Annotated in this window: 52 protein-coding genes and 1 riboswitch (1 of these 53 running past the window's edge); of the genes, 28 read left to right on the plus strand and 24 right to left on the minus strand. The window is 71.9% G+C overall.

Features of this window, described 5'->3' with window-relative positions; translation table 11 throughout:
* Positions 1-403 precede the first annotated feature (403 nt).
* Positions 404-889 (plus strand): RDD family protein, encoded by a 486-nt coding sequence (locus tag QSK21_RS04450; RefSeq protein ID WP_285693904.1) that lies wholly within the window; start codon positions 404-406, stop codon positions 887-889.
* A gap of 343 nt (positions 890-1,232) precedes the next feature.
* On the opposite strand, the gene QSK21_RS04455 is transcribed toward QSK21_RS04450, so the two are convergent.
* Positions 1,233-1,916: a DUF4191 domain-containing protein gene (locus QSK21_RS04455; protein ID WP_285693905.1), complete on the minus strand. Its 684-nt coding sequence runs from the start codon at positions 1,914-1,916 to the stop codon at positions 1,233-1,235.
* 57 nt (positions 1,917-1,973) lie between these two features.
* Positions 1,974-2,900 carry a lipoyl synthase gene (gene lipA, locus QSK21_RS04460; protein WP_285693906.1) on the minus strand — a complete coding sequence of 309 codons (927 nt, stop codon included), beginning with the start codon at positions 2,898-2,900 and terminating at the stop codon, positions 1,974-1,976.
* A 181-nt stretch (positions 2,901-3,081) separates the two neighbouring features.
* On the opposite strand from lipA, the gene QSK21_RS04465 reads away from it, so the two are divergent.
* Positions 3,082-3,582, plus strand: coding sequence for a YfbM family protein (locus QSK21_RS04465; RefSeq protein ID WP_285693907.1), 501 nt, complete (start codon positions 3,082-3,084; stop codon positions 3,580-3,582).
* 27 nt (positions 3,583-3,609) lie between these two features.
* Here the strand turns inward: QSK21_RS04465 and lipB are convergent, their stop codons facing one another.
* From lipB to QSK21_RS04520, 11 genes are all read right to left on the minus strand, one after another.
* The gene (lipB, locus tag QSK21_RS04470; RefSeq protein WP_285694276.1) at positions 3,610-4,281 is read right to left on the minus strand and encodes a lipoyl(octanoyl) transferase LipB; all 672 of its coding nucleotides are present in this window, start codon (positions 4,279-4,281) and stop codon (positions 3,610-3,612) included.
* Between the two features lie 135 nt (positions 4,282-4,416).
* Positions 4,417-5,154 carry a Type 1 glutamine amidotransferase-like domain-containing protein gene (locus QSK21_RS04475; protein WP_285693908.1) on the minus strand — a complete coding sequence of 246 codons (738 nt, stop codon included), beginning with the start codon at positions 5,152-5,154 and terminating at the stop codon, positions 4,417-4,419.
* Positions 5,155-5,295: 141 nt separating this feature from the next.
* Positions 5,296-6,204, minus strand: a complete 909-nt coding sequence (locus QSK21_RS04480) for a TIGR01777 family oxidoreductase (RefSeq protein WP_285693909.1) — start codon at positions 6,202-6,204, stop codon at positions 5,296-5,298.
* A 102-nt stretch (positions 6,205-6,306) separates the two neighbouring features.
* Positions 6,307-7,839 (minus strand): 2-oxoglutarate dehydrogenase, E2 component, dihydrolipoamide succinyltransferase, encoded by a 1,533-nt coding sequence (gene sucB, locus QSK21_RS04485; protein WP_285693910.1) that lies wholly within the window; start codon positions 7,837-7,839, stop codon positions 6,307-6,309.
* Positions 7,840-7,890: 51 nt separating this feature from the next.
* Positions 7,891-9,282: a dihydrolipoyl dehydrogenase gene (gene lpdA, locus QSK21_RS04490; protein WP_285693911.1), complete on the minus strand. Its 1,392-nt coding sequence runs from the start codon at positions 9,280-9,282 to the stop codon at positions 7,891-7,893.
* Positions 9,283-9,410: 128 nt separating this feature from the next.
* Positions 9,411-10,901 (minus strand): leucyl aminopeptidase, encoded by a 1,491-nt coding sequence (locus QSK21_RS04495; RefSeq protein ID WP_285693912.1) that lies wholly within the window; start codon positions 10,899-10,901, stop codon positions 9,411-9,413.
* A gap of 120 nt (positions 10,902-11,021) precedes the next feature.
* Positions 11,022-11,816, minus strand: coding sequence for an adenosylcobinamide-GDP ribazoletransferase (locus QSK21_RS04500; RefSeq protein ID WP_285693913.1), 795 nt, complete (start codon positions 11,814-11,816; stop codon positions 11,022-11,024).
* The gene (locus QSK21_RS04505; protein WP_285693914.1) at positions 11,813-12,769 is read right to left on the minus strand and encodes a bifunctional adenosylcobinamide kinase/adenosylcobinamide-phosphate guanylyltransferase; all 957 of its coding nucleotides are present in this window, start codon (positions 12,767-12,769) and stop codon (positions 11,813-11,815) included. Before QSK21_RS04505 ends, QSK21_RS04500 begins: the two co-directional genes overlap by 4 nt.
* Before the next feature lie 131 nt (positions 12,770-12,900).
* Entirely contained in the window at positions 12,901-13,101 is a 201-nt protein-coding gene (locus tag QSK21_RS04510) for a hypothetical protein (protein ID WP_285693915.1), read from the minus strand.
* Between the two features lie 99 nt (positions 13,102-13,200).
* Positions 13,201-14,202, minus strand: a complete 1,002-nt coding sequence (locus QSK21_RS04515) for an aldo/keto reductase family protein (RefSeq protein WP_285693916.1) — start codon at positions 14,200-14,202, stop codon at positions 13,201-13,203.
* Positions 14,203-14,242: 40 nt separating this feature from the next.
* Positions 14,243-14,827 carry a DUF3043 domain-containing protein gene (locus QSK21_RS04520; RefSeq protein WP_285693917.1) on the minus strand — a complete coding sequence of 195 codons (585 nt, stop codon included), beginning with the start codon at positions 14,825-14,827 and terminating at the stop codon, positions 14,243-14,245.
* A 131-nt stretch (positions 14,828-14,958) separates the two neighbouring features.
* On the opposite strand from QSK21_RS04520, the gene QSK21_RS04525 reads away from it, so the two are divergent.
* The 5 genes from QSK21_RS04525 (at position 14,959) to QSK21_RS04545 (ending at position 20,303) form a co-directional block, all read left to right on the plus strand.
* Positions 14,959-15,783, plus strand: a complete 825-nt coding sequence (locus QSK21_RS04525) for a PspA/IM30 family protein (protein WP_285693918.1) — start codon at positions 14,959-14,961, stop codon at positions 15,781-15,783.
* A complete protein-coding gene (pspAA, locus tag QSK21_RS04530; protein ID WP_285693919.1) occupies positions 15,780-16,058 on the plus strand; it encodes a PspA-associated protein PspAA in 279 nt (92 codons plus the stop codon). Before QSK21_RS04525 ends, pspAA begins: the two co-directional genes overlap by 4 nt.
* 112 nt (positions 16,059-16,170) lie before the next feature.
* Positions 16,171-17,088 (plus strand): zinc metalloprotease HtpX, encoded by a 918-nt coding sequence (htpX, locus tag QSK21_RS04535; RefSeq protein WP_285693920.1) that lies wholly within the window; start codon positions 16,171-16,173, stop codon positions 17,086-17,088.
* 4 nt (positions 17,089-17,092) lie between these two features.
* A complete protein-coding gene (gene pspAB / locus QSK21_RS04540; protein WP_285693921.1) occupies positions 17,093-17,677 on the plus strand; it encodes a PspA-associated protein PspAB in 585 nt (194 codons plus the stop codon).
* Positions 17,678-17,777: 100 nt separating this feature from the next.
* The gene (locus QSK21_RS04545; RefSeq protein ID WP_285693922.1) at positions 17,778-20,303 is read left to right on the plus strand and encodes an ATP-dependent Clp protease ATP-binding subunit; all 2,526 of its coding nucleotides are present in this window, start codon (positions 17,778-17,780) and stop codon (positions 20,301-20,303) included.
* A 6-nt stretch (positions 20,304-20,309) separates the two neighbouring features.
* Here QSK21_RS04545 and nadA read toward each other — a convergent pair whose 3' ends face one another.
* Positions 20,310-21,467: a quinolinate synthase NadA gene (nadA, locus tag QSK21_RS04550; RefSeq protein ID WP_285693923.1), complete on the minus strand. Its 1,158-nt coding sequence runs from the start codon at positions 21,465-21,467 to the stop codon at positions 20,310-20,312.
* Positions 21,468-21,688: 221 nt separating this feature from the next.
* Here nadA and QSK21_RS04555 point away from each other — a divergent pair, with 221 nt between their 5' ends.
* Both QSK21_RS04555 and QSK21_RS04560 read left to right on the plus strand, forming a co-directional pair.
* Positions 21,689-22,051: a HesB/IscA family protein gene (locus QSK21_RS04555; protein ID WP_285693924.1), complete on the plus strand. Its 363-nt coding sequence runs from the start codon at positions 21,689-21,691 to the stop codon at positions 22,049-22,051.
* Between the two features lie 180 nt (positions 22,052-22,231).
* Positions 22,232-23,236 carry a carbohydrate kinase family protein gene (locus QSK21_RS04560; RefSeq protein ID WP_285693926.1) on the plus strand — a complete coding sequence of 335 codons (1,005 nt, stop codon included), beginning with the start codon at positions 22,232-22,234 and terminating at the stop codon, positions 23,234-23,236.
* 768 nt (positions 23,237-24,004) lie between these two features.
* Here QSK21_RS04560 and QSK21_RS04565 read toward each other — a convergent pair.
* Positions 24,005-24,346 carry a sulfurtransferase TusA family protein gene (locus QSK21_RS04565; RefSeq protein ID WP_285693927.1) on the minus strand — a complete coding sequence of 114 codons (342 nt, stop codon included), beginning with the start codon at positions 24,344-24,346 and terminating at the stop codon, positions 24,005-24,007.
* A 52-nt stretch (positions 24,347-24,398) separates the two neighbouring features.
* Positions 24,399-25,553, minus strand: a complete 1,155-nt coding sequence (locus QSK21_RS04570; protein WP_285693928.1) for a cysteine desulfurase family protein — start codon at positions 25,551-25,553, stop codon at positions 24,399-24,401.
* A 130-nt stretch (positions 25,554-25,683) separates the two neighbouring features.
* Here QSK21_RS04570 and ctaC point away from each other — a divergent pair, with 130 nt between their 5' ends.
* The 4 genes from ctaC to QSK21_RS04590 all read left to right on the plus strand — a co-directional run bounded on the left by ctaC (position 25,684) and on the right by QSK21_RS04590 (position 30,121).
* Positions 25,684-26,532 (plus strand): aa3-type cytochrome oxidase subunit II, encoded by an 849-nt coding sequence (ctaC, locus tag QSK21_RS04575; RefSeq protein ID WP_285693929.1) that lies wholly within the window; start codon positions 25,684-25,686, stop codon positions 26,530-26,532.
* The gene (gene ctaD / locus QSK21_RS04580; protein ID WP_285693930.1) at positions 26,529-28,196 is read left to right on the plus strand and encodes an aa3-type cytochrome oxidase subunit I; all 1,668 of its coding nucleotides are present in this window, start codon (positions 26,529-26,531) and stop codon (positions 28,194-28,196) included. The genes ctaC and ctaD overlap by 4 nt, the downstream gene beginning before the upstream one ends.
* A gap of 3 nt (positions 28,197-28,199) precedes the next feature.
* Positions 28,200-28,610, plus strand: a complete 411-nt coding sequence (locus QSK21_RS04585) for a cytochrome c oxidase subunit 4 (protein ID WP_285693932.1) — start codon at positions 28,200-28,202, stop codon at positions 28,608-28,610.
* 224 nt (positions 28,611-28,834) lie between these two features.
* Entirely contained in the window at positions 28,835-30,121 is a 1,287-nt protein-coding gene (locus QSK21_RS04590) for a L,D-transpeptidase (RefSeq protein WP_502871518.1), read from the plus strand.
* 37 nt (positions 30,122-30,158) lie between these two features.
* Here QSK21_RS04590 and QSK21_RS04595 read toward each other — a convergent pair whose 3' ends face one another.
* From QSK21_RS04595 to QSK21_RS04620, 6 genes are all read right to left on the minus strand, one after another.
* The gene (locus QSK21_RS04595) at positions 30,159-31,607 is read right to left on the minus strand and encodes a M48 family metallopeptidase (RefSeq protein WP_285693935.1); all 1,449 of its coding nucleotides are present in this window, start codon (positions 31,605-31,607) and stop codon (positions 30,159-30,161) included.
* Positions 31,604-32,890 carry a hypothetical protein gene (locus QSK21_RS04600; RefSeq protein ID WP_285693937.1) on the minus strand — a complete coding sequence of 429 codons (1,287 nt, stop codon included), beginning with the start codon at positions 32,888-32,890 and terminating at the stop codon, positions 31,604-31,606. Before QSK21_RS04600 ends, QSK21_RS04595 begins: the two co-directional genes overlap by 4 nt.
* 51 nt (positions 32,891-32,941) lie before the next feature.
* Positions 32,942-33,874, minus strand: a complete 933-nt coding sequence (locus QSK21_RS04605; protein ID WP_285693938.1) for a C40 family peptidase — start codon at positions 33,872-33,874, stop codon at positions 32,942-32,944.
* A gap of 9 nt (positions 33,875-33,883) precedes the next feature.
* A riboswitch (cyclic di-AMP (ydaO/yuaA leader) is annotated at positions 33,884-34,036 on the minus strand.
* A gap of 650 nt (positions 34,037-34,686) precedes the next feature.
* On the minus strand, positions 34,687-35,715 hold the full coding sequence (locus QSK21_RS04610) for a C40 family peptidase (protein WP_285693939.1): 1,029 nt from the start codon (positions 35,713-35,715) through the stop codon (positions 34,687-34,689).
* Between the two features lie 128 nt (positions 35,716-35,843).
* Positions 35,844-36,080, minus strand: a complete 237-nt coding sequence (locus tag QSK21_RS04615; RefSeq protein WP_285693940.1) for a hypothetical protein — start codon at positions 36,078-36,080, stop codon at positions 35,844-35,846.
* 86 nt (positions 36,081-36,166) lie between these two features.
* Entirely contained in the window at positions 36,167-37,432 is a 1,266-nt protein-coding gene (locus QSK21_RS04620) for an NYN domain-containing protein (RefSeq protein ID WP_285693941.1), read from the minus strand.
* A 404-nt stretch (positions 37,433-37,836) separates the two neighbouring features.
* Between QSK21_RS04620 and QSK21_RS04625 the strand changes: the two genes are divergently transcribed.
* From QSK21_RS04625 to QSK21_RS04635, 3 genes are read left to right on the plus strand one after another with little or no spacing between them, the layout of a single operon-like run.
* Positions 37,837-39,615, plus strand: coding sequence for a DEDD exonuclease domain-containing protein (locus tag QSK21_RS04625; RefSeq protein WP_285693942.1), 1,779 nt, complete (start codon positions 37,837-37,839; stop codon positions 39,613-39,615).
* 49 nt (positions 39,616-39,664) lie between these two features.
* Positions 39,665-40,414: a rhomboid family intramembrane serine protease gene (locus QSK21_RS04630; protein WP_285693943.1), complete on the plus strand. Its 750-nt coding sequence runs from the start codon at positions 39,665-39,667 to the stop codon at positions 40,412-40,414.
* 53 nt (positions 40,415-40,467) lie between these two features.
* Positions 40,468-40,755 carry an Lrp/AsnC family transcriptional regulator gene (locus QSK21_RS04635; RefSeq protein ID WP_285693944.1) on the plus strand — a complete coding sequence of 96 codons (288 nt, stop codon included), beginning with the start codon at positions 40,468-40,470 and terminating at the stop codon, positions 40,753-40,755.
* Here QSK21_RS04635 and trpD read toward each other — a convergent pair.
* Together trpD and QSK21_RS04645 are read right to left on the minus strand one after the other, a co-directional pair.
* Positions 40,752-41,792, minus strand: a complete 1,041-nt coding sequence (gene trpD, locus QSK21_RS04640; protein WP_285693946.1) for an anthranilate phosphoribosyltransferase — start codon at positions 41,790-41,792, stop codon at positions 40,752-40,754. The genes QSK21_RS04635 and trpD overlap by 4 nt on opposite strands.
* A gap of 102 nt (positions 41,793-41,894) precedes the next feature.
* Positions 41,895-42,317, minus strand: a complete 423-nt coding sequence (locus QSK21_RS04645; RefSeq protein WP_285693947.1) for a response regulator transcription factor — start codon at positions 42,315-42,317, stop codon at positions 41,895-41,897.
* A 286-nt stretch (positions 42,318-42,603) separates the two neighbouring features.
* Between QSK21_RS04645 and ctaE the strand changes: the two genes are divergently transcribed.
* The 12 genes from ctaE to QSK21_RS04705 form a co-directional block, all read left to right on the plus strand.
* Positions 42,604-43,263 (plus strand): aa3-type cytochrome oxidase subunit III, encoded by a 660-nt coding sequence (gene ctaE, locus QSK21_RS04650; protein ID WP_352231251.1) that lies wholly within the window; start codon positions 42,604-42,606, stop codon positions 43,261-43,263.
* 49 nt (positions 43,264-43,312) lie between these two features.
* Entirely contained in the window at positions 43,313-44,224 is a 912-nt protein-coding gene (gene qcrC, locus QSK21_RS04655) for a cytochrome bc1 complex diheme cytochrome c subunit (protein WP_285693949.1), read from the plus strand.
* A complete protein-coding gene (gene qcrA / locus QSK21_RS04660) occupies positions 44,221-45,327 on the plus strand; it encodes a cytochrome bc1 complex Rieske iron-sulfur subunit (protein WP_285693950.1) in 1,107 nt (368 codons plus the stop codon). Before qcrC ends, qcrA begins: the two co-directional genes overlap by 4 nt.
* Positions 45,324-47,012: a cytochrome bc1 complex cytochrome b subunit gene (gene qcrB / locus QSK21_RS04665; RefSeq protein ID WP_285693951.1), complete on the plus strand. Its 1,689-nt coding sequence runs from the start codon at positions 45,324-45,326 to the stop codon at positions 47,010-47,012. Before qcrA ends, qcrB begins: the two co-directional genes overlap by 4 nt.
* A gap of 99 nt (positions 47,013-47,111) precedes the next feature.
* Positions 47,112-48,239 carry a glycosyltransferase family 4 protein gene (locus QSK21_RS04670; RefSeq protein WP_285693952.1) on the plus strand — a complete coding sequence of 376 codons (1,128 nt, stop codon included), beginning with the start codon at positions 47,112-47,114 and terminating at the stop codon, positions 48,237-48,239.
* Positions 48,240-48,295: 56 nt separating this feature from the next.
* A complete protein-coding gene (locus QSK21_RS04675) occupies positions 48,296-49,090 on the plus strand; it encodes a hypothetical protein (RefSeq protein ID WP_285693953.1) in 795 nt (264 codons plus the stop codon).
* Between the two features lie 706 nt (positions 49,091-49,796).
* On the plus strand, positions 49,797-52,034 hold the full coding sequence (locus tag QSK21_RS04680; protein WP_285693954.1) for a hypothetical protein: 2,238 nt from the start codon (positions 49,797-49,799) through the stop codon (positions 52,032-52,034).
* Complete coding sequence (locus QSK21_RS04685) at positions 52,018-52,848, plus strand: ferric reductase-like transmembrane domain-containing protein (RefSeq protein ID WP_285693955.1); 831 nt, start codon at positions 52,018-52,020, stop codon at positions 52,846-52,848. The genes QSK21_RS04680 and QSK21_RS04685 overlap by 17 nt, the downstream gene beginning before the upstream one ends.
* The gene (locus QSK21_RS04690) at positions 52,845-54,356 is read left to right on the plus strand and encodes an NADH-quinone oxidoreductase subunit NuoF family protein (protein WP_285693956.1); all 1,512 of its coding nucleotides are present in this window, start codon (positions 52,845-52,847) and stop codon (positions 54,354-54,356) included. Before QSK21_RS04685 ends, QSK21_RS04690 begins: the two co-directional genes overlap by 4 nt.
* A gap of 209 nt (positions 54,357-54,565) precedes the next feature.
* On the plus strand, positions 54,566-55,210 hold the full coding sequence (locus QSK21_RS04695; protein WP_285693957.1) for a DUF4142 domain-containing protein: 645 nt from the start codon (positions 54,566-54,568) through the stop codon (positions 55,208-55,210).
* 34 nt (positions 55,211-55,244) lie between these two features.
* Positions 55,245-56,423, plus strand: coding sequence for a DUF1996 domain-containing protein (locus QSK21_RS04700; protein ID WP_285693958.1), 1,179 nt, complete (start codon positions 55,245-55,247; stop codon positions 56,421-56,423).
* 187 nt (positions 56,424-56,610) lie between these two features.
* Positions 56,611-56,738: the start of an SDR family oxidoreductase gene (locus QSK21_RS04705; protein ID WP_285693959.1), read on the plus strand. Its footprint extends 559 nt past the window's final position; 128 of the gene's 687 nt are visible here — the first part of the coding sequence; the start codon lies at positions 56,611-56,613; its stop codon lies off the right edge, out of view.

A 56,738-nucleotide genomic window follows, 5' to 3' on the forward strand; every position in this document is an offset into this window, starting at 1 on the left:
CTTCACTGGTCTTGGTCGACTCGAAGGATCACGAGGTGGCCGTCTCACGTCACGGGGACTCGCCCATCACGACACGAACCGGTCATAGATCACACAGACCCCATACACCACTCCAGTGGACGTGAACAGGTCCACGAACCGGCAATCGACGAATCGCACACCTTCGTTCCTGATATAGCTCAGGACCTCGTCGGCGCTGCTGAACATCCAGCCTCCTTGGGCGCTTTTATGGCTGTGAGCGAGCCTAGGAACGAGCCGTTTCCCGGCCGTGTCTCATATGTTTCGGCTGTGTTACGCGTCACTCTGTGCGTTACGCCACTATGGCGAGCGTATCGGCCACGGCTTCCCGCCGCGCGGCGACGCACTGGTCCGGGCCTCGCGGGGGACGGGATAGCGTAGAGGCATGAGCACGGGCAAGGAGCGTCCCGCCCCGGCGCCGCGGTGGACGCAGACGTGGCTGGGCGGCGCGCGCACGGCCGGGGCCGACCTCGGCCACCCCGGTGAACGGCTCGGCCTGCCGGAACGCGGCTCCGGCGCGGTCGCCCCGTACGGCCGCAGGCTCCTCGCCCTCTTCATCGACTGGGCCCTGTCCCTGCTGGTCGCCGGCCTCCTGGCCCGCGTGTTCGACTGGACGCCACCGCAGCGCAGCCTGTGGACGCTCGTCATCTTCGGCGTCCAGGTGTGGATCCTGGTGGGCCTGCTCGGCACCACGATCGGCAAGCGCCTGTGCGGCATCCACGTGGTCCGCCTCGACCGCCGCCCTGTGGGCCCCCTATGGGCGTTCCCCCGCACGATCCTGATCCTGTTCGTGGTCCCCGCCCTGATCTGGGACCGCGACTACCGCGGCCTCCACGACCGCGCCAGCAACACCGTCGTCGTGAACATCTAGCAAGCCTTGCGATCACGCCCGAAACCAGGGGCGAGCCGAAGCGATGCAGCTCGCGCCTGCAATAAACACAACGCCGCTCGCGGATGCAATAAAGCACTCCGCACCCACCCCAGCTCCTAACCCCAGCCCCGAACGGTCGCCCAAGCGTTGCGATCGCGTCCGGAGGCAGATTCGAGCGGAGCGAGAATCTGATCGCGGAGCGAGCCCCTGGGCGAGTCGGAGCGATGCAGCGATCGCGCGCGGTGCCGGAGAAGGAGGGCGCCCAGCGCCCGACGCCGCAGGCACCGCCAACAAACACAGAGGAGCGCCAGCGACGAGCGCAGCTCGTGCTCGCAAATAAGCACTACCGCGGGCCTTTGGGCATGCGGACGCCCTTGGGGATGGGGCCTTTGGGCATCTGCATGGAGCGTGGGAGGGCCTGGAGGCGGTCGTTGAGTTCGGCGACCTGGCCCTTGGTGAGGTTGCGCGGCAGTTTCATGAGGTGCCGTTGCAGTTTGCCGACGGGGATCTGGCCTTCGTCCTCGCCGACCTGTACGTCGTAGATGGGGACCTGCTGGGCGGCGCGGGAGATGCGCTTCTTCTCCGCGCCGAGGAGCGGGCCCACCCGGTTGCGGGGGCCTTCTGACACGAGGACCACGCCGGGGCGTCCGACGGCGCGGTGCACCATGTCGAGGTTGCGGTTGCCGGCGACCGCTTCGGTGACGGTCCAGCCGCCTCGCATGTTCTTGAGGATGGCCGCGGCGGCGCCCCGCTGCCCGGCGATCAGTTTGTACTGGGCCCGCTGCGCCAGCTGCCCGAAAATGATCATGCCCACGGCGGCCGCGGCGAGGATGCCCAGGGGGATCGAGAAGAACAGCTGGTCGATGAGCCAGCCGATCAGGATCACCACGACCAGGGTGCCGATCGACGCGCCGAACACGATCGGCAGCGCCTTGGGGTCCGCCTGGCTCAGCATCTTCGCGACCATGCGGATCTGCTTGAGGCGGCCCGGCTGTTGCTGCGCGCCGTCCGTGGACTTCTTAGCCATACCGTTCATGGTAGTGGCTTCCACGGCCGGGACGCCGTCGGGCGATCACTCCGGGGGCTACGCGCGGGCCTCGACGGCCTGCTGGTAGAGGCGGCCGGCGCGGTAGCTGGAGCGGACGAGGGGGCCCGACATGACGCCCGCGAAGCCGATCTCCTCGGCCTCGGCCTTCAGCTCCACGAACTCCTCCGGCTTGACCCAGCGCTCGACGGGGTGGTGCCTGGGGGACGGGCGCAGGTACTGGGTGATGGTGATCAGTTCGCAGCCGGCCTCGTGCAGGTCGCGGAGCGCCTCGGAGACCTCCTCGCGGGTCTCGCCGAGGCCGAGGATGAGGTTGGACTTGGTCACCAGGCCGTCCTCACGCGCCCTGGTGATCACTTCGAGGGAGCGCTCGTAGCGGAAGGCCGGGCGGATCCGCTTGAAGATCCGGGGGACGGTCTCGACGTTGTGCGCCAGCACCTCGGGGCGGGAGCCGAACACCTCGGCGAGCTGGGCGGGGTCGGCGTTGAAGTCAGGGATCAGCAGTTCCACGCCGCAGCCGGGGACGTGCGCGTGGATCTGGCGGACGGTCTCGGCGTACAGCCAGGCGCCGCCGTCGTCGAGGTCGTCGCGGGCGACGCCGGTGACGGTGGCGTACTTCAGGCCCATCGTCGCCACGGATTCGGCCACGCGGCGCGGCTCGTCGCGGTCGAGGGCGGCGGGCCTGCCGGTGTCGATCTGGCAGAAGTCGCAGCGCCGGGTGCACTGGTCGCCGCCGATGAGGAACGTGGCCTCGCGGTCCTCCCAGCACTCGAAGATGTTGGGGCAGCCGGCCTCCTGGCAGACCGTGTGCAGGCCCTCGGCCTTCACCAGTTGGGTGAGCTCCTTGTACTGCGGGCCCATCTTCAGCCTGGTCTTGATCCAGTCCGGCTTGCGCTCGATCGGCGTCCGGCTGTTGCGTGCCTCTATGCGAAGGAGCCTGCGCCCCTCGGGTGTCACCGTCGTCACCTCTTCAGCCTACGTCGGTGCGGCCGGTGCCCCCGCGCCCGCAATGAAGATCACACGTTCGGTACAAGGCTGATATCCGGTTCGTCCCCGGAGGTGCCCGTTGATCTCCTAAGGTGACTCCCTGTCGTCGCGCTAGCGCTCCGTTCCGGGGGCCGTTCAGTCGGAGGGATCCACCGTGGGCATGGCCATGTCGTACCTCAGGGTGCCGCCCGTGCTGGAGGGCGAGCGGGACCCGGCCGCGATCGCCAGGCTGCTCTTCGGGGCGGCCGACTGGCGCCGCAAGAACCCCGCGGCCAGCGTCCTGGACCTGGGCGGGACCTGGCAGGCGCTGCACTATCTGATCACGGGGGATCCGTGGGACGGGCGCCCGCCGGAGTCCGACGTGGTCTGCGGCGGCCGGCTGCTGACCGAGGACGGCGCGGCCGAGCTGGGCATGGACGTGATCTACCTGGCGCCCGACCGGGTGAAGCCCGCCGCCGACCATCTGGCGTCCACCCCGTACGGGGACCTCGCGGACCGGTACGACCGTGCCGCGATGGCCGCCGCCGGGGTGCAGGACGCGGACGCGCTCAAGCCGGAGCCGCAGTCGCTCCGGCCCGCCTACGACGGGCTCGGGCGCTTCTTCCAGGCCGCGTCCGACGAGGGCCAGGCCATCTACAAGGTCATGACGGACCGCGCCTAGCCGTCGCCGGGCTTGCGGCCGCGCCCGTCAGGCCGCTTCGAGCTGTGCCGTGGTGCGGTGGTAGGACGCCGTGGCGCCCAGGGCGCGGGCGAGGTGCCGCTCGACGAGCGGGGTGACCTCGGCGACGGTGACGCGGCGGCCCAGTTCCCGGCTGAGCGAGGTGGAGCCCACGTCGCGGATGCCGCACGGGATGATCCGGTCGAACCAGTCCATGTCGCAGTCGCAGTTGAGCATGAAGCCGTGCATGGTGATCCCGCGCGAGACCCGGACCCCGATGGAGCCGATCTTGCGGTCGGGGGTGCCCGCCACCCACAGCCCGCTGCGCCCTTCGACGGTGATCGTGGGCAGCCCCAGGTCGGCGCACACGTCCCGCATCATCTCCTCCAGCAGCCGCACATAGGCGACCACGTCCACCGGGTCGGGCAACCGCAGGATCGGGTAGCCGGTGAGCTGGCCGGGGCCATGCCAGGTGATCTTGCCGCCGCGGTCCACGTCGATCACGGGGGCGCCGGGGTCGCCGAGCGGGCGGTCGGCGGCGGCGGTCCGCTTGCCCGCGGTGTAGACCGGTTCGTGCTCCTGGAGCAGCACCGTGTCGGGGATCTCGTCGTTGACGCGCCGCTCGTGGGTGCGCCGCTGCAGCGCCCAGCCCTCCTCGTAGGGGACCGCGGCCGTGCCGAACCCGACATGCACGAACACCAGCTCGCCCGTCCGCGCCGCCGGTCGGGCGGTCTCCGGGAGGGCGTCCGTCTCGCGTACCTTTACGTCGCTCACGCAGTTCAGCTTATGCCTCGCCGCGGCCTGCGCCCCCTCCGGAGGGGAGGATCACAGCCGGGATCACAGGGAGGCGAGGAGGCGGACGTCCAGGCGCGTCTCCTTGGCGGTGCCCGGGCCGTCGGGTTCGATGCGGTACGCCCCGGCGCCCTTCTCGTACGACACCGCCTGGACGAACTCCGTTCCCACGTAGTGCAGGGCCACCGCCTCGTCGGCCGCGTACCCGTCCGGCAGCGTCCCCTCGCTGACGAGCTGCTGGAGCAGCGGCCGCCGCTGCTTGTCGCTGTCGTAGTGGACGCCGCAGGAGTACGGCAGGAACCCCAGCCCGTCCGTCAGCGGACGCAACTGGGGGCCGTAGGAGTCGGTGTTGCCGCCCACGTGCCAGCACAGCGCGCCCGCGCTCTCCCCGGACAGCACCACGCCCTCGTGCCACGCCTCCCGCAGCATCTCGTCCAGCCCGTGCAGCCGCCACAGCGCCAGCAGGTTCGCCACGCTGCCGCCGACCACGTACACCAGGTCCTGCGCGAGCAGATGCGACCGCATGTCGGGGATGTTGGGCATGGGGAACAGCGCGATATGGCTGACCTCGGCCTCCATCCTGCTGAACGCCGCGTACGCGCGGCCGATCACGCCGTCGCCGTCGCCGCTCGCCGTCGCCAGGAAGCAGATCCGGGGGCGGTCCTGGCCGGTCAGGTCGACGGCGTAGCGCAGCAGGGGGCTCGGCGATATCCCGCACCGGTCGTCGGGAATGAAGCTGCCGCCCCCGATCGCGAGGATGTGCGGCTGTCCGTCCGTGCTCATGATGTGCCTTCCACTCGCCTCCGGGGCGCGGTGAGGCATCGCGTGCCGGCCCCGACCAACCTCATGACCTTCACGCTAGGGTCGGCGTTCCGGGACGTGCGGCACTTTGTTCAATCTTGGGACTGACCCGCGGGACGCCGGTCAGTCCCGTTCCAGGACGGCCCGCAACGCGCCGTCCAGGCGCGGGTGGGCGAAGGCGAACCCCGACTCCTCCAGCCGTCCCGGCCGGACCTTCTGGCTGATCAGCGGCCCCTCGTCCGCGAAGCCGAGCAGCGCCGCCCGCAGCGCGAACGCGGGGACGGGGAGCACCGTGGGACGGTGCAGGACGCGGCCGACGGCCTTGGTGTACTCGGCGTTGGTCACGGGGTGCGGCGCCGTCAGGTTCACCGGCCCCGCCAGGTCGTCCCGCGCGATGAGGTGCCTGAGGGCGGCGACGGTGTCGTCCAGGGTGATCCAGCTCATCCACTGCCGCCCGCTGCCGAGCCGGCCGCCGAGGCCCAGCCTGAACAGGGGCAGTTGCTTGCCGAGCAGGCCCCCCGAGCGCGCCAGCACGAGGGACGTACGGGAGTGGGCCACGCGCACGCCCGCGTCGGCGGCGGCGCCCGTGGCGGCCTCCCAGTCGCGGACGAGCTCGGCGAGGAACCCCTCGCCCATGCCCGACGACTCGTCGACCTCCCGGCCACCGGTGTCGCCGTAGTATCCGATCGCGGAGCCCGACACGAACACCCGTGGACCGCCGCCCGCCTTCGCGGTGTCGGCGATGGCCCCGGCCAGTGTCCGCGTGCCCCGGATGCGGCTCTCGCGGATCAGCCGTTTGCGGGCATGTGTCCACGGCCGGTCGCCGACCCCGGCGGCGGCGAGGTGGACGACCGCGTGCGCGTCCTGGAGAGCACCGGTGTCGACCATGCCGCCCATCGGGTCCCAGCGGGCCTCGCCGGGGCCGGACGGCTCCCGGCGGACGAGCCGCACGACCTCGTCGCCGGCCTCCCGCAGCGCCCGGACCAGTGCGGACCCGATCAGCCCGCGCGAACCGGAAACGACGACCCTCATGCCCGACACCCTAGATCGCCGGCGTCCGGCGGTGGCGGTGAAACGCGGGGACCCCGCCGCTCCCGGCGGGGGAGCGGCGGGGTCCCGGCGGAGCCCTGAGGGTCAGAGACCGAGCTCGGCCTCGAAGTTGCCCTCCTCCAGACGGTGCTTGATCGTGCCCAGGAAGCGGGCCGCGTCGGCGCCGTCCACCAGGCGGTGGTCGTAGGTCAGCGCCAGGTAGATCATCGACCGCACCGCGATGACCTCGCCCAGCTCGGGGTCGTCGATCACGGCGGGACGCTTGACGACGGCGCCGGTGCCGAGCATGCCGACCTGCGGCTGGTTGAGGATCGGGGTGTCGAACAGCGCGCCCCGGCTGCCGGTGTTGGTCAGCGTGAACGTGCCGCCGGCCAGCTCGTCCGGGCTGACCTTGTTGGTACGGGTGCGCTCGGCCAGGTCGGCGATCCGCTGCGCGAGGCCGCCCAGGTTGAGCTGCCCGGCGTTGTGCACGACCGGGACCATCAGGCCCCGCTCGGGGACGTCCACGGCGATGCCGAGGTTCTCCACGTCGTAGTAGGTGACCTCGTTGGTCTCACCGTTGATGACGGCGTTGAGCTTGGGGTGCACCTTGAGGGCCTCGACCGTGGCCAGCGCCAGGAACGGCAGGAACGACAGCTTGACGCCCTGGCGGGCCTGGAAGTCGGCCTTGGCGCGCTCGCGCAGCCGCGCCACCTTGGTGAGGTCGACCTCGACCACGGTGGTGAGCTGGGCGGAGACCTGCAGCGACTCCACCATCCTGCGGGAGATGGTCTGCCGGATCCGGCTCATCTTCTCGGTCTTGCCGCGCAGCGCGATCTGCTCGGCGGGCGCGGTGGCCGGGGCGGGACGGGCCGCGGCGGCGGGCGCCGGCGCGGCGGGCTGCGCGGCCGGGGCCGCGGGCGCCGCGGGGGCCGCGGGGGCCTGGGCGGCGGCCTGCTTGGCGCGGGCGGCCTCCAGCACGTCCTGCTTGCGGATGCGGCCGCCGACGCCGGTGCCCTTGATGCTGCCCAGGTCGACGTCGTGCTCGGCGGCCAGCTTGCGTACCAGCGGCGTCACGTACGGGCCCTCACCGGACGGGGCGGGCTCGGGCGCGGGCGCGGCGGGCTGGGCGGCGGCCGGGGCCGGAGCCGGTGGCGCGGGCGGGGCCGCGGGCGCGGCGGGCGGCCAGGCCGACGGCGGCGGGCCCTGCTGGGCGGCCGGGGCCGGCTCCGGCGGAGCGGCCGGAGCGGGCGGCGGCTGCGGCGCCTCGGGCCGCGCCGGCGGCGCCTGCTCCTGGGCCTGCGGCGCCTGCTCCTGGACCTGCTCCTGGACCTGCTCCTGGGCGGCGGGCGCCGGGGCCTGCTCCTGCTCCGGCGGAGCGGCCGGGGCCGCGGCCTCCCCGGCCTCGCCGATGATCGCCAGTTCGGCGCCGACCTCGACGGTCTCGTCCTCGGCGACCTTGATGCTGGTCAGGGTGCCGGACGCGGGTGAGGGGATCTCGGTGTCCACCTTGTCGGTGGACACTTCGAGAAGCGGCTCGTCGGTCTCGACGTGCTCACCCTCCTTCTTCAGCCAGCGGGTGACGGTGCCCTCGGTGACGCTCTCGCCGAGCTGGGGCATGGTGACGGAGACCGGCATGGCTCTCAGCGACTCCTTCGATCCTTCGAGATCTCGTTCTGGTGCGGGCGTTCAGCCGTGCACGTGCAATGGTTTGCCGGCGAGGGCGAGGTGCGCCTCGCCGATCGCCTCGGACTGGGTCGGATGCGGATGGATCAGCTGCGCGACCTCCGCGGGCAGCGCCTCCCAGTTGTAGATGAGCTGGCCCTCCGCGATCAGCTCGCCGACCCGGGCGCCGACCAGGTGGACGCCCAGCACCGGGCCCTCCACCGCCGTGATCACCTTGACCTCGCCCTGCGTCCCCAGGATCTTGCTCTTGGGGTTGCCGGCCAGGTCGTAGACGACCTCCCTGACCTCGTGGCCGCGCTCGCGGGCCGTCGCCGTGGTGATGCCCACCGAGGCGACCTCGGGGTTGGAGTAGGTGATCCGCGGCACCCCGTCGTAGTCGATCGGCGCCGGGTTCAGCCCGCCCAGCCGCTCGGCCACCAGGATGCCCTCGGCGAACCCGGCGTGCGCCAGTTGCAGGGTGGGGATCAGGTCGCCCACGGCGGAGATCGTGGGGACGTTGGTGCGGCAGTGCTCGTCCACCTTGACGAAGCCGTTCTCGGTCGCGACGCCCGCCGTCTCGAGCCCGATGCCCTCCGACACCGGGGCGCGGCCGACCGCCACCAGCAGGGTCTCGGCGTCCAGCGTGGTGCCGTTCTCCAAGGTGAGGGCGATGCCGCCCTGGGTCGTCTTGACCTCCTTGAACTTCGCCCCGAGCTCGAACGTGATGCCGCGCCGCCGGAACGCCCGCTCCAGCCGCTTGGAGCTGGACTCCTCCTCCATCGGCAGCAGGTGCGGCAGCGCCTCCACGATGGTGACCTCGGCGCCGAACGAGCGCCAGATACTGGCGAACTCGACGCCGATGACGCCGCCGCCCACGATCACCACGGACGCGGGGACGTGCTTGAGCAGCAGGGCGTGGTCGCTGGAGATGATCCGCTCACCGTCGATCTCCAGGCCGGGCAGGGTCTTGGGCCTGGACCCGGTGGCCAGCACGATGTGCTGCCCCTCGAGGGTGGTGGTCGTGCCGTCCTTCCGGGTGACCTCGACGGACGTGGGACCGGTCAGCCGCCCCTCGCCCTCCACGACCGTGATGCCCTTCGACTTGATCAGCCCGGTCAGGCCCTTGACGGTGGTCGAGACCACCTTGTCCTTGTAGGCGTTCACGCCGTCGATGTCGATGCCGTCGAAGCTCGCCCTGATCCCGAAGGTGGCGGCCTCGCGCGTCTGGTCGGCGACCTCGGCGGCGTGCAGCAGCGCCTTGGTCGGGATGCAGCCACGGTTGAGGCAGGTGCCGCCGAGCTCGGCGCGTTCGATCAGCGCGACCGAGCTGCCGAGCTCGGCCGCGCGCAGCGCGCAGGCGTAGCCGCCACTGCCACCACCCAGGACGACGATGTCGAAGGGGCCGCTGTCGACCACTGGACGCTCCCTCTCCCTCTCTCAGGCGGTTCCCGTCACCGGCGGACGCTGCCGCACCGGACGGCACCGGCCACGCGGGTCCCGGGGAACCTGTTCACTTGTACGGCCGGCCGATACCCCCCGGAGCTCTAGAGAACGCCGGCCGCCAGGTCCTCGGCGACCTGCACCAACGTACGCGTCGCCGCGCCTGTTCCGCCCTTCGGGGTGTAGCCGTACGGCTCGCCCTTGTTGAACGCGGGACCGGCGATGTCCAGGTGCGCCCAGCGGACGCCGTCCGGCACGAACTCCTTGAGGAACACCCCGGCGGTCAGCATGCCGCCCCAGCGTTCGCCGCTGACGTTGGCGATGTCGGCCACCGCGGAGTCGAGCCCCTTGCGCAGTTCCGGCGGCAGCGGCATGCCCCAGGAAGGCTCCCCGGCGCGGCCCGCCGCCGCCACCACCTTCTCACGGACCTCGTCGTCGTTGGCCATCACTCCGGTGGTCCGGGTGCCGAGCGCCACGAGCTGGGCGCCGGTCAGGGTGGCCACGTCAACGAGGAGGTCGGGGTCGTCCTCGCCGGAGCGGACCAGCGCGTCGGCCATGACCAGGCGGCCCTCGGCGTCGGTGTTGAGCACCTCGACGGTCTTGCCGCCGTACACCCGCAGCACGTCGGACGGGCGCTGCGCGGTGCCGCTGGGCATGTTCTCGGCGAGGGCCAGGTAACCGACCACGTTGACCTTGGGGCGCAACCTGGCGATGGCGGCCAGCGCGCCGAGCACGGCCGCGGCGCCGCCCATGTCGGACTTCATCCAGTCCATGGAGTCGGCGGGCTTGAGGGACAGGCCGCCGGAGTCGAAGGTGATGCCCTTGCCGACCAGCGCCAGCGTCTTGGACGCCTCCGGGTGGCTGTAGGCGAGGCGCACCAGGCGGGGCGGGTTGGCCGAGCCCTGCCCGACCCCCGTGATGCCGCCGAAGCCCGCCTCCACCAGCTCCTTCTCGTCCAGGATCTCGATGCCCAGGCCGTTGTCCGCGGCGACGCGCTCGGCCACGCCGGACAGGTCTTCGGGGGTGAGGTCGGACGGCGGGGTGTTGACCAGGTCGCGCACCAGCGTGACCGACTCGGCGAGGGTGCGGGCCCGTTCGAGGGCCGCCCGGCCCGCGTCGCCGGCGGCGGTGAGCACGACGAGCTCGGCGACCGGCTCCGTGCGCCGGCCGGTGCGGTACGTCCCGAAGCTGTAGGCGCCGAGCAGCCCGCCCAGCGCGACCGCCTCGACCTCCTCGGCGGAGGACGCGGGCAGGGCGAGGCCGACCTTGGCGGTGCCCGCGAGCGCGCGCACGCCCGCTCCCGCGGCGCGGCGCAGCGCCTCGGTGTCGGGGTCCTCCCCGAGCCCGACCGCGACGACCACACCGGCCGGCAGTGCGCCCATCGTGGGCAGCTTGGTGATCTCGCCCTCTTTGCCGGTGGCGCCCAGCGCCTTCAGCGCGGTGGCCAGCCCGCCGTTCAGTGCCCCGTCCAGGCCGTCGGCGCCGTGGAGACGGAGCGCGCCGTCGCCGTCTTGGCCGTCGGCGACGACGCCGATCACGATCGCGCCGGCGTCGAGTGAGGCGGGTTCTGCGCTGTCAAGGCTGATGGTGGTCACGTACCCCGATGGTAGTCCCCCCGGTGACCGGTTTCGCCCTTTTGGATCAAGCCTTACCCTGCGGGATCTTCCCTGACCGGGCCGCCGGGGCCGCTCGCCACGCGGTGGCCTACGGGTGGCCTACGCGGTGGCGAGGACGATCAGCGCGGCGGTCACCGCGAGTTCCACCAGGGCGCCGAAGACGTCGCCGGTGACGCCGCCGAGGCGCCGCACGGCGTGGCGGAGGACCAGGTAGGCCACGCCCTGACCCACCGCCACGGCGGCGGCGACGTGCAGGGCGCCCGCGAGGCCCCCGGCGGCGGCCCCCGCCAGTGTCGCGGCGGCGAGGACGACCGCGGTCACGACCAGGGAGGAGCGGATCGGCACCGTGCCCGCGACGAGGGCGCCCAGCCCGTCCGGCCGGGCCGCCGGCACGCCGGGACGGCAGGCCCACGGCAGCGTCAGGCGTCCGGCCACCGCCGCGATCACGACGGCGACCAGGGCGTCCGGGGCGGTGGCGAGGGCGGCGACCTGGACCAGCAGCGTCAGCAGCAGCGTCACCACGCCGAACGGCCCGATGTCGGACCGCTTCATGATCTCCAGGGCGCCCGCGGCGGGACGGCCGCTGCCCAGCCCGTCGGCGAGGTCGGCCAGGCCGTCCAGGTGCAGGGCCCGGGTCAGCACCTCCATCGCCGCCACGGCCAGCGCGGCGCGGGGGAGCGGTGCCAGGCCGATCAGGTCCCCGAGCAGGAGGACCAGCGCGGCGCCGCCCCCGACGACCAGCCCGGCGACCGGTGCCAGGGTCATCGCCCGGCGGGCCAGCTCCCGGTTGGGCCTGTCGGGGTGGTCCTCCAGGTGGTCGGGGAGCGGGACGATGGTGAGGAGGGTGATCGCCAGGTCGAGCCCCTGCGCCCAGACGGTGATGCGAAGGATCATGCGAGCTCCAGGATCCGTCCGGCCACCACGAGCGTCACGTCCTCGGACTCGGCGGCCAGCCGCTGGTTCAGCGTTCCGAGCAGGTCGGCGAACGCCCGTCCCGAGGAGGTCGCGGGGACGAGGGAGAGCCCCACCTCGTCGCTGACCGCCACCACCCGGGCCGGTACGGCGCGCCAGGCGGCGACCAGGTCGTCCAGGCGGGGGCGGACGGAGGCGGGGTCGTCCCAGGCCCCGGCCTCGTCGATCACGGCGGCCAGCCAGGTGCCGACGCCGTCCACCAGCACCGCGTGCCCCGGCCCCCACTCCTCCCGGCGCAGGGCCTCGGCGAGCGCCGTGGTCTCGATCGTCCGCCACCAGGAGGGACGGCGGCGCCTGTGGGCCGCGACGCGGGCCGTCCACTCCGGGTCGTCCTCGCGCGGCGCGCTCGTGGCGAGGTAGGTGACGTCGGGATGGGCGAGGAGGCGCATCTCCGCCTCGGCCGACTTGCCGGAACGGGATCCGCCGAGGATCAGCGTGCGGTGCGGGCCGTCCGGTGGGCGCAGCCAGTGGCCGAGCCGGCGCTCCAGTTCCCGTGGTGACCGGATCCGATGGTCCACGTGGACGGCCCTCACGTCCGTGCGCGGGGTCACCGCGCCGGTGCGGCGCAGCAGGCCGAGGTGGTCGGGGGAGCCGACGAGGTCGAGAAGGGCCGCGTCGTACACCGCGCCGTCAGATGGCTCCGGACGCTCCCCGGGGCCCGCGGCCACGAGGACGCGCAGCCCGTCCGGTCCCTCCACGTCGTAGCCACCGGGAACGTCCTTCCGCGCGTACCGCTCCAGGGGCACGCCGTCCAGAAGGACGCGCGTGGGCTCGAAGCGGACCTCGGACGCGCGCAACCGGGAACACGAGGCGCAGTTACACCCGGGGGCGGGCCAGCCGGTCCCGCCGGCCGTTCCCGACAGCTCGATGTTCATCGTGTCCGAAACAATATGGCTTGCCGGACACTGACCGAAGCATGGGGCTAAGGCGGGCGCCCCCGGGACGCGCCGTGCACGGCGGCGCCCCGGGGTCCGCTCACCTGGCGCGGGCGGGCCGGAGTCCCCTCCTACTCCGGATCATGGAGGCTCATGGGGCCGTAGACCGGCCTCTCGCCGTCCAGGAGGGTCACCTGGTCGGTGCCCTCGTCGCGGAGCTCGCGCCAGTTCTCTCCCAGCCACGACTCGGCGTCGGCCTGGGTGGTGAAGGTCTCCTCCGCCACCCCGGCGGGCCGGCCGTCGGCCTTCTCCAAACGCCAGCTCCATGCCATCGCGTCATGTCCTCCCTGCAACCCGTCGCCTGCCGCCGGTCGCCGCCCGCCGCCCGCAGGTCGCCCTGAGATTAGCGCCGGGCGCGCGGCTCGCGCTCGTCATGGACGCGTGCGGGGGCTGCGGGTCTTGTCGGGGTCGCGGACGACGAAGTCGGCGAGGATCTCGTCGATCCGCTTGAGGACGTCCGCGTCCAGCTTGACCCCGGCGGCCTTGACGTTGTCGCGCACCTGCTCGGGACGGGACGCGCCGACGATGGCCGAGGAGACGTTCGGGTTCTGCAGCACCCAGGCCACCGCGAGCTGGGCCATGGTGAGGCCGAGGTCGGCCGCCACGGGCTTCAGCTCCTGCACTCGGGCGAGCAGGTCGTCGTCGAGGTAGCGCTTGATCATGTCGGCGCCGCCCTTGTCGTCGGTGGCGCGCGAGCCCTCCGGCAGCGGCCGTCCCGGCAGGTACTTGCCGGTCAGCACGCCCTGCGCGATCGGGGACCACACGATCTGCCCGATGCCCTCCCGCTCGCACAGCGGGACGACCTCCGCCTCGATGACCCGCCACAGCATGGAGTACTGCGGCTGGTTGGACACGATCCGGTCGAAGCCCATCTCGTCGGCGATCTTCAGCGCGCGCTCGATCTCCTCGGCACGCCACTCCGACACGCCGACGTAGAGCACCTTGCCCTGGCGGACGAGGTCGTCGAACGCCCGCATGGTCTCTTCGAGCGGCGTCTCGTGGTCGAACCGGTGCGCCTGGTAGAGGTCCACGTAGTCGGTGCGCAGCCGGCGCAGCGACCCGTGCAGGGACTCCATGATGTGCTTGCGCGACAGGCCCGAGTCGTTCGGTCCGGGACCGGTCGGCCAGTACACCTTGGTGAAGATCTCGAGTCCCTCGCGGCGCTGCCCTTCCAGAGCCCGGCCCAGGACGTCCTCGGCGCGTGTTCCCGCGTAGGCGTCGGCGGTGTCGAAGGTGGTGATGCCCTCGTCCAGGGCGGCGTGGACGGACGCGCGCGCCGCGTCCTCCTCTACCTGGGACCCGTGGGTGAGCCAGTTGCCGTAGGCGATTTCGCTGACCTTCAGGCCGCTGCGGCCGAGATTCCTGAACTTCATGAGCCCGACCCTAGTGGGTCCGGATGCGGTCAGGACGTGGTCAGGACTTGCCGACCAGGTCCTTCTGGCCGGGCTTGACCTGGGGGCTGGGGACGCGCAGCCGCCGGATCTGCATGGCCCGCATCGCCGCGTACATGCCGACGCCCTTGGTGCTCTCGTCCGGGTAGCGCTCGGCGGCCAGCTTCTTGACGCCGCGGGCGAGGACCATGCCCTCGACCAGCACCACGCCGAGCAGCAGCCCCGGCGCGAACACGACCAGCAGCTTGGCGGCGGCGAACGGGAGCAGGCTGAGCACGATGATCGCGAACAGCACGTACATCATGTAGGAGCCCACGGTGCGGCGCGCGTCGACGTAGTCGCGCGCGAGGCGGCGCACCGGCCCCTTGTCGCGCTTGAGAAGGTACTTCTCCTCGCCCCTGGCCATTCCCTCGCGCGCCCTGGCGCGCTCGGCGGCCTGCCGCTCGCGGACCCGCTTGTACGCCTCCTTGCGGTTGGCCGGCGCCGTGATGGGCTGGCGGCGGCGCTTTTCGGCCTCCGCCCGCTTGGGCGTGGGACGGCCCTTTCCTCCCGGCTTTGCTACCTGAGGAGGATCCTGGGGGGCTTCCTGGGTACGACGTCGGAACACAGGGATCAGCCTACCGGCTGCGAACATCGTGGCTGCCTCGCGCGTTAACGCGTAGGGTGATAAGAACCCCAGCAGTGGTCATTGAGCCCAGTTTGTGACTGAGCACAGCACGAAGGGACCGGCGCCGCGCGATGAGCGTGATGAAGCGAATGTCGATGATCTTCAAGTCCAAGGCGAACAAGGCCCTGGACCGCATGGAGGATCCTCGCGAGACCCTGGACTATTCCTACCAGCGACAGCTGGAGATGCTGCAGAAGGTCCGTCGGGGTGTCGCCGACGTCGCCACCTCCCGCAAGCGTCTCGAGCTCCAGATCAACCAGCTGGAGCAGCAGCAGAACAAGCTGACCGACCAGGGCAAGAAGGCGTTGCAGGTGGGCCGCGAGGACCTGGCCAGGGAGGCGCTGACCCGCCGCGCCGGCCTGGACTCGCAGCTCGGTGACCTGCGCGCGCAGTACCAGCAGTTGCAGGGCGAGGAGGAGAAGCTGACGCTCGCCTCGCAGCGGTTGCAGGCCAAGGTCGACTCCTTCCGTACCCGCAAGGAGACCATCAAGGCCACCTACACGGCGGCCGAGGCGCAGACGAAGATCAACGAGGCGTTCACCGGCATCTCCGAGGAGATGGGCGACGTGGGCCTGGCGATCCAGCGCGCCGAGGAGAAGACCGAGAACATGAAGGCCCGCGCCGGCGCGATCGACGAGCTGCTGGCCTCGGGCGCGCTGGAGGACTTCTCCGGTCCCAAGGACGACATCCAGGCCGAGCTGGACCGGATGGGCGCCGGGCCGGGCGTCGACCTGGAGCTGGAGCGGCTGAAGGCCGAACTGGGCCAGGGCCCCGCGCCCAAGGAGCTGGGCCAGGGCACCCCCTCCTCCGGTGCGCAGCAGGACGTCGACGCCTCCCAGCAGCAGGCGCCGCACCAGCAGGCCGACTGGCAGCAGAAGCCCGGTGGTGGGCAATGATCGTCCGCATCATGGGGGAGGGGCAGCTGGAGGTCGCTCCCGACGACCTGGCGTCCCTGAACACGCTCGACGAGGAGCTCGAGGCCGCGATCGAGTCCGGTGACGAGGCGACCTTCCGTACCGCGCTGCACGGCCTGCTCGACAACGTGCGCAAGGTCGGCAAGGCGCTGCCGGAGGACAGCCTGGAGCCGTCGGAGCTGATCCTTCCCCCCGCGGACGCGGCGATGGACGAGGTCCGCAAGATGCTCGGAGACGAGGGCCTGATCCCGGACTGATCCGGCGCCGTCCTTCCCCCCAACCCCAATACGGCACAAAATCCGGCTTTCCGGTGTTTCTCCTGGTGAACCGGGAAGTTCCGGAAGGCTTGGCCAGGGATGGGGGATCCAGATGGCCCGCACGCGCTACGCCCCCGATCGGGGACTGACGTCACGGATGCTCGTGACGATGTTCCTGCTGGGGCTGGTCTACGTCGCCTTCGTGACGGCGTTCTTCGTGATCGCGCCCAGGCTCGGCCCGGTCGTGCTGGTGATCGCGGCGGGGCTGCTGCTGGCGCAGTACTTCTTCTCCGACCGGCTCGCGCTGTTCGCGATGCACGGCCGGGAGGTCTCCCCCGAGGAGGCGCCCGAGCTGCACGGCGTGGTGGACCGGATCTCCGCGATGGCGGACGTGCCCAAGCCGCGGGTGGCGATCGCCGACACCGACGTGCCCAACGCGTTCGCGACCGGCCGCAACCAGCGCCGCTCCGTCGTCTGTGTCACCACCGGTCTGCTGCGCCGCCTCGACCCCGTGGAGCTGGAGGGCGTGCTGGCGCACGAGATGTCGCACGTCGCCCACCGCGACGTCGCGGTCATGACGGTCGCCTCGTTCCTGGGCGTGGTGGCGGGGCTGCTCACCCGGTTCGGCCTCCAGTTCGGGCTGTACGGAGGCGTCTCCCGCAACCGCGACCAGAACACCGGCCTGGTGCTGCTGGCGGTGATCGCCGTCAGCGCCCTCGCGTACGCGATCAGCTTCCTGCTGACCCGCGCCCTGTCGCGGTACCGGGAGCTGTCGGCCGACCGTGCCGCGGCGCTGCTGACCGGGCGTCCCTCGGCGCTGGCCGGGGCGCTGGTCAAGATCTCCGGTGACATGGCCCGGATCCCCACCCGTGACCTGCGCGCGGCCGAGCCGTTCAACGCGTTCTTCTTCGCGCCGGCGCTGCGCGGCGGGATGAGCTTCTCCGCGCTGTTCTCCACGCACCCGTCCCTGGAGCGCAGGCTGGCGCAGCTCCAGGAGATCTCGGCCCGGCTGAGCCGCGAGGGGGCGTGATCCGATGGGCTTCCTGGACGTGCTGCTGGGCCGCTCCAAGCCGGTCGAGCCCGACCTGGACCGGCTGTTCGCGCTGCCGACGGCCGCGGTGACGCTGGAGGCGGCGGCGGGCTTCACCCCGACCGGGCTCGGCTCGGTCTGCTTCCGGGCCGTGGAGGGCGGCGCGTTCGCGCGGCTCCAGCGCGACATCCGGGAGCTGCTGGACGCCGACGAGGGCCCCGAGGTCGAGCTGAGCACCGACGCCTACGGCTACACCTGGCTGCTGGCCCGGCACGATCCGGGCGACCTGAGCGGCCTGGTCACCGACCTGCACGCGGTGAACGCCACGCTGGAGTCCAACGGGTTCGGCCCCCACCTGCTGTGCTCCCTCATCGGGTTCCGGGGGCCCGGCGACGGGGACGACCGGCGCCTGGCGCTGGTCTACCTCTACAAGCGCGGCACGTTCTTCCCCTTCGCCCCGCTGCCCGGCCGTACCGAGGCCCGCGACAACGCCCTGGAGCTCCAGGTACGGGGCGCGGTCGGCGCCGATCTGCCGATCGAGCCGGACCTGAGCCGCTGGTTCCCGGTCTGGGGCGCCCCCGGCCTCTGACCTCGTCCGGCGTCCCGTTTCGGGGGGACCTCGCCGGGCAGACGGCCTTAGTGGCGCTGTCCGGGCGGGGCCCGGCCACAGGACGAGAAGGGGGAACGTCATGACCGGTGGCCTGTACGGGCCGGAAGGGTTCGGATCCGATCCTTTCGAGGAGTTCTTCGCCCGCTTCTTCGGCGGCGTCCCGCGGCGCCCGGTCCAGCGGATCGACATCGGCCGGCTGATGAACGAGGAGGCCCGCGAGGCCGTCCGCGAGGCCGCCCTGAAGGCCGCCGAGTGGGGCAGCCGCGACCTGGACACCGATCATCTGCTCTGGGCGCTGGCGCAGCAGGACAGCTCGCGGCGGCTGCTGGAGCGCGCCGGGGTCGACTCGGCCACCATCGTCCGGGACGTGGAGGGCGAGGTGTCGCGCGGTGAGGCGCGGGAGACGCCGCCCGAGCTGACGCCCGCCGCCAAGCGTGCCCTGCTGGACGCGCACCAGATCTCGCGGGCGTTCGGCGCGTCCTACATCGGTCCCGAGCATCTGCTGTTCGCGCTGCCGCTCAACCCCGAGTCGCCCGCCGGCCAGATCCTGGCCAGGGAACGGCTCACCCCCGAGGCGCTGCGCGATGCGGTCTACGGCGGCGGCGCCGGCGGCGGCGCGCCCGGCGGACCGCCCTCGACCGGCACCCCCACGCTGGACGAGTTCGGCCGGGACATGACCGCGCTGGCCGCCGAGGGCCGGATGGACCCGGTGGTCGGGCGGGACGAGCAGATCGAGCAGACCGTCGAGGTGCTGTCCCGCCGCACCAAGAACAACCCCGTCCTGATCGGCGACCCCGGCGTCGGCAAGACCGCGATCGTCGAGGGCATCGCGCAGCGGGTGGTGGACGGCGAGGTCCCCGAGACGCTGCGCGGCAAGCGGGTGGTCCAGCTCGATCTGGCGGGCGTGGTGGCCGGCACCCGCTACCGGGGCGACTTCGAGGAGCGCCTCAAGAAGATCGTGGACGAGATCACCCAGCACACCGACGAGCTGATCGTGTTCATCGACGAGCTGCACACCATGGTCAGCGCCGGCGGCGGCGAGGGCGCGATGAACGCCGGGAACATGCTCAAGCCGCCGCTGGCCCGCGGTGAGCTGCACATCATCGGCGCCACCACGGTCGACGAGTACCGCAAGAACGTGGAGAAGGACGCGGCGCTGGAGCGGCGCTTCCAGCCGATCCTGGTGCCCGAGCCGACCGTGGACGACACCATCGAGATCCTGCGCGGGCTGCGCGACCGCTACGAGGCGCACCACCAGGTGCGCTTCCAGGACGGCGCGCTGGTCGCCGCCGCCGAGCTGAGCGACCGGTACGTCACCGACCGGTTCCTGCCGGACAAGGCGATCGACCTGATGGACCAGGCCGGCGCCCGCGTCCGGCTGCGGGTGCGCACCCCGGCCGGCGAGGCGCGGCGGCTGGAGCAGGACCTGGAGGCCCGCCGCCGCGAGAAGGAGCACGCGGTGGCGGCCGAGGACTACGAGCGCGCCTCGTCCCTGCGCGACGAGATCGCCGAGCTGGAGCGGCGGATCGCGGAGACCCGCAACGGCGGCGGCAAGACCGTGCCGGAGGTCACCGAGGTGGACATCGCCGAGGTGGTGTCCCGCACCACCGGCGTCCCGGTCTCCCAGCTCACCGAGGAGGAACGGGACCGGCTGCTGCGCCTGGAGGAGCACCTGCACCGGCGGGTGATCGGCCAGGAGGAGGCGGTGGCGGCGGTCGCCGAGGCCGTCCGCAGGTCGCGGTCGGGCATGGCGCCGCCGGACCGTCCCATCGGCAGCTTCCTGTTCCTCGGCCCGACCGGGGTCGGCAAGACCGAGCTGGCCCGCGCCCTGGCCGAGGCGCTGTTCGGCTCCTCGGACCGGATGATCCGGTTCGACATGAGCGAGTTCCAGGAGCGGCACACCGTCAGCCGGCTGGTGGGCGCCCCGCCCGGCTACGTCGGGTACGAGGAGGCGGGCCAGCTCACCGACGCGGTCCGCCGTACCCCGTACGCGGTGCTCCTGCTGGACGAGATCGAGAAGGCCCACCAGGACGTGTTCAACGTGCTGCTGCAACTGCTGGACGACGGCCGGCTGACCGACGCCCAGGGCCGCACCGTGGACTTCAAGAACACCATCGTGATCATGACGAGCAATCTCGGCTCGGAGCTGATCAGCGGCGGCGGCGGGCGGATCGGCTTCGGCGGCGGTGAGGGCGCCGCCGAGGTGTCGGTGCGCGACCGCGTCCTGCGCCGCCTCCGCGAGAACCTGCGGCCCGAGTTCATCAACCGGATCGACGAGATCATCGTGTTCCGGCAGCTCGGCGCCGAGGAGCTGCGGCAGATCACCGACCTTCTCCTGGAGGAGACCCGCCGCCGCCTGCACGCCCAGGACGTCACGGTCGAGTTCGACACCGCGGCGGTGGACTGGCTGGCCGAGCGCGGCTTCGAGCCCGAGTTCGGCGCCCGCCCGCTCAGCCGCACCATCCAGCGCGAGGTCGACAACGCCCTGTCCCGCCGCCTCCTGGACGGCTCCCTGCACGGCGGCCAGCACGTCCGGGTCACCGTCTCCGGCGACCGGCTGCGGTTCGACGCGGTCGACCGCGAGTCCGCGGGCGTCACCGCCTGACCGCGGTCAGCTCGGCAACGCCAGCATCTGGTCGAGGGCGGCGCGGGCGTAGTGCGCGGTCTCCTCGTCCACCTGGATGCGGTTGACCACCTCGCCCGCCGCCAGCGACTCCAGCGACCGGACCAGGTGCGGCAGGTCGATGCGGTTCATCGTCGAGCAGAAGCACACGGTCTTGTCCAGGAACATCACGTTCTTGTCCGGGTGGGCGTTCGCCAGCCTCCGTACCAGGTTCAGCTCCGTGCCGACCGCCCAGGACGAGCCGGACGGGGCCGCCTCGATGGTCTTGATGATGTACTCGGTCGACCCGATCAGGTCGGCGCCCAGCACGACCTCGTGCCTGCACTCGGGGTGGACGAGCACGTTCACCCCGGGAACCCGGGCGCGGACCTCGTCCACCGACTCCTTGCCGAAGCGGCCGTGGACCGAGCAGTGGCCGCGCCACAGAATCATCTTGGCGTCGCGCAGCTCCTTCTGCGAGAGCCCGCCGTCCGGCCTGTGGGGGTTGTAGACGACGCAGTCGTCCAGGGCGAAGCCCATCTCCAGCACGGCGGTGTTGCGCCCCAGGTGCTGGTCGGGCAGGAACAGCACCTTCTCGCCCTTCCCGTAGGCCCAGTCCAGCGCGCGCTTGGCGTTGGACGAGGTGCAGACCGTCCCGCCGTAGCGTCCGACGAACGCCTTGATGTCGGCCGAGGAGTTCATGTAGGTGACCGGGACCACGTCATCGGCGATCCCGGCGTCCTCCAGGACGTCCCAGCACTCCTCGACCTGGTCGAAGGTCGCCATGTCGGCCATCGAGCAGCCGGCCGCCAGGTCGGGCAGCACCACGCTCTGGTGGTCGGCGGTGAGGATGTCGGCGGACTCCGCCATGAAGTGGACGCCGCAGAACACGATGTAGGGCGCCTCCGGCCGGGCGGCCGCCTGCCGGGCCAGCTTGAACGAGTCGCCGGTCACGTCGGCGAACTGGATGACCTCGTCCCGCTGGTAGTGGTGGCCCAGGACGAACACCCGGTCGCCGAGCGCCTCCTTGGCCGCCCTGGCGCGGTCCACCAGCGCGGGGTCGGACGCGGGCGGCAGGTCGCCGGGACAGTCCACGCCTCGCTCGCTGGCCGGGTCGGCGCCCTCGCCCAGGAACAGCAGCGGTAGATCGCGCACTGGGGTCGTCATGGAGTCTCCCTCCTCCGCGACGGGGCTTATCGTCGCTTTGACGACTAATGATGGCACATCTCTCGGACGCTGCTTCCCAGCGGCCCCCTTCGTCCGGTGTGTGTAACACTGGGCGTAGGCCGGAATGACCTCGCGCCGAGGTACGTTGGTCTACGGAAGAGGCGCACCGCGTCCTCGATGACATGGCAAGACGACTTGCGGCGAGACCGGGAGCTGAACACATGACGGCAGGCGAGACCACCACGCAGGAGACCACCCAGCAGGGCGTCATCCTCACCGACGCCGCTGCGGAGAAGGCGCTGGGCCTGCTTGAGCAGGAGGGCCGCGACGACCTCGCGCTGCGCGTCGCCGTGCAGCCCGGCGGTTGCTCGGGCCTGATCTACCAGCTGTTCTTCGACGAGCGTGAGATGGACGGCGACCTCGTGCAGGACTTCGGCGGGCTGGCCGTCCGGGTCGACCGGATGAGCGCCCCCTACCTGACCGGCGCCACCATCGACTTCGTCGACACGATCGAGAAGCAGGGCTTCACCATCGACAACCCCAACGCGTCGGGTTCCTGCGCCTGCGGCGACTCCTTCAACTAAGGTCCGCCGACGTCACGCGGCCCGGCCCCTGCGCAGGGGCCGGGCCGCGTTTCGCGTTTCCGCCCTCCGGGAACGGCCCTGCGCGGTACGGGCCGCCTGTGATGCGATGGCCAGTAGTCTTTCCGGGTTGCACAACAGCCGGATATACAGCCGGACGACCCAGACGAGGAGAGCGACGCCGTGCGCATCGCCGTGACTGGCTCCATCGCGACCGACCATCTGATGACCTTCCCCGGCAGGTTCACCGACCAGCTCATCCCCGACCAGCTCCAGCAGATCTCGCTGTCCTTCCTGGTGGACGAGCTGGTGGTGCGCCCGGGCGGGGTCGCGCCCAACATCTGCTTCGGGATGGGCAGCCTGGGCAAGAAGTCCATCCTGGTGGGCGCCGTCGGCGACGATTTCGCCGACTACCGTTCCTGGCTGGAGCGCCACAACGTCGACACGCAATCCGTGCACGTCTCCGAGCTGCACCACACGGCGCGGTTCCTGTGCACCACCGACCAGGACCAGAACCAGATCGCCACCTTCTACGCCGGCGCGATGAGCGAGGCCCGCTCCATCGAACTGGGCCCGGTGGCCGAGCGGGTCGGCGGCCTCGACCTCGTCCTGATCAGCCCCAACGACCCGGAGGCGATGCTGCGGCACACCGACGAGTGTCGCCAGCGCGGCATCCCGTTCGCGGCCGACCCCTCCCAGCAGCTCGCCCGGATGGACGGCACGGACGTCCGCCGCCTGGTCGACGGCGCCGCCTACCTCTTCACCAACGAGTACGAGAAGGCGCTCTGCGAGGAGAAGACCGGCTGGTCGGAGTCGGAGATCCTCGACCGCGTCGGCGTCCGGGTCACCACCCTCGGCTCCAAGGGCGTCGCCATCGACCGCAAGGGCGAGGAGGGCGTGCACGTCCCCGCCACCCCGGTCTCCGCGGTCGTCGACCCCACCGGCGGCGGCGACGCCTTCCGCGCCGGCTTCCTCACCGCCCTGGCCTGGGACCTCCCCCTGGACCGCGCCGCCCAGGTAGGCCACGTCCTGGCCGCCTACGTCCTGGAGACCAACGGCCCCCAGGAATACGAGTTCACCAAGCAGCAGTTCCTCGACCGCCTGACCGCCTCCTACGGCGACAAAGCCGCCAACGAGGTCGCCCAGCACCTGCTTATTGGCAGCCGCGAGCGGCGCTCCTCGCCTTGACGGCTCGTCGCTTGTCGCGCCTGCGGCGATCGCTGCATCGCTCCGACTCGCCTAGAGGCTCGCTCCGCGATCAGATTCTTGCTTCGCTCGAATCTGCCTTCGGACGCGATCGCAACGCCTGGGCGCCCTTCGGGGCTGAGGTGATGGGCTGAGGTGGTTGCGAGAGGTGTTTGAGGCAGACGCAAGCTGCGCTCGTTTATCGGCGGTGCCTGCGGCGTCGGGCGCTGGGCGCCCTGGTTCTTATGGCAGGCGCGAGCTGCGCTCCTCGCCTGGCGGCTCCTCGCTTGTCGCGCCTGCGGCGATCGCTGCATCGCTCCGACTCGTGTTTATTGCAGGCGCGAGCTGCGCTCGTCGCTGGCGCTCGTCGCTTGTCGCGCCTGCGGCGATCGCTGCTTCGCTTCGACGCGCCTTGACGGCTCGCTGCGCAAACAGGTTCCTCGCGGGCTCGGGACCTGCCTTTGGTAGCGGTCGCGGCGCTTGGGCGTCGTTCGTGGTTGGCGGTTGGGGCAACAAACGGGCCGTCAAGGCGAGGAGCGCAGCTTGCGTCTGCCTGAAACACCTCTCGCAACCACCTCAGCCCGTCACACCAGCCCCGAACGGTCGCCCCAGCGTTGCGATCGCGACCGAAGGCAGATTCGAGCGAAGCAAGAATCTGATCGCGGAGCGAGCCCCTGGGCGAGTCGGAGCGATGCAGCGATCGCACGCGGTGCCGGAGAAGGAGGGCGCCCAGCGCCCGACGCCGCAGGCACCGCCAATAAACACCGCTGATCAATAGGTTCTTCTGATGTGGAAGGCCCAGCCTTTGGGTGGGGCGTCGGCGGGGGCCTGGGGGTGGTGGAGGGTTTCCTCGCGGACGAAGTCCTGGGATTTCATGCGGCACCAGGCGGGGACGTCGGTGCGGGCGGCGACGTCGTCGGCGAGGACGGCGACGACCTGGCCGACGGGGATTTCGCGGATGCGTTCGGCGAGCAGGATGATCGGGATGGGGCATTTGCGGCCGAGCGCGTCGATGACCAGCGCTGGGGCGGGGCCTGCGGGCTCGGGGGCGGGGTGGGGCGCGTGCGCGGTGTCGCGGCGCGACCTGGCCTTCGCGCGGCCTCGGAACCTCATGGGCGCGACCGCCTCCCTTGTGTCGTGGCTGCCCTGACGCGGATCGTTCTCTTCATTGTGCGCTCACTCCGGCGTCTCGGCGAAGCCGGTGGACGGTTTGGGGGAGCGCGGCGAGGAAGCGGTCGATGTCGGCGGGGTCGGTGCCTCGGGGGAGCGAGACCCGTACGTTGCCATGTGTGAGCACCCCCATCGCCTCAAGGACGTGACTGGGTCGCAGCGTATCCGCCGTGCAGGAGCTTCCTGAGGAAACCGCGAAACCTTGTCTGTCGAGTTCGGTCAGGAGGGCTTCGCCGGGGACGTACAGGCAGGAGAAGGTGACCAGGTGGGGGAGGCGTTGGGTGGGGTGGCCGACGACTTCGACGTCGGGTACGAGCCGGGGCACCTGGTCGCGGACGCGGTCGATGAGGGCGGACAGGCGGGGTGCTTCGGAGCGCATGTCCGCGCGGTAGGCGTCCAGGGCGGCGGCCGCGGCGACGGCGCCGGGGACGTTCTCGAATCCGGGGACGCGGCGGCGTTCGCGTTCGTCCGCGGGGAGGGGGGAGCGCCAGCGGGTGTTCTTTCTGATCACCAGGATGCCGATGCCGGGCGGGCCGCCCCATTTGTGGGCGCTGGCGGTCAGGATCGACCAGCCGGTGGGGACGTCGGCGCGTCCGGCGGACTGTGCCGCGTCCACCAGCAGGGGGACGCCCGCGGCCCGGCATGCCTCGGCGGCCTCGGCGACCGGCTGGAGGGTGCCGACCTCGTGGTTGGCCGACTGGAGGCAGGCCAGCGCGGTATCGGGGCGGAGGGCGGCGGCGAAGGCGGCCGGGTCGACGCGGCCGTGCCCGTCGACGCCGACGGTGGTGACCTCGCCGCCTTCCGCCTCGTGGGTCTCCGCGGCGTGCAGGACGCTGGAGTGCTCGACCGCGCTCACCACCAGGTGGCGGCCCGCGCGCCGCCGGGCCTTCAGGGCGCCCAGCATCCCCAGGTGCACCGCCTGGGTGCCGGACGCGGTGAACGACACCTCGTCGGCCCGTACGCCGAGGACCCCGGCGATGCGCTCGCGGGCGCCGTCCAGCAGGACGCGGGCCTGGCGCGCGCGGCCGTACAGACGTGCCGGGTCGGCCCAGCCGCCGTCCAGCGCGTCCAGCAGCGCCTGGCGCGCGGCGGGGTGCGCGGGCTCGGTGGACGCGGCGTCGAAATAGCCGCTCGGGACGGGGTGGGCCACGCCGGAAACCCTAACCGGCCACCCGATCGGGGGTTTGCGGGACCCTCACGCTAATGTGTCCCCCACACACGTGTAACAACTGATCTCACCGCCCGGCCGACCGGGCTTCTATCCGTGGGGAAGGCATTCCGTGAGTCCGACCCGCTCTAGGGAGCGGCGCACGCCTGTGCGCGGCCGCCGCGCATCGACGCGCGCACTGACGGGCGCCGGCGCGCTGGGCCTGCTGGCGCTGACCGCGACCGCGTGCAGCAGCGACAGCGAGGCGGCCCGCCTTGGCATGCCCGAGCCGATCAGCGACCAGGCCGAGCGCATGCTGACGCTGTGGCAGGGGTCCTGGATCGCGGCGTTCGCCGTGGGCGGCGTCGTCTGGGGGCTGATCATCTGGGCGGTGCTGTTCCACCGCAGGCGCTCCGACGACCTGCCGCCGCAGGTGCGCTACAACATGCCGATCGAGATCCTCTACACGGCGGTCCCGTTCGTGATCATCGGCGTGCTGTTCTACTTCACGGCCCGGGACGAGACCTACGTCGAGAAGACCACCGCCAACCCGGCGGTCACCGTCGACGTGACCGGGTTCCAGTGGAGCTGGCAGTTCGACTACCGCGAGAAGGACGCCTCGGGGCGGGAGCGGACGGTCGCCTCCGAGGTCGGCACCCCGGTCGACCCGAACGCCACCACGGGCGCCAAGCCGGTGCTGACCATCCCTGTGGACCGCACGGTGCGGATCAGGTTGCACGCCAACGACGTCATCCACTCGTTCTGGGTGCCGGCGCTCCTGTACAAGAAGGACGTCATGCCCGGCTACATCAACGAGTTCGAGTTCACCGCGCGCAAGACCGGCACCTATGAGGGCCGGTGCGCGGAGCTGTGCGGCGTGGACCACAGCCGCATGCTGTTCCAGCTGAAGGTCGTGCCGCAGGCCGAGTACGACCGGTACATCGCCGCGGCCAAGGCCCGCGCGACGGGGGGTGCCCAGTGACGACCGTGAGCGAGGCGCCCGGCGTGGCCCCTGTGGGCGGCGCTCGGACGAGCAAGGGGCGCATCCTGGCGTCCTGGCTGTCGTCCACCGACCACAAGGTGATCGGCTACCTGTACCTGATCACCTCGTTCGTGATGTTCCTGTTCGGCGGCGTGCTGGCGCTGGTCATGCGGATGGAGCTGTTCAAGCCCGGCCTGCAGGTGGTCAGCAACGAGCAGTTCAACCAGCTGTTCACCATGCACGGCACGATCATGCTGCTGATGTTCGCGACCCCGCTGTTCGCCGGGTTCGCCAACGTGGTGATGCCGCTACAGATCGGGGCGCCGGACGTGGCGTTCCCGCGGATGAACATGCTGGCGTACTGGCTGTTCCTGTTCGGCAGCCTGATCGTGATCGCCGGTTTCCTGACGCCGGGCGGCGCGGCCAGCTTCGGCTGGTTCGCCTACGCCCCGCTGTCGGACGCGGTGCGCTCGCCGGGCATCGGCGGCGACATGTGGGTGATGGGCCTGGCCATGTCGGGCTTCGGCACGATCATGGGCGCGGTCAACTTCATCACCACGATCCTGTGCATGCGGGCGCCGGGCATGACCATGTTCCGGATGCCGATCTTCACCTGGAACACGCTGCTGACCTCGATCCTGATACTGCTGGCGTTCCCGGTCCTGGCCGCGGCGCTGCTGGCGCTGGAGGCCGACCGCAAGCTCGGGGCGCACGTGTTCGACGCCTCGCACGGCGGGGCGCTGCTGTGGCAGCACCTGTTCTGGTTCTTCGGGCACCCGGAGGTCTACATCATCGCGTTGCCGTTCTTCGGCATCGTGACGGAGATCCTGCCCGTGTTCAGCCGCAAGCCGGTGTTCGGCTACGTCAGCCTGGTGTTCGCGACGATCTCGATCGCGGGCCTGTCGGTCACGGTGTGGGCGCACCACATGTTCGTGACGGGCCAGGTGCTGCTGCCGTTCTTCTCGTTCATGACGTTCCTGATCGCGGTGCCCACAGGGGTGAAGTTCTTCAACTGGGTCGGCACGATGTGGCGGGGACAACTGTCGTTCGAGTCGCCCATGCTGTGGGCGATCGGGTTCCTGGTGACGTTCCTGTTCGGCGGGCTGACCGGCGTGATCCTGGCGTCGCCGCCGATGGACTTCCAGCTCTCGGACTCCTACTTCGTGGTGGCGCACTTCCACTACGTGGTGTTCGGCACCGTGGTGTTCGCGATGTTCGCCGGCTTCTACTTCTGGTGGCCGAAGTGGACCGGCAAGATGCTCAACGACAGGCTCGGCAAGGTGCATTTCTGGATGCTGTTCATCGGCTTCCACGGCACGTTCCTGGTCCAGCACTGGCTGGGCGCCGCGGGCATGCCGCGCCGGTACGCCGACTACGCCGCGGAGTTCACCGGCATGAACCAGGTGTCGACGGTGTTCGCGATGCTGCTGGGCCTGTCGATGATCCCGTTCTTCTACAACGTCTACATCACCGCGAAGCGGGGCAAGCGGGTCGAGGTGGACGACCCGTGGGGGTACGGCGGGTCGCTGGAATGGGCGACGTCGTGCCCGCCGCCGCGGCACAACTTCAACGCGATCCCGCGGATCCGCTCCGAGCGGCCGGCCTTCGACCTGCACCACCCGCACATCGGGGCCAAGGGCGAGCTCACCGGGACGAAGGGGTAGGAGATGCGCGTACAGGCGTTCATGTTCTACGGGTGCGCGGTCTTCTTCCTCGCCACCGATGTCGTCTACTGGCTGTGGTCGGGTGACTGGACGGGCACCACGGCGCTGGCGCTGGCGGTCGGCCTGGCCGGCCTGATCGGGTTCTACATCCACTTCACGGTGCGGCGGCTGGAGAAGGGCAACGGCGGCCCGCTGTACGAGGACGATCCCGAGGGCGAGATCGCGGACGCGGCGGGCGAGCTGGGCTTCTTCAGCCCGCACAGCTGGTGGCCGCTGTTCGTGGCGCTGTCGGCCGCCACGGTTTCGCTGGGCATCGTGTTCGGCTGGTGGATAGTGATCGTCGGCGTGGCCGCGTCCATCATGAGCACGATCGGGATGGTCTTCGAGTACTACCGGGGTCATTTCTCGCACTGAGCCCGTCACCCCAGAACCCCGTACGGCGCCGGACAGTCCGTCCGGCGCCGTACCGCTGTGTGGGACCGAACCGTCGTACAGGCTGAACCGTCGTACAAGGCCCAACCGTCGCACTGGCCCCAACCGTCCTGAACCGGACGGTCCTGATCATTCGGTCGGGACCCAGTAAAGGTACGTCAAGCGGCCGGTGCCCCCTGATTTTCCCGGGTACCGGCCCATTCATGATGACCGCGTTGAATGTTCGCACTACGGTGCTCTTCGGACTGGTGACGGTGACGGCCGGAGCGGGCGCGGTGGGGTGCTCGCTGGGTTCCGACACGGATCTGCCGTCCGGGGCCGGGGCGGTGTCGCTCGCCGTGAGCCCGGTCGCGGCGGCGGCCTCGACGGGGGCGGGGACGGCGCGTCCGCGTCCCGACGCCCCGGTGTCCGTCCAGGCGCGTCAGGGCACGATCGAGAACGTCACGGTGACCACCGAGGGCGAGCCGGTGGAGGGCGCGCTGAACGCCGAGCGGACGCAGTGGCGGTCCCGCTGGACGCTGGAGCCCGGCACCAGGTACACGATCACCGCCACCGCGGTCGGGGACGACGGCAGGACCCGCACGGTCAGCAGCCGGTTCGTCACCGCCGAGGCGAAGAAGACGCTGGGCGTGGTGTACGAGGCGCCCAAGCCCAAGGAGACCGTCGGCGTCGGCATGCCGATCGTGATGCGGTTCCAGCGCGAGGTCACCAACCGGGTGGGGGTGGAGCGGGCGCTGGAGGTGCGGTCCAGCAAGCCGGTCGAGGGCGCCTGGCACTGGTTCGACAACAAGACCCTGGTGTTCCGCACCAAGACGTACTGGCCGCGGCACACCGACGTCACGTTCAAGGCGCGGCTGGCGGGTGTCGCCGGTGCCGGCGACACCTACGGGGGCAAGAACACCACCGTCCGCTTCCGTATCGGAGAGGAGCAGATCAGCACGGCGAGCGAGAACAAGCACAAGATGATCGTCCGCAGGAACGGCAAAATCGTGCGGAAGATGCCGATCAGCATGGGCCGCGGCGGCGTCAGGAAGTACACCACGACCAACGGGATCCATCTGACGATGGACAAGGGCAACCCGGTCACGATGACCTCCGGCTGGGAGGGGATCGGGCCCGGTTCCCCCGGCTACTACAGCCTGTCGGTCCACCACGCGGTCCGCATCTCCAACAGCGGCGAGTACGTTCACTCGGCGCCGTGGTCGGTGGGGGCGCAGGGCAGCAGCAACGTCAGCCACGGCTGCGTGAACGCCAGCCCCTCCGACGCGAGGTGGTTCTACCACTTCGCACAGCGGGGCGACCCGTACATCGTGACGGGCAGCGACCGGGAGCTGGAGCCGGACAACGGCTGGGGCTACTGGCAGATGAAGTGGGGGGAGTGGGTGAAGGGCAGCGCCCTGAAGCACTCCCTGAAGGTCGGGCCGAACGGCAGCGTGCCCGTGGCGCACCGTTCCACGGAGGCGATGGCGGGGTCGCCCGAACGGCGCCCCTGACCTGCCGGCCGCCGGCTCCGCACCTCCGGGTGCGGGGCTAGCGTCGTTGTGGGGGAGGTTCGGGTACGTGGTGCTGCCGCGCCCAGTCACGGGCCATGGCGATGCGTTCGGGCGCGGACGGGTGGCTCGTCCACATAAAGCGTTCGATCGCGTCGGGGGACAGGTCGGAGATGTTCCGCACCGACAGCTCGTGCTGCATCGACGCGAACGTGGCGGGGTCGCGGGTGAGGTCCAGGGAGTGGGCGTCCGCCCTGGCCTCGATGTGGCGGCTGACCAGGTTCTGGACGGGCATGCCGACCTGTGTCGCGACCGCCACGGCCGCGAGCAGCAGCGCGATCGACCGTGGATCGGCGGCGGGGTTCCCCTCCGGCGGCTCGCCTCCGCCGTGCCCCTCGTCTCCGCCCTGCCCGTCGTCTCCGTCCGGGACGACGCCGGAGCGCCGCAGCAGGCGCGGCGAGCTCAGCAGCAGGTGCAGGAGGCAGACGGCCGCCGAGACGCCCAGCGCGCCGATCAGCGTCCCGTGCAGCACGTCGTCGTTCTTGGCGTGGCCGAGCTCGTGCGCCACGATCGCCTCGACGCGCGCGGGCGGCGTGTTCCTCAGCAGCGTGTCGTAGATGACGATGCGCCGGGTCGAGCCGAATCCCGACACGTAGGCGTTGAGGGAGGTGGTGCGCCGGGACGCGTCGGCGACCAGCACGTCCTTGACCGGGACGCCGTCCCGCCGGGCCATCGCCAGCAGGTCGGCGCGCAGCCGCCCTTGCGGCAGCGGGCGGAAGTCGTTGAACGCGGGCTCGAACACGACCGGGTAGAGGAACGACGCGGCCACGACGAGGGCGAAGGCCCCGGCCGCCGCGCCCGTCCACCAGTACCGGGGGAACCGCCCTAGCGCCCAGTACAGCAGGAGCAGCGCGATCGAGTAGATGAGCCAGGTGAAGCCCAGCGACTTGACGTCGTCGAACAGCCACGCGGGCCAGGACTGGGTGGACAGCCCGTACCGGCGCAGCACCGCCTCGCCCCAGACGCCGAACGGGAGGCTCGCCAGGTGCAGCACGGTGGTGAGGACGACGACCGCGACCACGACCCGGAGGGGACGGCGCCGCAGCCGCGCGGTGCAGCGGGCGATGAGGCCGGACCCCAGCCGGGTCAGCCCCAGCACGAGCACGACGCCCAGGCCCACGGCCAGGCCGGTGTAGGCGCGGGGCGCGAGCGCGGCGTCGAACGCGCGGGACCGGGCGATCTCCGCGGGGCCGAAGTCGCGGGCCGGATCCACCGGGACCGCGCCGCCCGGCACGGTGCCGGGCAGCGGGTGCCACGGCGTCGTCACCGCGATCACGGCGATCACGGCGGCGAACAGCACCGCCGAGGCGAGCGCGGCGGCCCGCCGGGACCGCCGGTCCGGCCCGGGGCGGACGGTGCCGGGCGGGGGCTCGGATCCCGTTCCCTCGCCGGCGTCGACCCCGGTGCCGGCCTTGCCGCGTCCCGTCATCGCAGTTCCCTCCGCAGGTAGTCGCGCCAGGCGGCGGTGAAGCGCGGGAGGTCCAGGCCCAGCGTCTCCCTCAGCGCGGCCGATTCCGTGCTCCGTCCCGCCGCACGGTAGAGCCGGACCAGCGCCGCCTCACCGTACCGCTCGGCGATCATCCGGCAGGCCAGCCAGGACTCCTGGTACGCCTGTGAGAGCCGGGGCGAGCCGCCGTCGAACGCGGCGCGTCCCGGCAGCGCCTCCGGGAGCCGTCCCGCGGCCACCTCGCGCCGCAGCTCGGCGGCCGCCGACCGCACGCTCACGTCCCGGCCCCGGTACCCGGCGTAGTCGGCGAACCCCTCGATCAGCCAGATCGGGGTGCGGCCGTCGCGGGCACCGCCGGTGGCCACATGGGTCAGCTCGTGGGTGAGGACGACGTCGCGTCCCAGCGCGTTGAGGCGCCCGAAGGCGGCGGGCGCGATGACGATCCGGTCGGCGCCCCGCCCGCCCGCGGTGGGGGCGACGGTGGCCAGCGCGGCGATCTCGTGCAGGTCGGGACGGCCGCCCGCCAGCGAGGCGGCCCGGGCGGGGTCCGCCGGGACGAGCGCGACGACCCGCCGCGCCCAGCCGGAGGGGGCGAGCCGGCCGGAGACCGCGGTGACGGCGGGCACGGCCGCGTCCAGGCGGCGGGCGATCTCCCGCAGGCCCGGGGCGTCGCCGATGACCAGGGCGGAGCGGCCGCGGACGACGGTCAGCGGGCCGCCGTCCCAGATCTCGGCGTCGTCGGTGCGACCGCGCGCCGTCCCGTCCCCGACGACCGCCCAGCCGCCGGGGCGCGGCGCGAACGCCAGGTACCGGGTACGGGCGACGGGCTCGGCGTCATGGCCGCGGAGGGCGTAGGTCAGCCGGATCCTGACGAGGGCGGCGCCGCCTCCGGCGGACTCCAGGGACGTGAAGTCCTCCCGCCAGTCCCGCAGCGGCAGCCTGAGCAGGTTGTCGAACATCACCGCCTGCGCCTGCCGGTAGGGCGCGGGCGCCGAGGCGAGGGTCGCCATGAAGGCGATGCGGTCGCGCTCGCGTACCGCGCGGGCACGGTTGGCCAGGACGGCGCCTATCGCGTTCCGGTCGGGCGGCGCCACGGCTTCCCGGGCCGCGCCGGAGGCGCCGGACGGGCCGTCGCCGGGACGGGCACCGGCCAGGCCCAGGCCGCCGAGCACGCAGACGGTGAGTCCCGCGGCGACGGCGATCGACGCCGTGCGCCGCGGGACCCGCGCCCGTCCGCGGGCCGAGCCCGTATCTCCCGCGCCCATGCGCGTGATCCTATGTGCGCGGTGCGGCCCGGTTCGCCGTCCTCCGGTCCGTCACCCCTTGGCGTAGTCGGGGTAGCCGTAGCCGACGACGGTGCTGGTGGACCGCTGCCGTACGCGGACCGCGTTGCTGGTGTTGCCCTCGACGGTCTCGATCGTGCCGTGCCCCTTGTCCTTGATCACCATTCCGACATGCTGGATGGCGTAGAGGTTCTTGGAGCCGCTCCAGGCGAAGAAGACGATGGCGCCCGGCCTCGGCTTGGTGCCCCAGCGATTCCGCTTCTTGAACCACTTGGCGTGCTCGATCGTCCAGGCGTCCATGCCGATCTGGTCGCTGAGGCCGAGCTTGTCGCCTACCCAGGAGATGAACATGCTGCACCAGGCGGCGTTGGCGTAGACCTCCGGGTCGCGCCCGCCGTCGCGCCGCGCGGTCTCCCTGGCCCGCTTGGTCTTGACGTACCACTCCTGGAACTTGGTCCTGCCCTGGGAGTCCTCCTCGATCCCGACCTGCTCTTTGGCGAGCTCGATGGCGTCGGCGGCGGTGGCCCTCTTCTTGGCGGGCGCCGGCCGGGCGGCCTTCGGCACCGGGGCCATGGCCGCGGGGGCCTGCCGCCGGACGTCCGCGTGCACCTCGGCCTCGGCCTCGGTCTCCGCCGGTATGGACTGCCCCGGCATGGACCTCACCCGCTTCGCCTTGGCCTTGCGCTTCATGATCGTGGCGCGGACCAGGGACGCGTGGCCGTTCTCGTTCTCGTCGTCCTCCCGCGACGCGTGCGGTACGCCGACCTCGGCGTCGGGGACCACCGCCGCCAGGGTGGCGGCTCGCGCGGATGCGCCGTCGGTGCCGGCCCCGGCGACTCTGGCGGTCCCGGCGGCCAGGCCGATCAGCGTGACACCGGCGAGCAGCCCGCCGGTGGTGCGCAGGGTGACGTTCAGGGGTTGGGGGGTGCGGTGCCTTCCCTTGGCACAGCGGTGCTTAGCTGCCACGTGGGCTCCTCGGCTTCCAATGACCGCCTGCCGGGTTAGCTGTCGGGTTCGGGCGTGGAAGCGTGCCCTACGGCCTGGACGTCACGTCCTGGCGGCCGATTCACCCCGTGGGACTGGATGGGTCCCCGGCTCCGCGTCGCGCGGACTCGGCGGTGGGCGTCCGGTACGTCCGGACGCCGACATCTCGGACTGGGTCGGCTCCCCGAAGGGGTCGGGGCCCGTGGGGGGTTGGGTGAGCGCTGCCGGGCACGTCAAGGCCCGTCAAGCCGCACGGCTGAAGACGGCGTGGCCGCCCCTGGCTCCACAAGGGATCAGGGGGAAGAAATGGGGACGTCCCAAGGAAGCGGGGACGGGCGGCCACGCCTGGCTCCAGGCCGCGCTGCAAGGCGCTATGGGAGTTGTCGGTTCTTCGGGATCGTGAGGGCGTCCAAGAACAGGAATCGCCCACGGCCGAGGCCCAATGGGTGGACCGCCATGAACGCCACGGAAGCGCCCATGCACACTGCCGTGATGCTCACGGTGCGGTCGGGCCGGCCTTGAGTGGAACTCGAGTGGAACTGAAGTGGACGCGGCACCTGGGGGGTGCCGAGCGGGGACGGCACCTGGGGGGTGCCGCGGAGGCGCGGTGCGTGAGAAGCGCCGCTACCTGGGGCGACGCCTGGCGGGCGCCGCGAATGGGACACAAGATAGCAAAGGTCGGCGAGATGGCAAATAGTCCGCAAAAAGCCGCCGGACCAGGAACAACCCGATCCGGCGGCCTCGGCTCGACTCGATCTTGACTACCCGGCCCTGACCGCGGCGGCCCCGCCGGGTCAGGGCCGGCCCGCGCCTGCGTAGTTCGCCGCGTAGTAGCCGGAGTTGATGTTGACGATCGACACCGTCTTGCCGGTGCTCGGCGCGTGGATCATCTGGCCGTTGCCGATGTAGAGCCCCACATGCGAGAGACCGCTGAAGAACACCAGGTCACCGGGCTGCAGGTCGCTCTTGGCCACCCGCTTGGTGGCGGCGTACTGCGAGTTGGTGGTACGGGTGATGTTGACCCCCGCCGCCGCCCACGCCTTCATCGTCAGGCCGGAGCAGTCGTAGGAGTCCGGCCCCTCGGCGCCGTACTGGTACGGCTTGCCCTTCTGGGCGAAGGCGAAGTTCAGCGCGACCCGCGCAGGCCCGCTGGCCGGGCCGTTGTAGGTGCCGCCGACACCGCCGGCGGCGGGCGGGTCGTACTTGGCGACCAGCGCCCTCTGCTTCTTGACCTGCTTGTCGAGGACGGCCTTGCGCGCCTTCAGCTCGTCATGCTGCCTCTTGGCCTCGTCGAAGGCGGCCTTGGTCTGGGCCAGCTCGCGCTGCACCCGCTGCGCCGCGCCCAGGAACTGGGCCAGCTCGGAGCTGCGGTTGCGGGCCAGATGCGTGAAGACCGCGGCCTGGTCGAGCACCGCCTGCGGGTCGTCGGCGCCCACGAGACCGGCGACGTCACCGGTGTTGCCCCGCTTGTACGCGTCGGCGGCCATCTGGGAGACCTTCGCCTGCAGCGCGTTGTAGGTGGCGAGCTCGTCGGCGCTGGACGCCTTGGACGCCTGGTACTTCTTCTTGGCGATCTTGTACTTCTCGTTGACCTGGTTGTACTTCTCGACGAGCTGGTCGACCTGCTCGTTGAGCTTGGTCAGCTTCTTCTTCGCCTCGGCCTCGGGGTCGGCGTGCGCCGCGGTCGCGGGCACGGCGAAGGAGGCCGCCACGGCCAGGCAGACGGTTGCCGTGATCCGGCGTGGGGTGGTGCCGCGCCCCGCGATGACGTGCGGACGGTTGCGCTGCGCCTGGGAGCCCGCCTTTATGTGATCACTGGCCACGATCGCTAGTGCCCCTCTCGTCCGTGATGTCGCCGGACGACACTAGCGAGGCACCTCACCCGTCACAACTGATTCGTTGCTCTTAGGCGCCTTAAATCGACCTTATGCCACCATGGGTGAAACGAAGATCACGAAGCGCGCTCGTCACGCCCGTTCCCCCTCACGCTGCGTGGCGGGAACGGGACCATGCGCAGCGGCGGCACCAGCGCGTGCTCTGCCAGCACCCGCAGCGCGCGCCGCTCGTCCTCGTCGATGTCCAGCACGCCGGAGGCGGGGTCGGCCCCCGCGCACTCCAGCAGAGCGGGGACGACGCAGTCGCCGCAGCCCGTGCCGCGCGCCCGGCAGCCCTCGCACTCGATCACCATGATGTCCCCCTGTACCTCATCCGGTACTGGATGCGTCGTTCACGGCAGCGACGGTACGGGGAAGGTCCGACAGAACCCGGGAGCGGCTACGTACGGCCGAGACGGCGCAGGAGGAGCGTGGACGGGGCTGGGCGGGCTCCGGCGCGGCGGCAGGCGTCGGCGACCTCGCGGTCGGAGGACACGACCACGAGGGGCCGGCCGGGCGGCTCGGCCCGCACCAGCTCGCCGATCAGCTCGTCGGCGGTCTGCCCGGGGCGGCTGAACAGCACCCGCACCCCGCGCGGCACCGCCGTCGCGACCGGGGCGTCCAGCTCGGCGCCGTCGAACACACAGGTGATCTCGGCACGGGTCTGCGCGGCCAGCCCGCCCAGGCCGGACAGCAGCCGCCTGCGCTGGTCGGCCAGTGGCAGCTCCCCGTACCCGGTCTTGGTGACGTTGTAGCCGTCCACCAGCAGATGCACCTGGGGCAGCGAGAGCAGCCGGTCCAGGAGCTGCGGGTCCTGGTCGGACAGTGACCTGCCGGTCATCGCTGGATTCGCCGCCGCCCCGGGGGCGCCCGCCCCGGCCACCGCGTCCGCGGGACGCGCGATCGTGGACGGCAGCGCCAGCTCCCTGCGCATCCCCAGCGCGGCGTCCACCAGCGTGTCGAGCAGCATCCGCAGGCGGACGTCGTCGACGTTGCGGCCCTCACGGGCGGCCCTCCTGGCCGCCTCGGCGTCCGTCTCGGCCCGCGCCAGCCTGCCCCGCAGCCTGCGCAGCTCCTTTTCGGCCGCCGCGGCGCTCTCGCGGGCGGCGGCCCGTTCGCGCTCGCTCTGCGCGGCCAGCGCCTCGGCCCTCTCCTCGGCCGCTCTGGCGCGCGTCCGCGCGTCGTGCAGCTTGCGCCGCAGCTCGGTGACCTCGGCCTTGACCTCGCGCAGCTCCGAGCGCAGCCGGTCGACCTCGGCGGCGCGCCCGGCACGGGCCGCGGCGACCTCCTCGCGCAGCTCCGCGATGCGCCGCTCGGCGGCCTCGCCCTCGGACGCGCTCGCCGAGCGTTCCAGCTCGTCCCTGGCCGTCTCCACCAGCGCGGTCCACCCCTGCGGGCGCAGCAGGTAGGCCAGCACCGCGACCCGCACGGGATCGGCGGCCGGCGGCAGCCGGCCCTCCTCGACCGCCTCGGCCAGCTCCGGCTGCGCCTTCCGCAGCGGGACGGCCACGCGCTCGCGGAACCCGGCGTCCTTCTCAAGCTGCGCGGCGATGTGCTGCCCGGCGAGCTTGGCCCGCTTGCGGCGCTCGAACCGGGCGAATCGGCGCAGCGGCAGCGGCACCTCGTCGGCGGGCAGCGTGCCCATCAGCTCCGCCGCCGCCTCCACGACGCCGACCCTGACCGCCTCGGGGAGGGGGCGGGCCAGGCGTTCTTCAGCCTCCGCGCCGCTGTCGATGATCCCGCTCCTCCCAGGCCGTGCCGCCGATGTCCCCCCGAAGACCGCTCGCTCGCCGTTCCCCCGGGCCGGCGTTCCGGGACGGCACCGGCCGTCCCGCCGCGGACGCCGCTCTGCCTTCCCGTGTGACACACGCCTTAACCTGCGCGAACGCGTGATCCGCCGGGCCCCGGCCCCAGCACGCCCGCTCCACTCGCGGCCACGGGTCGCGCGGCCCCGGCGGCTCCCTCACCTGGAGGAATCCCAGCGTTCCTCCAACCCTAGCGCGAAGCGTCCGCAGGCACCGGGGGATGCCTCGCCCTGGTCTGTCGGTGGCGTCCTCTACGGTCGCGCCCATGACGGCCAGCGCTTCGGAGCCCCTGCCCGCCTACGGCGTCCAGGGGACGCTCGACGACCTGGGCACCCCGCTGGCCGAGGTCACGTTCGTGGTGGTCGACCTGGAGACCACCGGGGGCTCCCCGGCGGAGTCGGCGATCACCGAGATCGGCGCGGTCAAGGTGCGCGGCGGCGAGCACCTGGGCGACTTCGGCACGCTGGTCGATCCCGGCGCCGAGATCCCGCCGTTCATCACCGCGCTCACCGGCATCACCCAGGCGATGGTCACCGCCGCGCCGACGATCGACGCGGTGCTCCCGGCGTTCCTGGAGTTCGCCCGCGGCTGCGTGCTGGTCGCGCACAACGCGCCGTTCGACACCGGTTTCCTCAAGGCGGCGTGCGCCGAGCACGGCTACGCCTGGCCCGCGTTCCCCGTCATCGACACCGTCGACCTGGCGCGGCGCGTGCTGACCCGCGACGATGTGCCCAACTGCCGTCTGGAGACCCTCGCCCGCTTCTTCCGCTCCGGCACCCAGCCCGTCCACCGGGCGCTGGCCGACGCCAGGGCCACCGTCGACGTCCTGCACGGCCTCATCGAGCGGCTCGGCTCGTTCGGCGTCACCACCCTGGAGGAGCTGCGCGGCTTCGCCAAGGCGCCCACGCCCGAGCAGCGGCGCAAGCGCCATCTCGCCGACGCCGTCCCCAGCGCCCCCGGCGTGTACGTGTTCGAAGACGCCGGGGGCGAGGCGCTCTACATCGGCAAGAGCGGCGACCTGCGCACCCGCGTCCGCAGCTACTTCACCGGCTCGGAGACGCGGTGGCGGGTCAGGGAGATGGTCGGGCTGGCCGAACGGGTCCGCACCATCGTGTGCGCCACCGGCCTGGAGGCCGAGATCCGCGAGCTGCGGCTCATCGCCGAGCACAAGCCCCGCTACAACCGGCGCTCGAAGTTCCCCGAGCGGGTGCTGTGGCTCAAGCTGACCGTCGAGCCGTTCCCCCGGCTGTCGATCGTCCGGGAGTGCCGCGACGACGGCGCCGCCTACCTCGGGCCGCTGTCGTCGCAGCGGCAGGCCGAGGAGGCGCGCGCCGCGATGCATGAGGCGATCCCGCTGCGGCAGTGCACGCAGCGGCTCACGCCCCGGCTCATCGAACGCGGCAAGGCGCGCGCCTGCGTGCTCGGCGAGATCGGCAGGTGCGGCGCGCCCTGCGAGGGCCACGAGACGGTCCGGGACTACGAGGTGCACGTCACCGCCGCGCGCTCGGTGCTGGCCGGTGACGTGCGTCCCGTCGTGGCCGCCGCCCAGGTGCGCATCGACCGCCTCGCCGCCGCGCAGCAGTACGAGGAGGCCGCGTCGCAGCGCGACCGGCTGGCCGCCTTCATCCGGGCGGCGGCGCGCGGGCAGCGGCTCGGCGCGCTCGCCGGCTGCCGCCAGATCGTGGCCGCGCGTCCCGCCTTCGACGGCGGCTGGGAGCTGGCGGTGGTGCGGTACGGCCGGCTCGCCGCCGCCGGGACGATCCCGCCCGGGGCGCATCCGCGTCCCTACGTGGACGCCCTCATCGCCACCGCCGAGACCGTCTTCCCGTGGTCGGCGACGACCGGGGCGCCGGGCGGCGCCGCGTCCGCCGAGGAGATGGAGTGCGTCCTGCGCTGGATGGACGCGCCCGGCACCCGTCCCGTCGAGGTCGACGGCACCTGGACCTCGCCCGTCCACGGCGCCGAGCGGCTGCGCGCCTGGATCGACAACGCCTACGCCGCGCGCGAGCCCGGCGAGCCGAGAGCCGGCCGCCCACTAAGGTGACGGAAGGCATCCACGCCCACCGACCCGGCACGCAACGAGGGACGTCCCCATGGCCCTGCCGCTCTACGACAGCCAGCCCGCCCGGCGGGTCCCCTGGGTGACCTACCTGCTCGTCGCCGTCAACGTCGTGGTCTTCCTGTTCACCCCGATGGCCAACTTCCCCAGCTGGTACGGGTCGGGCAAGGAACGCGAGTGCAACGCGGCCCGGTTCGCCTTCGAGCACGGGGCCGTCCCCAAGGAGCTGACCACCGGCAGGCAGCAGCCCATGCGCGGCGAGATCGTCGAGGAGTGCGGCGTCGCCGAGTACCGCAAGACGCCCTGGGTCTCCGCGTTCACCTCGATGTTCCTGCACTCGGGTGCGCTGCACCTGCTGGGCAACCTGATCGCGCTGTTCGTGGTCGGCATGGGCGTGGAGGACCGGCTCGGCCGATTGCGCTTCCTGTTGTGCTACCTGTTCTTCGGCTTGGTGGCCGTGTACGGGTTCGCCTACGTCTCGCCCGACTCCACGGTCCCGCTCATCGGCGCGTCCGGGGCCATCGCGGGCGTCCTGGGCGCCTACCTGGTCCTCAACCCGCGCGGCAGGATCGTCAGCCTGGTCCCGCCGGTCATCGTGGTCAGGCTGCCGGTGTGGGTCGTCCTGGGGTACTGGTTCGTCCTCCAGTGGCTGTCCCTCGGCGACGAGGAGAGCAACGTGGCGTACGTGGCCCACATCGCCGGTTTCATCGCCGGTCTCGCCGTGGCGATCGTGGCCCGCCGCACCGGCCCGTCCCGCCGCGCTCTCGCGCTCAGCCGCGGATAGCCGCAGCTCCCTGTAGGGTTCTGCCCATCGTCCTAACGGGTGGGGAGGGTCCAGTGGTCACCGCGATCGTGCTGATCAAGGCGGATGTGGCGAGCATCCACGAGGTGGCCGAGAGCGTCGCGGCGCTGGACGGCGTCAGCGAGGTCTACTCGATCACCGGCGAGTACGACCTGATCGCCATGGTGCGGGTGCGCCGCCACGACGACCTCAACGACGTGATCCCCGGCCGCCTCAACAAGGTCCCGGGCATCCGCGACACCGAGACCCACATCGCCTTCCGCACCTATTCGCAGCACGACCTGGAGGCCGCGTTCTCCCTCGGCCTCCCCGCCGCGGACTAGGCGTTGCTCGCCTTGATCCACTGGTCGAGCTTGGCGGCGGCCAGCCCCTCGTCGACGGCCTCGCCCGCCTTGGCGTAGGCGGCGGCCAGCTCGCCGGTGAGGCGCTCGGGGGCCGGGACGCCGTTGTAGGCGACCATGAGCGCGGCGGCGTTCAGCAGCACCATGTCGCGGACCGGGCCGGGCTCGCCCGCGAACACGGCACGGGCCACCCGGGCGTTGAAGGCGGCGTCGGCGCCGCGCAGGTCCTCCGGGCGGGCCGGGGGGATGCCCAGGTCGGCCGGGTCGAACGTCGTTTCGGCCGAGGTGCCGTCGCGCACCACCCAGACCGTGGACGGGCCGGTGGTGGTGAGCTCGTCCAGGCCGTCGTCGCCGCGGAAGACCAGCGACGAGCAGCCCCGCCTGGCGAACACGCCCGCCACGATGCCCGCCATCCGCGGGTGGAAGACGCCCACCGCCTGAGTGGTGGCGCGCGCCGGGTTGGTCAGCGGGCCCAAAAAGTTGAACACGGTGGGGGTGCCCAGCTCGCCGCGGGCCTTGGCCGCGTACCTCAGCGCCGGGTGGTACAGCGGCGCGAAGCAGAAGGTGATGCCCGCCTCCTCGGCCACCTCGGCGGTGCGGGCGGGCGGCAGGTCGATCCTGACGCCCAGGGCCTCGATCAGGTCGGCGGCGCCGCAGGCGGACGAGGCCGCGCGGTTGCCGTGCTTGACGACCTTGACCCCGGACGCGGCCGCCACCACCGCGGCCATCGTGGAGATGTTCACGGTGTTGGCCCGGTCGCCGCCGGTGCCGACCAGGTCGCCGATCCGGCCCGGGACCTCGATCGGGGTGGCGTTGGCCATCATCCCCTCGACCAGCCCGGAGACCTCCTCGACCGTCTCGCCCTTGGCCCGCATCGCCATGGCGAAGCCCGCGATCTGCACGTCGGTGGCCTCGCCGGTCATGATCTGGTTCATCGCCCAGGCGGTCTGCGCGCTGGTCAGCGAGTGGCCGTCCAGCAGGGCGTTCAGCAGCGCCGGCCAAGTGGTACGCGCATCCATGGTTGTCTCCCGGTTCGGGTCCGAGGGGACGCGCGGGGACCGGCCCATGCCGTGCCCCCTTCCAGGCCGGGGGCTCGCCCCCGCCTCCCCGGCGAGCAGGTGTTACAGAGCCGGTAGGCGGTCGCCCGCCCGCCAGCGCAGCAGTTCGGCGACGCCGGTGGCCAGCGCCATCGGGTCCAGGGGCAGGCCGACCACCTTGTCGGCGCCCGACCAGGTGGCCAGCCAGCCGTCGTCGCGCCGGGCGATGATCGCGAGCACCGGCGGGCAGTCGTACACCTCGTCCTTGGCCTGGCGGCACACGCCCAGCCCGCCCGCGGGCTGCGCCTCACCGTCGACCACGACGGCGTCGATGCCGCCCTCGTCCAGCCGTTCCACCACGGCGGGCTGGGTGGCGCACTCGACGAACTCCACCCGGGGGAGGTCGGCGGCGGGGCGCCGCCCGATGGCCAGCCGGATCTGGGCGCGGGTGTTCGCGTCGTCGCTGTAGACCAGGACCTTCATCGGGCTCTCCGGGGCGGTGCTCATGGCTGAGAGCGTACCGGGCGCGGCGCCGCCTCTGCCACGTCCCCGCCGGGGTGCGCGATCATGTGGCTGACGTGGCCGGACGGCCGGCCGCGCGGCGCGTCCCGCCCGTGTCCCTTCCGTGGCCGAAACGTGGCCGCGAGGTCACCCCGGGTACGGCCGGGCCGGTCGGACGGCCGGTGACCGGCCCGGCGAGGGCACCGCGCGGGGCCGCGAAGGCCCTGGTGGGACATCCCTGGAGGCCGCTCAAGGGGGGTCATGCGCGGATCTCGGGACCGGTGACGTAATAATGGCCCCCGTGACAGCAGCACCCGCGATAGAGACAACACCTCACGCTCGGGCGAATCGTCCCAACCTGGTCAGCGTGGGGACGATCGTTTGGCTGTCGTCCGAGCTGATGTTCTTCGCGGCCCTGTTCGCGATGTTCTTCACGATCCGCTCGGTGACGATCGGCCAGGAAGGCGAGCACGCCTGGCCCGGCGCCCCGCTCGACCTGCCGCTCTCGGCGGTCAACACCACCGTCCTCGTGCTGTCCTCGGTGACCTGCCAGATGGGCGTGTTCAAGGCCGAGGCCGGCAAGGTGGGGCGCGACGGCGGCCTGCTGAACTTCCGGCGCTGGGGGCTGCGCGAGTGGTACGTCCTGTCGTTCCTCATGGGCGCCTACTTCATCGGCGGGCAGGCTTTCGAGTACTTCAACCTGGTCACCAAGGACGGGCTGACGCTGTCCTCCTCGGCCTACGGCTCGGTCTTCTACCTGACCACCGGCTTCCACGGGCTGCACGTCACCGGCGGCCTCGTGGCGTTCCTGTTCGTGCTCGGCCGGACGTACGCGGCCAAGCGCTGGACGCACGAGCAGGCCACGAGCGCGATCGTCGTGTCCTACTACTGGCACTTCGTCGACGTGGTCTGGATCGGCCTGTTCGCCACGATCTACCTGCTCGACCTGTGACGAGCCCCACTCCACTTCCACCGACGACGAGACCCGAACGGGGATTTCCGTGAAAAGGTTCACCGCATGGCGACGGCGCCCGTGGGCGGGCTACGCCGTCGTGCTGGCGGCCCTGGCGGCGATCGGCGTGATCTACGCCGGGTTCCAGCCGCGGCCCGACCGCGCCGAGGCCACGGCCACCGCCGCGGCGGCGAACGACCTGCAGAACGGCAAGGCGCTCTTCAACAAGAACTGCGCGAGCTGCCACGGGCTGAACGCCGAGGGCACCAAGGACGCCAAGGGCAACCCGATCGCGCCGAGCCTGATCGGGGTGGGCGCCGCCTCGGTCGACTTCCAGGTCGGCACGGGCCGGATGCCGGCGGCCAACCCCGGAGCCCAGATACCGCGCAAGGCGCCGATCCCGGACTTCAACACCCTGATCGACACCGACGTCGAGGACCCCGAGGAGCGCGCCGTCCTGGAGCGGCAGAAGGCCCGGGCCGAGAAGAACCTTGCCGACCTGCGCGCCTACGTGGCCTCGCTCGGCAACGGCCCCGACGTGCCCAGCGCCCAGGCGGTGGACCCGAAGGGCGGCGACGTCGCGCTCGGAGGCAAGCTGTTCCGCACCAACTGCGCCCAGTGCCACAACTTCGTGGGCTCGGGCGGCGCGCTGACCGGCGGCAAGTACGCCCCGCCGCTGGACAAGAGCGACGTCACCCCGAGGCAGATCTACGAGGCCATGCTGACCGGGCCGCAGGCCATGCCGGTGTTCAACGACACCACGCTGACCCCCAGGGACAAGAAGGCCATCATCGCCTACCTCGTGCAGACCCGTGAGGAGCCCGACCCCGGCGGCAACGGGCTCGGCCGGATCGGCCCGGTCTCCGAGGGCCTGGTCGGGTGGCTGGTCGGAATCGGCCTGCTCGTCCTGGCGGCCATGTGGATCACCGCGAAGAAGCCGAAGAAGCTGAAGAAGTCATGAGCGACAACAACGACACCAACGGCTCCGGGCAGGAGCCCGCCGGAGCGGGCCGCCCCGGGCGGGTCGTGGGCACTCCTTCCCCGGCGGCCGAGAAGAAGCTGCTGGCCAGCGAGGACATCTCCGCGCCCGCCGGGTCCGGCGAGGAGCTCGACGAGCAGTCCGCCAAGCGGGCCGAGCGCGTCGTGGCGCTGTTCTTCCTCACCGCGTTCGCCGCCAGCATCGGGTTCATCGCCTACTACATCGTGTGGAGCGGGCGCGACGGCGGCATGCACGGCATCGACCGGGCCAGGGAGTCCAACTACTGGCTCGGCGGGCTGATGGCGCTGTCGTTCCTGGCGCTGGCCATCGGCATCACCATCTGGGTGCGGCGGCTGATGACCAGCAAGCCACTCGTCCAGGAGCGGCACGAGGCGCGTGCCGACGACGAGACCAGGCGGCAGTTCGGCGAGACCTTCATGGAGGGCGCGCGGGACAGCGGGATCACCAAGCGCCCGCTGCTGCGCCGCACCCTGCTGCTGGCCGCGGCGCCACTGGGCCTGGCCCCGCTGGTGCTGCTGCGCGACCTGGGCCCGCTGCCGGAGAAGCGGCTGCGGCGCACCTACTGGGGCGAGGCGGTCGAGCGTGCCAAGCGGCAGGGCAAGCGGGGCGTCCGGCTGGTCGTGGACGGCACCAACAAGCCGCTCAAGGTCAGCGACTTCTCCTCGCCCGGCGCCATGATCACGGTGCTGCCCGAGGGGATCGAGGAGCACGCCCACCACCCGCTGAACGAGATCGCCAAGGCGGTGACGATCCTGATCAACATCCCGGAGGACCAGATGAAGCCGGCTCTGCGGAACCGGAACTGGGACGTCAACGGGATCGTGGCCTACTCCAAGATCTGCACGCACGTGGGCTGCCCGGCGGCCCTGTACGAGCAGACCACGCACCGCATCCTGTGCCCGTGCCACCAGTCCACGTTCGACGCCACCGACGCCGCCAAGGTCGTGTTCGGCCCGGCGGCGCGGGCGCTGCCGCAGCTTCCGCTGAGCGAGGAGGACGGGTACCTGATCGCCACCGACGACTTCCCCGAGCCGATCGGGCCGTCCTTCTGGGAGCGCGGATGACTCAGGCACCGGTGGCCCCCCGGGCCGCCACCGCACCCAAGGCGGTCGAGGGGACGGCGAACTACCTCGACGACCGGTTCGGGTCGACCAACTTCCTGCAGCGCAACGCGAAGAAGGTCTTCCCGGACCACTGGTCGTTCATGCTGGGCGAGATCGCCCTGTACTCGTTCGTCATCCTGCTGCTGACCGGAACGTTCCTGACGCTGTGGTTCAAGCCCAGCATGATCGAGGTGGTGTACGACGGGTCGTACACCAAGCTGAACGGCGTGCGGATGTCGGAGGCGTACGCCTCCACCCTGCACATCAGCTTCGACGTGCGCGGCGGGCTGCTGATGCGGCAGATCCACCACTGGGCCGCGATCCTGTTCATGGCGTCGATCATGGCGCACCTGCTGCGGGTGTTCTTCACCGGCGCGTACCGCAAGCCGCGCGAGCTGAACTACCTGATCGGCATCGGCATGTTCACCCTGGGCATGGTGGAGGGCCTGTTCGGCTACTCGCTGCCCGACGACCTGCTGTCCGGGACGGGGCTGCGGATCACCCAGGGCGTGGCCGAGTCGATCCCGGTGGTCGGCACCTATCTCTACATGTTCCTGTTCGGCGGCGAGTTCCCCGAGGGCAACACCGGGGACATCATCCCGCGGCTGTTCACCCTGCACGTGCTGCTGATCCCGGGCATCATCCTGGCGCTGGTCACCGCGCACATGATGATCATGTGGACGCAGAAGCACACCGCCATGCCGACCAAGGAGCAGGCCGAGGACAAGGTGCACGGCTACCCGTTCTACCCGGTCTTCATGGCCAAGACGGGCGCCTACTTCCTGTTCACCTTCGGCGTGTGCGCGCTGCTGGGCGCGTTCGCCCAGATCAACCCGATCTGGCTGTTCGGCCCCTACGATCCCGGGGCGATCTCCTCCGGGTCGCAGCCGGACTTCTATATGGGCGTGCTGGAGGGCTCCCTGCGGATCATGCCGAACTGGGAGACCACCGCGCTCGGCCACACGATCAGCTGGAACGTCCTGATCCCCGCGACCGTGCCGCTCGGCATCGTCTTCGGCGGTCTCGCGCTGTTCCCGTTCATCGAGCAGTGGGTCACCGGCGACAAACGGCACCACCACGTCAACCAGCGGCCGCGCAACGCGCCCGTCCGCACCGGCGTGGGCATGGCCGGGGTGACCTTCTACGGGCTGCTGTGGCTCGCCGGGGCCAACGACGTGATCGCCGAGCGGTTCCACGTGTCGCTGTTCGCCACGACCTGGTTCTTCCGGGTCACGGTGATCGTCGGCCCGTTCGTGGTGTACGCGATCACCAAGCGGATCTGCCTGGGGTTGCAGCGCAAGGACGCCGCGACGGTCGGCCACGGCGTGGAGAGCGGCATCATCGTGATGTCGCCGGACGGCAAGTTCAGCGAGCGGCACGAGCCGTCCCGTCCCGAGGAGAGGGCGGTGCTGCTCAGCAAGGAGAACGCCCGTCCCGAGCCGCCCGCGGTGGACGCCAACGGCGTGCCGTCGCCGGCCGGCAAGGGCCCGCTGGGGCATCTGCGCTCGCGGCTCAACCGGGCGTGGACGTTCGACGACATCCCCGTCGAGGAGCACGGGGACGGCGAGCACTCGGACGGCGACCACGGTCACCATGCCGAGGAGGTCGAGGTCGGAAGCGGGGGGCCCAAGCAGCTCAACCCCTGACCCCGTCCGTCCTCTGGGGACTCGTGAAGCGGCCCGTCACCGGGATGCCCCGGTGGCGGGCCGCTTCCCCGTTCCGGTACCTCCGTAGGCTGGAAAGCGATGACCAGGACCCTTGTCGTCACCAACGACTTCCCGCCGCGTCCGGGCGGCATCCAGGCGTTCGTCCACAACCTGGCGGTGCGCCGTCCGCCGGGGTCGGTGGTGGTGTACGCGCCGGCGTGGAAGGGCGCGGCGAGGTTCGACGCCGAGCAGCCCTTCCCGGTGGTGCGGCACCCGACCTCGCTGATGGTGCCGGAGCCGTCCGTGCTGCGCAGGGCGGGGGATCTGCTGCGGGCGGAGGGCTGTGACTCGGTGCTGTTCGGCGCCGCCGCGCCGCTGGGGCTGCTGGCGCCCGCGCTGCGGCGGCGTGGCGCGGAACGGCTGGTGGGTCTCACCCACGGGCACGAGGCGGGGTGGGCGTCGCTGCCGGTGGCGCGTGGCCTGCTGCGGCGGATCGGTGACGGCGTCGACACGCTGACCTACCTGGGGGAGTACACCCGTTCCCGTATGGCACGGGCCCTGTCGCCCTCGGCTGCGTCCCGTATGGCCTGGCTCGCGCCAGGAGTGGACGAGGACGTCTTCCACGAGGGCGCGGGCGGTGCGGAGATACGGGCGCGGCACGGGCTGGTGGATCGTCCCGTGGTCGTGTGCGTGTCGCGTCTCGTCCCGCGTAAGGGGCAGGACGCTCTCATCCACGCCTGGCCACGGGTGCTGAAGGACGTCCCGGACGCGGCGCTGCTTCTTGTCGGGGGTGGCCCGTACCGCGCGTCCCTGGAGAAGCTGGCCGCCTCCCTGGGAGTGGAGGACTCGGTGGTGTTCACCGGGAGCGTCCCTTGGGAGGAGCTGCCCGCCCACTATGACGCGGGGGACGTGTTCTCCATGCCGTGCAGGACGCGCCGCTTCGGACTGGACGTGGAAGGGCTCGGCATCGTCTACCTGGAGGCGTCCGCAACCGGCCTGCCCGTCGTGGCGGGTGACTCTGGGGGCGCGCCGGACGCCGTCCTGGACGGGGAGACCGGGGTGGTCGTCAACGGGCGTTCGGTGGCCGAGGTGGCGCGCGCGCTGGTCGACCTGCTGCGCGACCCTGGGAAGGCCCGCAAGATGGGCGAGCAGGGCCGTGCGTGGGTGAGGCGGGAGTGGCGCTGGGAACTCCAGACGTCACGTCTGGACGCCCTCTTGCTCACCTGAAAGATCACAGGAACCCACCTGCCGTGGCCGTGCCGGGCAATGGCAGGATTCGGGTCATGGCGGACGTCGAAGACGCGTGGGCACCGGTCTCCGGGGAGGTCACCGGCTGGCTGAAGGAGCTCGACCCCGACCACGGCCACGCGGGGTACGAGCCGCCGCGCCGCCCGGACGCGGTGTGGATCCTGCACTCCATGTACGTGTGGAAGGACGGGCTGGTCACCACCACCCACGACGACGTCCACCGGACGGTCACGGCGTCCGGGCTCGCCGAACCCGAGGCGACGGGCGACATGGACCTGGGCGACCTGATGGAAGGCGCCGTGGTGACCGGCGTCCGGCTGGGCCGCGCGGGCCATCCGGGGCCCGGCTGGCGGCGGCTGCGGTGGGCCGAGCTGGCGCGGGGGTTCGGTGAACCGGTCGTCCCCGAGGGGACGCTGCCCGGCCATCGCTGCCTGCGGCAGGCGCACCCCACGGGAAGCTGGTCGGCCGCGATCCAGCCCCCGGCCGAGGGCTGCCTGGACCGGGAGGGCTGGCGGCGCCTGATGGCCCTGCTCGCCCGGCACGACGCGGAGGGGGAGGGCCGGCGCTGCCTGGCGTACTACTGCTCGCTGGTCACCGGGGACTGGGACCGGGAGACGGTACTGGCGGGGCGGCTCGGGGACGCCGCGGACCTGTACGACCATCCGGCGATGCCGAGCTGCCCGTCCAACCTGTGGGCCGAGGACCGGTCCTGGGTCGTCTACTGCGACTGGGACCTGTGGGGCACCAAGGTGGCGGGGCCGTCCTCGCTCGTCGAGTCGATCCTGGCCGACCCGGAGCTGGAGGCGCTACGGCTGCCCTGGACGTCCTGAACGGCGCCGTGACGGCGTTGAGATCGCGCCGGGCACTCCCGGAGACCAGTTCCACGCGGCCCCTGTCGAGGAGGCTGCGATCCACCACGCTCCGGCCTGGCGCCCGTTTCGGGGGGAGAACCTGGAGGCGGGCGCGTCATGCGGGACGGCCGGAATCCGTGGATCGTCAAGACGTGGACGGGAGTGCCGGGCGCGACCCCGGCATCGTGTCGTGCGCGCGCCGGAGGAGGGGTGGGCCACCCCGTGGAGGTCGATCATCCGGGGTACCTCCTCACGGCGCCGACGACCGATGACACTCCGAGAGTAAACCCTGTGCGGGGACCTGGCACGCCGGTTATGTCTTGTTTAAGGTGCCGCTGAGCCGGGTCTAAGCCGTTTTCCTCGCTGGAAGGCCTCTGACCTGCACTCTCATCCCGAATAGGCGTCGTGGGCGGGGAGGGCGGAAAACGGCGGCGGTCCTCTTCTGGATAACGCTTCCGGCGGGTTTTTTGCCGCCATTGCGCCTCAAGGGGGCCCGCGAGGCGTATGCTCCCGTCGTGTCGGGACGGACTCGAGGGCGAGCCGTTCCAGGGCGCGGCGTGAGCGGAGCGGGCTCGTCGCCGTCGTCCGCGGCATATCAGGAACACGTCACGGGTCCCCGGCCCGTGACGACAACGGAACCACGGGTGTCGTTCGCCCTGCCTCCACCTCCTCCACAGGAGAGGGCATGGCGCGACGCGACAGTAGGCATGCGTCTGAAAGCACGTATGAAGCCTTCTGGGCGAACCCGGCACGTCCACGGTCCAAGCAGGGATCCCGGGCCAAGGGATCCGGGCAGCGACGGCAGGGCGAGCCGGCGCAGTCCGGGCTGGCCTGGGTGTTCGGCGAGGACGACCCCGGTGACCAGGCACCACGCGACAAGGCTTCGCGTGCCCAGGCGCCGCGCGAGCGGCCACGGCGTGGCCGCGACAAGCGCGACCCCCGGAACGACATGGGCAGCGACCCGCGCAACGACCTGCGCACCGTCCGCCGTGACGCCCCCGGCCGCACCGCGCCACGCGGCCGCCCCGGTCCCCGCGATCCCCGCGATCCCGGTCCCCGTGACCCTGGCCGCACCGATCCTCGCGGCCTGAGCCGGAGCGAGCCCCGCGACCCCGGCCGCACCGGCCCCCGCGACCCCGGCCGCACCGATCCGCGCAACGCGGGCGCTCCCCGTGGGCTCGGGCGCACCGATCCGCGGGGTCTGGGGCTGGGCGAGCCGCACGGCCCCGGCCGCACGGATCCGCGAGGCGCGGGCCTGGGGGACCCCCGCAGCACCCGGCGCGACCACCCCACGGGCGAGCGGCGGACGCCTCGCGGCGACCGGCGGAACGACCCGCGTAACGCCGTGAGGAGCGACCCGCGTGGCGGGACGCCCCGCCCCGGGCCGCGCAACGATCCCCGGAACGACATGCGGAGCGTGGCACGGGCCGGGTTGCGCACCGATCCGCGGGACGACCCGCGCAACGACATGCGGGGAGGCGCCTGGTCCAACCCCGCGTGGTCGAACCCGGCGCGCCCGGCCAGGACGCGGTCCGAGCCGTACCCGGCCAGGCCGAGGCGGGCGGCCGCCGAGTCGCGCGAGCGGCCGGGACGGTCCAAGCGGCGGCCCGCGCGGGGCGCGAAGCGCGGCGGCGTGCGGGCGATGCCGCGGCAGAGCCCCACGCAGCGCGTGCGCGGCGCCCGCGGCCCCGCCGACCGGCTGGGCACCGGCGCACTGGTCTTCTCCATCGTCGTCGGCCTGTCGCTGCTGGCGATCGTGGAGCGCAGCCTGCTGGAGGGCACCACCTTCGGCAAGCCGGGTCCCGTGGGCAACGACGTGGTCCTCAAGAGCCCCGGCGAGCAGGGGCGGTCCGGGACCGCGCCGCAGCAGGGCGGTGGGGCGCCGGACGGGCGGACACCCGTCGGCTCGGCGCCGGACACGACCACGCTGACCGCCCAGGTCCGCAAGATCATGACGGCGCAGCACGGCACCGCCGCGCGGCAGGCGTACGGGGCGGAGCCCACCGGGCAGCCGATCGTGAACGTCGACCGGTACAGCGCGGACCGCACCTGGGCGTTCGGCACCGCGGCGATCCCGGTGCCCGCCAGTAGTTCCGCGACCCCGCAGACCGCGTTCTTCGTGGGCCGCTGGGCGCAGGGCGTCTGGCAGGTGGCCGTGTCGGGCACCAGCGCGTTCACCGCGACGATCGGGCGGGTGCCCGCCTCGGTCGTCCCACCGGCGGAGGTCGAGGTGCTGAACCGCTACAGCGCCGTGACCGCCGACCAGGCCGTCGCGGCCGTCAACGGCACCAGGGCCGGCGACGGCCTGATGCTGCCCTGGAAGGTCGGGGACACCTGGACGATCGGCAGCGCCGATGGGCGTGCCTCGTCCCGGCCCTTGGGTGCCCTGGCCTTCTGGGGTGGCGACGGGACCGTGCAGGCGGCCGGTGCGGGCCGGATGTACAGGTTCTGCTCGGACCGCGCCGGCCGCGGCCTGGTCATGGTGGTGCACCGCACCGGGCTGGCCAGCACGTACTACCGCATGACCGGCGTGTCCGGTCTGCGCAACGGCAGCCCGGTCGAGCGCGGGACGACGCTCGGCCGGATCGGATCCGACCGTCCCTGCGGCGGGGCCGAGGCGCCTCGCGCCCTCGTCCAGTTCTCCCTGCGCCGCGGCGCCGAGGAGGTCCCGCTCAACGGGGCGAACCTCGGCGGCTGGACCTTCAAGGAGAGGGCCCAGCCGTTGATGGGCTTCGCGGAACGCGGCGCGCTCCAAGTGCTCCCCGGCGGGCTGCTGGCCAACCTCGGCGCCGTCCCCGCCGCCGATCCCTCGCCGGACCTCGAACTCCCCGACCTGCCCGGCGTCGGCGGGGACCGGCCGCAGGCCGATCCCTCGCCTCCCGCTCAACAGAACAGGAGTTCCACTAGTGCGAACGAGAACTAGCGACGACCCGGCCGTGCCGAATTGGGCGCTGCGCGCCGTGCTCATCGGTGCGGTCCTGGTGCTCATCGGCGCGGCGACCCCGCAGGGTGGGGCCGTGGCCGGCGACGTGCAGCGCTTTCTCTCCTTCTACGCGGGCGTGTTCACCCTGCTGGCGATGACCACCGCCGTGGTCAGCGGGCTGCTGGCCACCGAGCGGCTGATCCTGAAGATCAGGCACCGGGTGCTGGCGCAGGCCGTGCACCGTGCCACCACGGTGCTGGCCGTGACCTTCGTCATCGCGCACATCCTGGTCAAGGTGGTGGGCGGGCTCGCCTACCCGTCGCAGATCTTCACGCCGAGCACCGGGCCGATCGGGTACGGCGCGCTGGCGTTCGACCTGCTGATCGTGATCGTGGCCAGCGGCCTGCTGCGGATCCGGTTCGTCGGCGCCACCCGGCCCTGGCTGTGGCGGTCGGTGCACGCGCTGGCGTACGTGTCGTGGCCGCTGGCCATCGTGCACGGGCTGACCGCCGGCCGCTCCTCACCCGCCTGGGTGACGCTGGCGTACGTGCTGAGCGTCGCCGTGGTCGCGCTGGCCGTGCTGACCCGGATGCTCGTCGTGATCAAGCCGCGGGAGGTGCGGCGCGCCGGCGACCTGCTCGGCGAGCCCGACCCCGCGGCCGCCGAGGGCCGGGCGGCGGCCGGGCGCGAGGTGCCGAGCCGCGAGGCGGTGGGACGGCGCGGCCCGGTGCGCGGCGCGGTGCGCGGACCCGACCCGCGCGCCGTCGACCCGCGCGTTGACGGCGATCCGAGGTCGAGCGAGGTGATGCGATGAGCGGCGCGGTCACGGTCTCCAACATCGGCGGGGCGAGGCTCACCCTGGGCTTCGACCGGTTCGACCGGCTGGACCTGGAACGGCACAAGGCCGTGCACGGCCGGCTGATCACCCCGGCACTGCCGGAGCTGGTCGAGATGGCCGAGCGGGTCGATCTGCGCGGCCGCGGCGGCGCCGGGTTCCCGTTCGCGCGCAAGCTGATGGCCGTGGCCGCGCGCATCAGGCATCCGTCCTCCGACGAGGTGCTGCTGCCCGGCGAGCGCGCCGACCGGCGCCGCCCGGCCGCGGACGCGGTCGTGGTGGTGAACGGCGCGGAGGGCGAGCCGGGCAGCGCGAAGGACAAGGTGCTGCTGACCCGCGCCCCCCACCTGGTGCTGGACGGCGCGTCGATCGCCGCGTCCGCGCTCGGCACCCAGCGGATCGTGGTGGCGGTGGAGGACGACGAGGCGGCCCGCTCCGTCCGGGCCGCGATCGTCGAGCGGCGGATGCCGGCCCGGGTGGTGCGGCTCACCGAGCGGTTCATCTCCGGCCAGGCCGGCGCGGTGATCCGGGCGATCAACGGCGAGCAGCCCATCCCGCCGGGCCAGAAGGTGCGGGCGTCCGACTCCGGTGTGGACGACTGCCCGACGCTGCTGTCCAACACCGAGACGTTCGCGCAGGTGGCGGTGCTGGCCTCGCTGGGGCCGGACCTGTACGCCTTCTCCGGGACCGATGACGAGCCGGGCACCACGCTGCTGACCATCGGCGGGACGCACGTGGTGGAGGCGCCCATCGGGATCCCCCTGCAGGCCGTCCTGAAGGAGTGCGACACCCCGGTCGGGCAGGGCGTGCTGGTCGGCGGCTACCACGGGATGTGGCTGGACCCGGCGGCGGTGTCGCGGGCGACGCTGTCGCGCAAGGGCATGAAGGCGGTGGACGGCACGGTCGGCGCCGGCATCATCCTGCCGCTGACCGAGGGCACCTGCCCGCTCGGCGAGGTCACCAGGATCGCCTCGTACCTGGCGGCGCAGTCCGCCGGGCAGTGCGGCCCGTGCCGCCTGGGCCTGCCCGACGTGGTGCGCACGCTCAACGCGCTCTGCGACGGCTCGGGCACGGTCAACGACGTGCGCCGCGCCTGCGGGATCGGGCGCGGGCGCGGCGCCTGCTCGCATCCGGACGGGACGGCCAAGTTCGTGCTGTCGGCGCTGGAGGCGTTCGCCGAGGACATCCACGTCCACCGCTACGGCGGGACGTGCGGGCAGCCGGTGTTCGGTGTGCTGCCGCTGCCGGTCCCGACCGGGTCGGAGGGCCGGGTGGCCATCGACTGGAGCCGCTGCGACGGTCACGGCCTGTGCGCCTACCTCGTTCCGGAATTGATCCAGCTCGACCGGTACGGTTTCCCGGTCGTGCTGGGCTCGGACATACCGGTCTGGATGGAACGCGATGTGCAGAAAGCGGTGGCGATGTGCCCCGCTTTGGCGCTGCGCGTGACGACGGACCCGCCCAAAGGGGCCGCCCGCCGGTCCTGACCTGCCGGGACGCGGCGAGGCTAGCCCTGAGGACGGGCCGCGGGCAACGCGGTCCGGCCATTCGGCCTGCCCAAAGAATTGCCATCGGGACGCGCCAAAAAATGCTGAGAAAAATGTTGAAACGATGAACCGGGAGCACGGCGTGTCCGTATTGCCCGAAGACCCCGCCCGGGGCCGTTCGGAATGCGGTGAAAGGAGGATGAACCCCCTTGCGTAAGTCGTACGGCATCGGGGAGATGCGGACCCTGCCGCGCATGCGGCGCGGCCGGCTGCTCCTGGTGGTCGCGGCGGCCGCTGCGGTCGCGGCGGCCCTGTACGTCATCGTCAGCCCGCCGACCGTTCCGGCGGACGGCGAGACGCGCAACGCCAGGATCGGCGGGGGCACCGTGGACACCCGATGGGGGCGGCTGAGCGCCGCCGACCGGCAGCTGCTGGTGTCGGTCCGCCAGGCCGGCCTGTGGGAGATGCCCGCGGGCCAGCAGGCCCAGCAGCGCGCCGCGAGTCCCCGGGTGAAGGAGATCGCCGGAATGATCGCCGAGCAGCACGCGCGGCTCGACGAGGACACCCGCAACGTGGCGCGGCGGCTGGAGGTGATCCTGCCGAACGAGCCCAGCCCGCAGCAGAAGTCGTGGCTGGTGGAACTGACCGACAGGTTCGGCCCCGAGTACGACCGCCTCTTCGTGCTGCGGCTGCGCGCCGCGCACGGCAAGGTCTTCAGCGTCATCGCGCAGGTCCGGGCGAAGACCGAGAACAGCGAGATCCGCGCCTTCGCCGAACGTGCCCTCAAGTACGTCAACACGCACATGACGCTGCTGGAGAGCACCGGCCTGGTGTCCAAATCGGCCCTTTCCTGACGGGTCTTTCACCCCCGTTCACAGGGAGATCTACATGGGAATCAAGAAAGGCATCGCCGTCGTCCTTCCGGCGCTCCTGCTGGTCACGGCGGCCACGCAGGGGCCGGCCGGCGCGACGGCCGGGCATCCGAAGCCGAGGCCCTCGGCGACGGAGACCCCGGAGCCGCCCGATGCGGGCGGTGGCGAGCAGACGGAGGCCCCGGCGGATCCGAGCGCCCCGCCGGACGCCAGCGAGCCGCCGGACGCGAGCGAGCCCCCGGCCGACCCGAGCGCGCCACCGGACGCCAGCGAGCCGCCGGCCGACCCGAGCGCGCCGCCGCAGCTACCGGGCGTGGTGCCCGGCCCGAACGCCGACGACTTCGCCGACATCCGGACGGCCCCGCGCAGGCGGGAGCCGAGGGCGTCGCGCGGCGCGTCGCGCGGCACGTTCACCTCGCGCTGCGGGACGAACAGGGAGGGACACCGCAACCCGGACAACTTCATCGTGGCGCCGGGCGTCCAGAACGGTGCGCACCACCAGCACGACTACGTCGGCAACGAGTCGGCGGACGCCTTCTCCACCGACGAGAGCCTGGCCGCGTCCGGCACCACCTGCTCCAACGGTGACCTGTCGACGTACTACTGGCCGGTCATGCGCGACCGGAACGGCGAGGACACCTCGGAGTCGGCCCAGCAGAGCGCGGCCGACGGCAACGTCGGCGCGATCGTGACGCCGCGCGCGGCCAACATCCAGTTCCGCGGGAACCCGCGCAGCCGGGTGGTCGCGATGCCCAGGTTCATGCGGGTGATCATGGGTGACGCCAAGGCCGGCACCAACGGCCTGGCCAACGCCCGCGCCTTCTGGACCTGCACCGGGTTCACCAACCGCGGGTTCACCGACAAGTACCCGCTGTGCCCGCGGCGCAGCCAGGTGATGCGCGTCCTGGACTTCCCCAGTTGCTGGGACGGCCAGAACACCGACAGCGCCAACCACCGCACCCACATCGTGTTCCCGCAGGCGAACGGCGCCTGCCCGCAGGGCACCCGCGCGGTGCCGCAACTACGGCTGACGCTGACCTACAACCTGCCCAACCGGGCGCAGGCGTTCGCCGTCGACTCCTTCCCCGAGCAGGGACACGACCCCGTGACCGACCACGCGGACTTCGTGAACGTCATGCCCGAGAACCTGATGCAGCGGGCCGTCCGCTGCATCAACACCGGGCGCCGCTGCTGATCCGTACCGGATCCCGCGCGGACGACCGCGAAGCCGACCACGAGGAGGACATCACGCAGGAAACCGTGTAAGGGACACGAGCGAAAGACCCGTTCCCATGGCCGGTGCGGGGGTATCAGGGCCGGTACCCCCGCACCGGCCGTCCCGTGTTCAGGAGACCCTTCGCCGTCTTCCGTAGGATCGCCTCATGACCATCGTGATCGCGGGCGGGCACGGGAAGATCGCGCTGCGGCTGGCCCGGAGGCTGGCCGGACGCGGCGACACGGTCACGAGCCTGATCCGCAACCCCGCCCACGAAGGCGATGTCCGGGAGAC

This window comes from Actinomadura sp. NBRC 104412, assembly GCF_030269515.1.
Classification (GTDB): domain Bacteria; phylum Actinomycetota; class Actinomycetes; order Streptosporangiales; family Streptosporangiaceae; genus Spirillospora.

Bases quoted from the DNA above. Each gene is read 5' to 3' on its own strand.
- QSK21_RS04450 (WP_285693904.1), top strand. From the start codon at position 404: ATGAGCACGGGCAAGGAGCGTCCCGCCCCGGCGCCGCGGTGGACGCAG.
- QSK21_RS04670 (WP_285693952.1), top strand. From the start codon at position 47,112: ATGACCAGGACCCTTGTCGTCACCAACGACTTCCCGCCGCGTCCGGGC.
- QSK21_RS04500 (WP_285693913.1), bottom strand. From the start codon at position 11,816: ATGATCCTTCGCATCACCGTCTGGGCGCAGGGGCTCGACCTGGCGATC.
- QSK21_RS04675 (WP_285693953.1), top strand. From the start codon at position 48,296: ATGGCGGACGTCGAAGACGCGTGGGCACCGGTCTCCGGGGAGGTCACC.
- QSK21_RS04510 (WP_285693915.1), bottom strand. From the start codon at position 13,101: ATGGCATGGAGCTGGCGTTTGGAGAAGGCCGACGGCCGGCCCGCCGGG.
- QSK21_RS04630 (WP_285693943.1), top strand. From the start codon at position 39,665: ATGGCCCTGCCGCTCTACGACAGCCAGCCCGCCCGGCGGGTCCCCTGG.
- htpX (WP_285693920.1), top strand. From the start codon at position 16,171: ATGGCCCGCACGCGCTACGCCCCCGATCGGGGACTGACGTCACGGATG.
- QSK21_RS04565 (WP_285693927.1), bottom strand. From the start codon at position 24,346: ATGAGGTTCCGAGGCCGCGCGAAGGCCAGGTCGCGCCGCGACACCGCG.
- ctaE (WP_352231251.1), top strand. From the start codon at position 42,604: ATGGCCCCCGTGACAGCAGCACCCGCGATAGAGACAACACCTCACGCT.
- QSK21_RS04515 (WP_285693916.1), bottom strand. From the start codon at position 14,202: ATGAAGTTCAGGAATCTCGGCCGCAGCGGCCTGAAGGTCAGCGAAATC.
- QSK21_RS04465 (WP_285693907.1), top strand. From the start codon at position 3,082: ATGGCCATGTCGTACCTCAGGGTGCCGCCCGTGCTGGAGGGCGAGCGG.
- qcrB (WP_285693951.1), top strand. From the start codon at position 45,324: ATGACTCAGGCACCGGTGGCCCCCCGGGCCGCCACCGCACCCAAGGCG.
- QSK21_RS04505 (WP_285693914.1), bottom strand. From the start codon at position 12,769: ATGAACATCGAGCTGTCGGGAACGGCCGGCGGGACCGGCTGGCCCGCC.
- qcrA (WP_285693950.1), top strand. From the start codon at position 44,221: ATGAGCGACAACAACGACACCAACGGCTCCGGGCAGGAGCCCGCCGGA.
- pspAB (WP_285693921.1), top strand. From the start codon at position 17,093: ATGGGCTTCCTGGACGTGCTGCTGGGCCGCTCCAAGCCGGTCGAGCCC.
- QSK21_RS04545 (WP_285693922.1), top strand. From the start codon at position 17,778: ATGACCGGTGGCCTGTACGGGCCGGAAGGGTTCGGATCCGATCCTTTC.
- nadA (WP_285693923.1), bottom strand. From the start codon at position 21,467: ATGACGACCCCAGTGCGCGATCTACCGCTGCTGTTCCTGGGCGAGGGC.
- QSK21_RS04590 (WP_502871518.1), top strand. From the start codon at position 28,835: ATGACCGCGTTGAATGTTCGCACTACGGTGCTCTTCGGACTGGTGACG.
- QSK21_RS04600 (WP_285693937.1), bottom strand. From the start codon at position 32,890: ATGGGCGCGGGAGATACGGGCTCGGCCCGCGGACGGGCGCGGGTCCCG.
- QSK21_RS04585 (WP_285693932.1), top strand. From the start codon at position 28,200: ATGCGCGTACAGGCGTTCATGTTCTACGGGTGCGCGGTCTTCTTCCTC.
- QSK21_RS04645 (WP_285693947.1), bottom strand. From the start codon at position 42,317: ATGAGCACCGCCCCGGAGAGCCCGATGAAGGTCCTGGTCTACAGCGAC.
- QSK21_RS04690 (WP_285693956.1), top strand. From the start codon at position 52,845: ATGAGCGGCGCGGTCACGGTCTCCAACATCGGCGGGGCGAGGCTCACC.
- QSK21_RS04455 (WP_285693905.1), bottom strand. From the start codon at position 1,916: ATGGCTAAGAAGTCCACGGACGGCGCGCAGCAACAGCCGGGCCGCCTC.
- QSK21_RS04475 (WP_285693908.1), bottom strand. From the start codon at position 5,154: ATGAGCACGGACGGACAGCCGCACATCCTCGCGATCGGGGGCGGCAGC.
- QSK21_RS04595 (WP_285693935.1), bottom strand. From the start codon at position 31,607: ATGACGGGACGCGGCAAGGCCGGCACCGGGGTCGACGCCGGCGAGGGA.
- QSK21_RS04555 (WP_285693924.1), top strand. From the start codon at position 21,689: ATGACGGCAGGCGAGACCACCACGCAGGAGACCACCCAGCAGGGCGTC.
- QSK21_RS04480 (WP_285693909.1), bottom strand. From the start codon at position 6,204: ATGAGGGTCGTCGTTTCCGGTTCGCGCGGGCTGATCGGGTCCGCACTG.
- QSK21_RS04615 (WP_285693940.1), bottom strand. From the start codon at position 36,080: ATGGTGATCGAGTGCGAGGGCTGCCGGGCGCGCGGCACGGGCTGCGGC.
- pspAA (WP_285693919.1), top strand. From the start codon at position 15,780: ATGATCGTCCGCATCATGGGGGAGGGGCAGCTGGAGGTCGCTCCCGAC.
- QSK21_RS04680 (WP_285693954.1), top strand. From the start codon at position 49,797: ATGGCGCGACGCGACAGTAGGCATGCGTCTGAAAGCACGTATGAAGCC.
- QSK21_RS04700 (WP_285693958.1), top strand. From the start codon at position 55,245: ATGGGAATCAAGAAAGGCATCGCCGTCGTCCTTCCGGCGCTCCTGCTG.
- QSK21_RS04625 (WP_285693942.1), top strand. From the start codon at position 37,837: ATGACGGCCAGCGCTTCGGAGCCCCTGCCCGCCTACGGCGTCCAGGGG.
- QSK21_RS04525 (WP_285693918.1), top strand. From the start codon at position 14,959: ATGAGCGTGATGAAGCGAATGTCGATGATCTTCAAGTCCAAGGCGAAC.
- sucB (WP_285693910.1), bottom strand. From the start codon at position 7,839: ATGCCGGTCTCCGTCACCATGCCCCAGCTCGGCGAGAGCGTCACCGAG.
- trpD (WP_285693946.1), bottom strand. From the start codon at position 41,792: ATGGATGCGCGTACCACTTGGCCGGCGCTGCTGAACGCCCTGCTGGAC.